We start from the raw sequence: 57,671 nt of genomic DNA on the forward strand, positions 1-57,671 counted from the left end.
CGGTGTCGACCGGCCTGAGCACGACCAACAGCAACGTCGCTTCGCTGTCGACGTCGGCTTCGACCGGTATCAGCTCCGTGTCGACCGGCCTGAGCACGACCAACAGCAACGTCGCTTCGCTGTCGACTTCAGCTTCGACCGGCATCAGCTCGGTGTCGACCGGCCTGAGCACGACCAACAGCAACGTCGCTTCGCTGTCCACCGGCCTGAATACTGTCACCAGCAACATCGCAACGTTATCGACCTCAACTTCTACGGCCATTGGCTCGCTGTCCACCGGCGTCGCTAACTCTGTTCAATACGATGACCCGAGCCATACGATTGTCACGCTAGGCGGCGCGGGTTCGACCACACCGGTCAGGCTGACCAATGTTGCGCCTGGCGTTAACCCGACTGATGCAGTGAACTACGGCCAGCTCTCCCAGTTGTCGAGCTCGGTCTGGGCCGGCATCAGCTCGTTGTCGACAGGTCTGAGCACGACCAACAGCAACGTGACGTCGCTGTCGACCTCGACCTCGACCGGCATCAGCTCGCTGTCGACGGGTCTGAGTACGACGAATAGCAACGTGGCATCGCTGTCGACGGGCCTTAGCACGACCAACAGCAACGTGGCGTCACTTTCGACGGGCCTGAGTACCGCCGACAGCATGGTCACGTCCCTGTCGAGCTCAACCTCGACTGGAATCAGCTCGCTGTCGAGTGGAGTAACGACGATCGCGAGCACGGTGAACTCACTCAGTACCAGCATCGCGGGCGGTCAGACCGGCGGCAGCAGATTCCTTCAGGCCAATTCGTCGGCCTCGAGCCCGACGGCGACAGGCGCTGATGCTGTGGCGATAGGAGGAAATGCTCAGGCATCGGGTGCGAGCGCTATTGCAACAGGCAAGAACGCGAATGCGTCTGGCACCAACGCAGTTGCGCTGGGACCCAACGCGACTGCATCAGCGAGCAACTCCGCTGCGATCGGAGCAGGCTCAGTGGCTGATCGAGCGAACACGGTGTCAGTCGGCGCGCCGGGCGAGGAGCGACAGATCACGAACGTGGCGCCGGGCACGCAAGGCACGGATGCGGTGAACGTAAATCAGCTCAACGCTGCTCAAGCAGCGGCCAACGCCTACACCGACAAACAGTTCGGCGCGCTGCAAGACGGTATCAACAGCACGGCACGCAACGCGTACTCGGGCGTTGCGATGGCTGGCGCTCTTGCAGGATTGCCGCAGGTCGAGCCAGGCAAGGCACTGATGGTGGGCGCCGGTATCGGAAACTATGGTGGCTACACCGCGGTTGCTGTCGGGGCGAGTGCGCGGGTCGCACCGAACACAATCGTCAAGATGGGGGTGAGCACGGTCAACGGGTCGCGTGTGATGGTCAATGGAGGGATCGGGTACTCCTGGTAACAGACAGGGAAGTACGCCCCCAGAGGCAGTGCACATTTATCTAGGAGCATGGCATATCCAGGGGCCGCGATCGGAAGACGCGGCCCCTGGACTTTGGGCTAGCTGTCGCTCGTGTGTGCGATTCACAGGCTGTATTAGTCGGAACTCAATCTGACAGGTAGTCAGGGCTATGGAGAAGAAGCGGTCAATGGGGGATGAGTGTTTTCCTGGCGAATTCCAGCGAATCGAGTCGTGATGCCCCGGGTTGCCGCAGTATTCCGCGCCACGATCGGTTTGAGGACCCCGTTGACGATACGGACCTGACATAAGCGAGCAATTCGAGGGCCAGCTCGAGCATGCCAACCTTGGCACGGGTGACCTGCTGCTCCTGAGTCATGGCGGACTCCTTGCTGTTCGCGGCTCGCATTGCCTAGGCATGTTCACGAGTTCCCTTGACCACGATCACAAAGTTATCTGCATACCGACGGTAAGCGATAGCTGGTTTCCACTGCCGGCTTTCTCGAACGGTAATCGGACGCGGCTAGAGAATCGCGAAGTTCCACGTCCACCGGTCCTTCCGCACCTTCTTGCTCAGATAGTTCCTTTCCATCCACGCCTCTGCGGCGCCGCACGCGAGAGTCCTGTCCTGCCTGCTGATCTGCGGCGGTCGCGGCCGCGCGCTTGACCGTACGCTATATCGTGGCAACTGCGACCTCTATCCGATCACGAGTGCAACTAGGCGCATTGTGAGGGAGGAGCTAGCCAGCATGAGCTGCTTCAGCGTCCGCACAGACTCGCTGAACGAGGCGATCTGCGAGGATATGTTCAAGGTACTGAAGCCCGCGGAACTCGAGCTGGCCTTGGCCGCCGTCGATGAACTCGAGCAGCGCGACTAGGCCGTATGCGCCGGTGGCAATGAGCATCGAGCGCGCCGAATACGAGCGTGCCCTGGCCGAGCGTCGCTCTGAGGAGGTCGATCTCGCCAACCGTCTCGTGGCCGCCAGCCTCAAACGCCAATGGAACGAGGCTCTGACTCGTGTCGACAAGGTCAGAGCCGAGGCGGCGAAGTTCCGGGCACAGATGACTCGCGTCCTGACGGCAGAGCAACGAAGTAGGTCAAGTGGATTCGTTATCGCTACGCCATACCTACCGCTCGCCTGCAACGGCCTGACGAAGTCACCGTCAAGCAACTCGCCAGCGAGCTCGGCATGAGTATCCATTTCGTTCACTATTGGATCAAGCAGGGGCAGATCGCCGCCCGTCAGATCGACGTCCGTGGCCCTTGGTGGATCCCCATTAATGCCAAGCGGCCTGAGCTTCCCATTCGCTCTCGGTATATACACACGTCGTGCAGGCATGCGGACTATACGAGCCGCAGCCTTGTCGCGCCGCTTCTGCACCAACACGTCGAGTTCAGTACCGTGCTCATCGACCGCTCGCCACAACAGATACGGCTCATCGCGCGGCGCCACGGACATTTCGTCCAGATGCCATGTGCAGCCCAGCTTGCGCCGCTTTCGCGCACTGCGCGAATTTGGTGCCGAACTTCTCGCACCAGCAACGGATCGTTTCGTACGTGACCACTACACCACGCTCAAGCAACAACTCCTCGATGTCGCGCAGGCTCAGGCTGAGGCGGAAATGCCAGCGAACCGCGCAGCTGATAACGACGGCGGGAAAGCGGTGGCCCTGATGAAGGACTTTTCTCTTCTTCATCGCCTCATCCTACCCCCGCCTCCACATCAACCTGGCAGAGCCCCTGAAGCCGTGCGAATTCAAAACATCATGCTATTGATCGTCGCTCCCACCCACAGCCCACCTGCAATACCAAGCAGGCGCCCGCGCAGCATCGCGTCCACGTCCTCATCCAGCATGAACGCGTCGCGTTTTTCGCGCAGAACCGTCTTCAACAACAGCGGCTGCGGCAGCACGACACAAGCCGACACCATACCTTCAACGACCAAGCGCAGAACGAATCGCTGCCCCAAGGAAAAGGGCAAGCCCCAAAAGTCGACGGCCGCAGACACAAGCCATCCAACCAAAGCTCCCAGTAGTACTCCCCTCACAAACCTGTCAGCCGAATACGTTGAATACACAATTTCCCCAAAATTCCGCGACTCGATGACAGCGTCTCCAAGTCTTTAAATCCACGATGAATTCATCGTAGAGCGCCGCTCAACGCTTCAGGTAAACAAAAGTGAACAGGAAGCCGTGCGAGCGACGCTGCGCCGTTGGCGCATATCAAGGCGATTCAGGCAGAGGTTAAAGACGAGTACGGCTGGCCGCGCATGTGGAAAGAACAGCTTGCTCGCGGCGTATGCGTAGGCAGGGAGCGCGTGCGTAAGCTGATGGCACAGCACGGCATGCGTCATTGCAGCAGGCTGTTTCAGTATGCACTTAAGGCGTACGGCATACGTTCGTCGATGAGCCGACGCGGCGATTGTTGGGAATGCGTCGAGCGAAAGTCTGCGGGGTTCACTGAAAATGTCGACTGCACAGTCGGCACCGCGCGACGCGACGTGCGGCAATGGACGAAGTTGTCGACCGGCGCGCTTTCTACAATGCCCGTCAGTTTCATTCAACATTGAACGATGTCAGTCCCATGAGATTCGGAACGGGCTGGCCCACCGCTCAGCAAGGGCAAGCGGCCTGACTACCCCGGCTATGGGATTCGTGAAACAGAGGGCAAAGTCAAAGCTCATCCACGCTCCCGTACCGCTTTTCAAACGTTCACAACCTGCACGGTTTAAATGGATAGCATTACATGTCGAGTCACCCACTAGCCGTCGATATCAACGTCCGTCGAGAAGTGGGGCCACATGGAATAGCGTACTAAATGCACCTCAATGAATCGATTCCGAAACGAGTGCGCCGGTGCTGCACAGGACGCGGTGACTTCCTTGCATTGGGCGAGTCAGTGACCCGATACAAGGCCACGACAGACGCTCCTTAGAGACATCGATGAATCACATTCCCGCAGAAAATTGCAAGTCCTGCAGGATCGAAGACGCGGAACATGGCTTGACGAGGAAGGAATTCTTTTTCGTCTATCAACCGAAACTTCGATTGCAGGAAGCTAGGCTCTCCGGCTTCGAATGCCTTTTGCGCTGGAAGCATCCATCGCGCGGCATTCTCATGCCGGCTTCGTTTATCAACATCGTGGAAGACTCTCCGCTGACAGAGCGTTTTACCGACTATATCGTTACAGAGGCAGCCGAGATACTCGCCAACTGGACGCTACGCGGTTACGACACGCTTTCTATGGCGATCAACCTCCCTGCCCGTGAAATTGGTCGTCCGGAATTCGCAGCTCAGTTAGCAAAACTCTTCGACACCCGCTCGATTGACTCACACCGATTGCAAATCGAGCTCACCGAAACTACCAACCCGGGCTCCATCGATGCACTTGTTACGGCCATCGACGCTCTCAAGGCATCGGGATTCAGCGTCGCGATCGACGACTTTGGCGCGGGGTGCTGGTCACTCTCTCTCCTTCATAGGCTTGGCGTCGACACGCTGAAGCTCGACCGCAAGTTCATGAAGGACATTCAGGAAAACTCGAAATCGAAGGTCGTAGTCGAAACGCTCATTCAACTCGCACAGCGCCTCGGCAAACAGGTAGTTATTGAAGGTGTCGAAACAGAAGCGCAATTCGCATGGCTGCGCACGATTGCTCATGTCGATTGTCAGGGCTACTACATCTCGGCTCCTATTGTAGGCGAGCAGATAGATCAGCTCGTCGCGAAGCATGGTCTGCTTCATTGACATCTTTGCTGGCATTCGTTCGGGTTCAACCAATCCTAGTCGGCATACACATTTGGAGTCGCTAACACAAGTCATCAACAAAACGCGAACAGATAACGGCAGCAGCCAAGGAAAGCAACGCGCTATGAATGTCGAGACGCCGCTCGAAACGAATGCGCAGTTTGCCGAAACCGGCAAACCAGGCGTGCGTGCGCTCGACCACCCAGCGATGCCGTCCCAGCCGTTCCTTGCTTTCTACTCCGCGCCGGGCAATGCGCGCCGTAATCCCTCGCTGTTTCAGGTACCGCCGGCAGCGGGCAAAGTCAGAACCCTTGTCCGCATGCAGTTTGTGCGGGCGTTTGCGGGGCTGGCCTTGCAGACCTGGCACCACCGGTATCGCATCGGCCGTGCGCTCAAAGGTTATCGAGTCATGCCGGTTGGCACCCGTGATCGTGATCGCCAGGGGAACGCCCCGGGCATCTACAACGAGGTGTCGTTTTGTCCCGAGCTTGCCACGGTCCGTTGGGTTGGGCCCGGTTTCCTGGCCACCCGGGGGCTAGCAACGCTGGGCGCGTCCAGGCTCGCCCGTCCCCAATCGATCTGGTCATGCTGGCGCAATCGGCGAAACATCGCCAGATGCAACTTGTCCCACACGCCTGCGGCCTGCCAGTCGCGCAACCGCCGCCAGCATGTCATGCCGCTACCGAAACCGGGCTCCTGCGGCAGGTCTTCCCAAGGAATGCCTGTTTGCAGGACATACAGGATGCCATTCAATACAGCCCGCTCGTCAACCTTGCGTCGGCGCCCGCCTCTGGGCGATGGCTTGAACACCGGAAACGATGGTTCCAGCGCAGCCCATAGTTCGTTACTGATTTTTCGTCTTGCCATGCCGACATGGATATGGCGTTCATGGCCTCATGTCCAGGTTGTGTTAGCGGCTCTTAAACAGGTCACCAGACGGCTGTTCACACTCAGTGAGTAGCGTCTGGTTTTTTCGCATCTGAAACTACGACTCAACTTCAACGCCCTTCAGAGGTGGCTGCGCAACTCCGTCCGTCGAACCGGGACAACCTCAGATATCCTGCCGGATAGCCTTGTCCTGACTGTGCTCCGCGCCCAGCTTGGGATGCGGCAGAAATCTTGAGCTCGATCATGCCGCAAGTCCGAGGCTCCCCCGGTGTTCGAGAGGACTGGGCGAGCCAAGCGAGATCTTGATCCGCTTTATACCAGCGGATGTACGCGTCAACTACCTCAATGAATTGCTCAATGCTAGTGGCCTGCCAGTCCCGGGAATAAAACAGCTCCGTCTTGAGGCGTCCGAAGAAGCGTTCGCAGGCCGCATTATCGGGCGAACATCCTCTGCGTGACATCGAGCGAATCAGCCTGGCATCGGCATCGCGCATCCGCAAGAGCCACCGGGCCAGTGATGGTGGGCACCGCAAGAGGAGTGAACGACAGGCCGGTCATTGCTATCGGGTGGCGCTCGCGTTGCCTGTAACGGGTCGCCTGCTCGTCGCGCAGATAGCGCCGCACCGCGTTACGCGACTAGCCCATTTGCCACGCTATCTCCCGTACCGCCGACCCCGTCTTGCCAATACCTTGATTTCCGCTGCTTGCTCATGAGTCAGCATCGGCGGCAAAAGCTACCATCCTCTCCCAGATGGGTTAAGCATACTTCGGCGGGTGGATCAATTTTACATCGGCGCTAACACCTACCTGTCTTATCGTGAAGCAGGCCATCCGCCCCCTTCACCTGACAACGTCTCCCGGCGCGCACCGCGATCCCATGAATATCTCACCCCTGCTTCCCCACGCACTCGCGAGGACCTGCGCCATAAATCTCAATATGCAGGATAATAAAACATCCGCCTTGCCACTTGAAACCTCCTACGGACGGTCGTTGGGGGGCTGGAGAACAATCATGGCAATGTCTTCGGACAGTCCAGACCGCCAATGGAGCGTGTCGCTGATCCAAACCAAAATGATTCCGCCACGTCTTCCTCAGGGCTGCGTGCAACGGCCTCCATTACTCAGGCGGCTGCGTGTGCGAGAGACGCGCGGGGTAACCGTCGTGACCGCGCCGGCGGGTTTCGGCAAGACAACCTTGCTTACTGGATGGAGCAAAGCGCTGTCGGACCAAAAGCACCCTGTTGCCTGGCTTAGTGTCGACGGAGAAGACGATGACCCGCAACAATTCGGTGCGTATCTGGTGGCGGCATTTTCCCGGACATCGGAGGACATCGCCTGGCAGGCACAACGGCTCCTGGATAACGATGCACTGACGCCCATTAGCACTGTCATTTCGGTGCTCCTGAACGGGATCGCAGCGTGCGGTCGAAGCGTTTTCCTCGTGCTCGATGACGCAGACCGCCTCACCGCGAAGCCCGTGCTTTCGATTGTGTCCCGTCTATTGCGCTATGCACCCGAAAACATGCACGTCCTGCTCGGGGGGCGCACCGAGCCCGCCCTGACGCTCAGTCAGCTTAGAGCCCCGGAAAAGCTAATGCGCATCTACGTCGACGATCTCCGGTTTTCAATCGATGATGCGCAGTCGTTTTTTGACCAGACGGGAACTGTGTTGCTCGACAGGACCAGCGTCGAGTTGTTGAACGAGGCGACTGAGGGGTGGGTGGCAGGTTTGCAACTGGCGTCTCTTTCACTGAGCCGGGGAGGCGATGCGGCCAGACTCGCCAGTAACCTCGCCGGAACCGGCTCCGGAATTGATCGCTACCTGAACGATACGGTGCTGGCGCATTTACCGCCGCCTATGCTGAAGTTTTTGCTGCATACATCGATTCTTGAACGACTCACTCCTGCGTTGTGTGATGCAGTCACGGGCGGAAAGGAAAGCGGAGAAAAGCTTGTCTGGCTTGAGGAACATAACGTGTTCATCCGGCCACTGGATGAAACACAAGATTGGTACCGCTATCACGCTTTGCTCTCCGACGCGCTTCGGCGACGTCTTGTCCGCCAGATGCCGCAACTGGTTCCTTTGCTGCATCGCCGTGCCTCCCAATGGTTTGCAGGAGCACGTCTGTGGCCCGAAGCAGTCAGGCACGCATTAGCCGCGGGTGAAATCGAGCAGGCTGCGCAGTGGGCTGAGAACTGCGCGATGGAAATGCTGGAACGCGGTGACCCATACGCGTTGCTGGGTTGGATCGGAAAACTTCCCCCGGATGTCGTTCAGGGACAGTTACGTTTGCGCCTCGCGAAAGCGTGGGCGCTCGCGTTTTCGCTTCAACCCACTCTCGCATCGAGGGAAATTGATATTGTTACCAATGAATTTAATCAGATGCGTCGGGATGATAGCGACATGGCCGAACAAGCCGCATTGGCGGAGATCAACGCGGTCAGCGCACTGATCGCCAGTATGTGTGATGAGAGTGAACGTGCGTTTGAACTCGGGTGCGCCGCCGAGGCCTCAATGGCGCCAGTGGCACCGTGGGTAAAACGTTACGCGCAATCTGCGCAATATTTTGGTTTGATGTACAGAGGCGGATTTGATCAGATCCTTCGCATGTGGAATGTCGCTAAATCCCGAGTAGATTATAGTCAGGACCCGAACTACTCGGATATCTATCGAGACACGGTGTACGGTCATGCCGCATTGGTACATGGCGAGCTGCCTGTAGCAAGGCGAACTTTTGAGGCGACTTTCCAGCGTGCCGAAGAGGCGTTAGGATCTTCGTCGACCGGTGCGGCCTGGGTGGCCGGCTGCCTTGCTGCGATCTACTATGAGTGCAACGAGCTGACTGAGGCACGGAAGATCATTGCGGGTCGTACGTCCATTGCATTAGAAACCACCCCGCTAGGTGCGCTGACCCGACATGTCCTTTCTGCAGCACGCCTGTTGTGGCGAGATGGGGAGATGGGTTCGGCGCTGGCCATTCTCGAAGACGGTCGACAAGTCGCGATAAGCCGACAATGGCTACGCCTCAAGTTAGCATGTGACGCTGAGACAGTAAGACTGCTCCTGGACGACGGTGACGTTACCAAGGCCAGGCAAATCGCGAACGAATTAAGCACGAGCGCGCCGATGATGTGCGACGAGCGGATGGGGTCCGCCGTGGAAACCTGGACATACTATTGCCTTCTACAGGCCCGCGTTCTGATAGCAGAGGACCGCGCAATTGAGGCCGTCGCGCTTCTTGAACGTTCGCTGGATACAGTGATCCCTACGGGCTTGCGTTGTCATGAAACAGTTATTTCCGTGCTGCTTTCCCGCGCGCTAGAACAATGCGGAGCTTCTGAAAGGGCGCTTGTCACGCTCGGACGAGCGCTGTGCATCGGAAGGGCAAGTGGCATGATTAACAGTTTCGTGGATGAAGGGCAACTTGTGCACACGTTACTGCAAAGGTTTCGCCAAGTCTCAGAAGACGTCTCTCCCGCCGAAGCCGCCTATATTGAAAGATTGCTGGCAGCCTTCGACGACCTCGACAATTCACCACCTGTATCTCTTCGGCCTGTCAAAATGGTGAAAACGTCGTCGACTATTCTTACTGCGAGAGAGTTTGAAATAATCAACTACGTTTCCCGCGGCCTCTCGAATAAGGAAATCGGCCGAACCATGAGGCTGGCGCCGGAGACAATCAAATGGCATTTGAAGAATATCTTCGAAAAACTAAACGTAGGCTCGCGAATCGAAGCCGTGCAGAGTGTTCTTGGACTCGGAATTGGACAGAAGGCCGTTTGACAAAAAAAGTGCGACAAGGTGCGCTAAAACCCGGGCGAAGTATGTTCACTTAGCCGCAACTGATGGAGGGTAATTTGAATTCGCATCGTTCCTTTGCGAAGCGTTGCGCTACACCTCGAGCTTAACGGACTTCTGTCCTCACATCGCTCGGCTGCCAACCACCTCATCGGCATTGAGGATGCATGGGAAGAAGAACTATGACGTCTCGGGGCCGCGTATCTACGGCTGTCGACGAAGAATTCAGATGATGACGACATCAGGCAAAAGACAGCTGACCTGTACGCCTGCCAGCAGCCGAAAGAATCTGACCGTTAAGACGACCTCGATCAGGGCGGCTGAACCTCGCACAGCACCTCAAGCAACTTGGCCGCAGAAAACAGCCTGGTTAAAAACACATGTAGATGCAATCCGGGAGGAAATGCCGCCGCCGGGAGTATGCCGACCGGTATATCGGTGCGCGCTGGCGTCCCCCGCAGGGCGCAGATCAAATCGGCTCCATCCATTCGCGGCATCATTACATCGGAGACGATCAGGTCTGGTTTCTCCTGCGCCACCGAGCAAGGCGCATCAAATCCGTCCACTACTGTGCGAACCTGATATCCATCGGAAGTAACGAGCGTTTTGCTTGCTCGAAGCAGGTTCGGATCACCATCTACCAGAAAGACGAGTGTCGTTGTTTCGTAAGCGCGTCCTCAATACCGTGTAGATTTCGTCGTTGAGTTTAGCTACTTTGGTGCCCACCAAATGAATGGTGGACGCAACAGTGGGCCGCTCTCCTCAACCCAAACGGTCCAAGCGACCCAATTTTTCGGTCGAGTTCAAGCGGCAGATTGTCGAGGCGACGCTCAAGCCGGGCGCGTCGGCCGCGCTCATCGCTCGCAAGCACGACATCAACGCCAATCTGCTGTTCAAATGGCGTCGTCATTATCTTGCCGGCGATTTCGGCATACGGCACGCCGCATCGAACGTGATGCAACCTTGCCATCCCAGAAGCCACGGCATTCGTGGCGGACCCGCCCCGATCCGTTCGCCGAGGTCTGGGAGAGCGAAGTCGTTCCATTGCTGTGCAACGCACCCCACCTGATGGGCATCACGGTCCTGCGCAAGCTGCAAGATGATCATCTGGATCGTTATCCCGATAGCATGCGGCGTACGCTGGAGCGGCGTATTCGCCAGTGGCGGGCTACCGAGGGTCCCAGTCAGGAGGTGTTCTTCCCCCCAGGAGCATCAGCCCGGCGTGCGCGGACTGTCGGACTTCACAGACATGGACAAGCTGTGCGTGACGATCGGCGGCGCTCCGTTTAGCCACCGGCTGTACCACTTCGTGTTGGCGTTCTCGCGCTGGGAGTATGCAAACGTGGTTGAGGGGGTGAGAGTTTCGAAGCCCTCGCGACCGGATTGCAGAACGCTCTATGGCAGGCGGGAGGTTGCCCGCGTGAACACCGCACTGACAGCCTGTCGGCCGCCTTCCGGAACCTGGCCGGGCAGGATGACCACGACGCGTTACGCGGCTCTGCTCGACCATTACGGCATGGACGGCACGCGTAACAATCGCGGTCTGGGTCACGAGAACGGAAGTGTGGAATCCTCGCATCGGTATCTGAAGGAAGCGGTCGACCAGGCCTTGATGCTTCGAGGCCATCGCGACTTCGCTGACCGTGTCGCCTACGATGAATTCGTACGTGAGGTGGTAATGCGTCGGAACCGGCGCAACGCCGCTGCGTTTCGCATCGAGCGCGAACAACTGCAGAATCTGCCTGAACGTCGTACCACTGACTTCGTCGAGGACGAAGCACTCGTGACCAGCTGCAGCACTTTTACCGTGCGCGGCATCCTCTACAGTGCGCCATCGCGCCTGATCGGCCACTGGTTGAAGGTGCGAATCTATGGTGACCGGCTCGACTGCTACCAGTCTGGCGCACTGGTGCACAGCACCCCACGAGGCTCCCGTGCCGCCGACAACCGCCACGCGCTTGATTACCGTCACTTCATCGACTCGCTCAGGCGTTCAAGGGCCTCGCGTTTCGTGATGCACTGTTTCGTCACGAGGCTTACCGTCGAATCTGGGAACGGCTGGATGCGCAACTGACGCAACGCCAAGCATGTAAGATCATGGTAGGCCCGCTTGAACTCGCGGGTCGCCACGGCGTAGAGGCCGTGCTGGCCGAGCGGCTCGACACGTTGTTCGAAGCCGGTGAACTGCCCGATCTGAAGCAGTTGCGCGACGAATTCGCGCCGCGTCAGACCTTGTGTCCCGAGGTGGTGGTACAGATGCCGCCCGTCTCAGTCTATGACGAACTGCTCGACGAGGTGGCCGCATGAACGCGCCCGCCCACGACAACGGCCGTCTGGCCCTGATGCTCAACGAGTTGCGTCTGCCAACAATCGGGAGGTTGTGGCCCGAGTTCGCCGAGCGTTCAGACAAGGAAGGCTGGCCGGCCGCACGGCTGCTCGGCGCGCTGCTCGAGCACGAACTGGCCGAACGTGCCCAAAGACGTATCGAGCGGCACCGCTCCGAGTCTCATCTGAATCCGACCAAGACGCTCGCCACCTTCGACTTCGGCATGGTGCCAATGGTCTCGAAAGCGCATGTCACGACACTGGCAAGCGGGGAGTCCTGGCTGGAGAAAGGCGCCACGATTCTGCTGTTCGGGCCGCCGGGTGCCGGCAAGAGTCATCTGGGGGCGGCCATCGGACACGCGCTGATTGACTCCGGTTACCGGGTGCTGTTCATGCGCACCAGCGAACTCGTCCAGAAGCTGCAGGCTGCGCGCCAAAGCCTGCAATTGCCTTCCGCACTCACGAAGCTCGACCGCTTCGATCTCATCATCCTTGATGATCTGTCGTACGCGCGCAAGGACCAGGCCGAAACCAGTGTGCTGTTTGAGCTGATCGCCGAAGGGTATGAACGCAAAAGCCTTCTGATTACAGCAAACCAACCCTTCTCGGGCTGGAACGATGTCTTTTTCGACCCCGGCATGACCGTCGCCGCTATCGACCGACTGGTGCATCACTCAACAATCTTCGAGCTGAACGTTGAAAGCTATCGCCGCCGTAAGGCCAGCGATAAACAGAGCGCGCGCCGGCGACAATTACCCAGCGACAACTACACCCGTCGACCGGCCAAGATAATTGGCGCTGACCGGCCGTACCGCTTGACGCTGTCTAGATTACGATTGCGTTTGTGTCCGAAGCTGTATCGACTTGAGACTACGTTTGACAACGCCCGCGATTTTCTAGACGCTTCCGGCGCCGAGGAGTCGGCGATGCCCAACCTGTTGTGCACCCTATGTACAAGCCTTGGCTTCGAATTCACGATATGCGACCTTTCGTGCATGTGCAGCCAGCGACCGCTCGTCGAGTTGTCTCTGGTTGAAGGGATATCCATGGACCATGGATACCAGCTAGGCGAAATTGAACAAGAAAACCAGCATACAAACGCCAAAGCTAGCAATTAACCTCCTCGATCTTTGGCTGTATGCGGCATACTTTGCGTCAAATCCAGCGGGCGATGTGCGCGGACACCCGCCAAGCACCTGGGTGAACGTACTGTTCGCTCCTCCACCAGCGGCGCACGCGACGGGAGCATGTCGCTCATACAGCAAATTGTGCTGCTATGACGCTCCCGTCTAATGACATTCGACAGCGCGGCCCTGTTGAGGAATAGTGTTATCGCCTTCACGCACTGCGCGGAGAGTGCTTTCGCCCGATCGCTGAGGGCGTCCTCGTCAGCAAGCAGCCACTGGATGGTGCGCCAACTTGGCCAGAATCGAGAGGCGATCAAAGCGCACTGTACCGTAGGTCACGGTCTCATCGAGTCACCGCGTGCCTAACGGGTGTATGCCAATAAACGGACACTTCAGCCTGCCGAAGAGAATGGAATGAGCGGACAGGTTGTAGCTCCTCATAACAACCGATCGAGCACTACGAATTGCTGTTTGAGCGCCCCCATAGTCATACCGGCGCGACACGCAATCAGATCGCGACGGAAGAAACAGTCCCCGGCGCCCCAAGTTTGGCAGCCAAGTACCGCAAGTATGGCGAACCGGTTTGCCAGCGGCGTTTCGCCGTCGTCGAGTTCATTGGTACGGATGTTCGGCATGGTCACCAAATTGGCACGCCACCACATCTCGGATGCTGGATAGAGCCCGGCACTTTTTTGAGCAGTGCCGATTCCAAAGATCGCGGGATATAGGCATCCACCCGCCATCAGCAGCTCCGCCCTGGAGATCTACCGTTCGATGCGGCCCTTCCGATATCAGCAGAGCCCGTCCGCAATAGGTCCCAACCTGTGGGTTGAACTCAAGACGAGCCCAAAGCTTGGGTGCGATGCGGCCGAACCGGGTCAGCCAACGTTCGAGCGACGGACTGAACACGTCGAGTCGAGTCGCGCTGTCTAGCCTCACATTGGCGGCAGCGCACCAAAACTAGATGAATTCATCACATTCCTCAGCGCGGAAATGCTCCCGTTGTAGCAAAAGAGAGGCTGAGGCCGCGCAAAACCGAACAGACACAAAGACCGTTAATTCCTACAAATTACGTAATGTTCAATACATCCCATCAAACCCAGCGAGATAGAGCCATCGTGCCAGTCTTCCCGGTGAATTTTGGTGGACTGCTACGTCAGTGTCCGTGAAACAATCCCTCGGCAACTCTATGAACCCCCTGCCAGATATAGGTTGCGACGGGATCTATTACTTTTCCCCGATGTTTCACGAAACCGAACGCAGCACCTGTACGGCCATGTGCGACATTTCTGAGGTCCCTTCCGATTTCCACATATTCGAAAGGTAATTTCACAGTAGTCCGAAATAATATTTCGCAGCAAATCGGGCGGTGGCCAACGTGCAAGGTCAGCTTTTCGACTATCTGCAATCGACCTCTCCTTCAGCGGGTGAAGACCCTCCTCTATACCCTCGACTATCCTCCGATCTCGGTCGACCGCTATACCCGGCATGCTGACTACAATCGGCTTCTCGAAGCCCTCGATCAAAGTAACGAATCGGTGTATTTCGATGCGTCGCCGTCAGCAATTGTTGGTACCCCAGCACAAGAACTTTGAGGTTGTGCATACCTGACGCGTCGCGGTGAATTGTCTGACGGCGAAAACAAAGGCAACTTGAAACGAAATAACCGGACGCGTCATCTTGTGGCTTGGTTGCGAAGTCACGTAGACACAATCATTCAGCGTGTGGAAGCAGGTAATCGTAGAGGATAATCCTCGGGAGGCGCCCGTCGGCGAACTGTGCTAACCGATAGCACGTTACATGCTCATCTCTTTAGGGCGGAGAACGATTCGCCATGTGCCGTCGAGCGCAGTTGGCACGAACCGGTTGCAACTTTTCCATAAACTCAGATCAACACAAAGGAATTTGAGCGTTCCCTGCCGCAGCCGGTGACCGTGTACCCCCTCAGTTTGATCCGAGTCAACAACTGTCAGGCATGCAAAGATTTTCTTGAGCATCCAATCCCAACGCCTGTCGGCTAGAAACCGTCCCGCACGAGCGGTCAGAGATGTCCGTTCACGTCGGCGCAAATGAGCACCGACACCCAGAAATACGCGCTGCGGATCTCACAAAAGCACGCTGTCTCGCCGGCAATCCATGGAACGGGTTCAACACCCCATTGATTACTGGCTGAATTAAGGGAATGCAAGTCAACCGCGTCCTGCCTTGTCAGCGGCAGCGTCAAGTCCAGACCTACATTGACGTGCAGTGCGGCATCCCCGAAATCGCATACTGACACACGGAACGCGTCGCGCCCCTAGTAGGTGGCGACTCGGGACTGCACCATGAGGAATTGGCCAACGCGCTCCGTGAAAAATGGTCGCCTGCGCTGCTCGACGACAATGGGACAGCAATTCAACAGATGCACGTGTTGGCTACGGCAACAAGGAAGGGATCGAGCCCATCAGTCCTACGACCTGCGATGCGCTGCGCGCGCCTTGATGCAATTGAAGACTCAATTTCAACGCCGTGACTAGTACGCCATTGCTGACCCGCTTTATTCTAGAAGCCGAGCGCGTATAGAAAAACATGGGAAAGGTGCGCCTTTCCCATATCGTCCTGACCCACGATGGTCACATGGACCCAGATGCGACTTATTTCAGGCACGCAAAACCTGATGACAGCCGTCGACGTGCGGGTGGACATGGTCCTGCGCATCCTCGGGCGCGCATCGCGGTAGACCACGCCAATCTATATGCAGGCGGAACGGTAGCAGGTGCGTGTTAAGGTAAAGTGCTATTTCAAAAGGTGGATTTGACACTCCGCGTTGCGCAACTCAAGTCCTGAGCATCTTGTCATCGCAGTGACGGTCCATGGGCGCGCGGAGGCGCGCTGTAAAATCGATACAGTCAATCATTCGGTATTGAGAAGGGCTGCCGGAGAACCGGGTTCTTTAAGAGAACGCGAAACGTTTTCTGTGGCGGCAACACATGAGCATTTGGTTTCGCCTGAGCGGCACTCACACTTAACGATGCGTTACCGAGATCGAAATTTGCAGGGAAAGCAAAGACGTTCACTGACACTTATCTGATCGATATCTGTTAGTTTGGGACACCGTGTCATAAGTCTCCACTCAAACTGACACTTAAGGGTCCGTTTTCGAGCATTTCGCACCTGGAAGCGGACGCGCCTCCATTACATCAAGTGGACATGCCGTCGGTCAAAATTATGCGTCTGTACTTTAGGCGATCTGTCGCTCAAAAAAGCCGTGCGCCAGATGAATATCCCCAATAGGGGCATTCGGCTACCGTCATCATGGACATCGCTGATTGCGGCCGCGGTGTCCCCAATGGGGACACCGCGGCCGTCATTATCGCTGAGGGGATCAACAGTAGGCGGTGTCCCCTTTGGGGACACCGGACGGAGATCCGACTCAATCGGAAATGCCACTGCTTGCGGAAAAGAGTTCTGCGATGAGCATCCGGATCCGTTGCTCCTTATCAGCGGATAGCATACCTGCCTTGATCTTGACAGTGAAACCAACGGCATCCTTCGTTATCGATCCAGCTTGATTTTTCCCCGCAAAAATCTTTTCAATGCTTCGATCGCTAACGCCGCCAGACACATTCTCGCTACTCTCAGTCTCCTGGCGAATCACTTTCGCAAGCTTCGTTTGATCCAGATCTCCGGCTACGACTCGCGCCCAGACGTCACGAGCGACTTCAAATGCTCGCGCGTTCTTGTCTCGAAGCGCTGACACCACGTCTTCAGCTGCGTGCGCACCAATAAGTCGTGGTTGAACATCGAGGTCCTTGATAACGAAATCCGGCAAATCGGCGAAAGCAAGATACCGATATAGCTCGGAGCGTGACACGCCCAGAGCTTCTGCCATCCTCTTTCGGTTAGGAAACTCCTTCTCCGTTCGCCGAATGGAACGTGAGACCTCGTAATCCGACAGATCCTCACGAGCCACGTTTTCAACAAGGGCCAACATCGCCATCTCTTCGTCTGAGAGATCAATAATGACAACCTTGATTGTCTCTTTGCCGATCATTTTATGGGCACGCCAACGCCGCTCACCAGCCACTATCTGATAGCCGTGCGCCGCTCGACGAACCACGATCGGCTGAACCAGACCTGCTTCGCGAATCGATTCAGCCAATTGAGCTAACTTCACTTCGTTGAATAACTGTCGCGGTTGCCAAGGGTTCGGAACAATGTTCGTAACTGGAACTTCGGACGTTGAGCCAGCCCTTTCGAGTTCGACGATCCGCTGTTGTGCTTGCGCCAACGCGCCCGCCATACCAGGCGCGGTGCGAGGACTTGCCGGTTTGTCGTGCTGTTGGTCAAGCTTAATGTCCTTCGCCGCTCGAACCTCCGCAGTTTGGCTCATCATGCGTTCACGAAGATTGTTCATTGTCCTGCCCTCCACTGAGTCACGTACTGATCATCAATCCATTTGCAATAGTCCAACAGCGGTTGCTTAACTCGTGCCAATGTCTTAGCCACGGCGTCAGAGCGCGAAAGGTCAAAAACTGTCGAAAAAGCCAAAGCACCGTTGCTCATTACGGAACTTGCCGGGACTTCAGTTGTATGGAGCCAATCCCCGTATGCGCGCTGCGACCAAGATCGCACAACCGGCGCCGATGAAGTAGTACCGTAATCGACCCTAGAAAGTAGAACGGAAATGAAGTCGTAGGTCTTATCTACCTCGTGTTCAACGAAGCCGTGCGCGACTTCCGCAAAAAGCGACCAGAACGAGACCGAAGAGATGAAGTCTAAGCTCTCGGGAACCAACGGCATGACCATTGAATCAGCTGCCATCAGCCCGTTAAGGGTCATGTAGGAGAGAGAGGGCGCTGTATCGAGGATAACGTAATCGTATTGTGCCCGAAGCGGTTCAATTCCTTTCCGAAGTACAGACCAGAACTCGAAGCCCGGGTTTGTCTGTTGCGCTGTCGGAAGGTGAAACTCCGCGTCATGCAAGTAGTTATGAGCTGGAATCACATCAATCCCATCCCAATACGTGCTTTGCACTTTGGATGCCAACCCACCTTCCATATTTGGCTCATAGATGAACGGGAGCACTGTGTCTTCCCACGTGACATCCTTTTCTGCGTATAAACCACATAGTTCCGACAGGGATGCTTGCGGATCAAGGTCAATCACAAGTACCTTGCGACCACGTAGGCTCAACCCTTGGGCGATACACATTGTCGTCGTAGTCTTACATGAGCCTCCCTTAAAGTTGGCCGTGATCAGCACTCGACCTCGATGCTCGCGAGTACCTGTAACGAGCGGAGTCTGATAAATGTCAGATACTTGCTGTACCCACGTCCGAACATCTCTCAGCGAAAAGATGCGTGCCCTTCCAGTGCCATGTGCTATTCCCGGAGGCAGCTCTCCTCCCTCCTTGGTCGCCAAATAATTAATCTTCTGGCGGTCGATGCCACATAACTCCGACAATTCACCGATGGTAAAGACCGGCGGATTCTTGCGCGGTCGGGGTGCCAAGATTTGGTCGCGCAGTTCGTTTGCCATGACCGACAAGCGCTCAGCAAACTCTCCGAGGTTGGAGAGTTTCACGCGACGATCAATGCCCGGTAACTCGCTCAAATTCATTTTCACTGGTCCTCAATTTGTCCACGGTGAGCTAATTTCTCAACACTCCCCGTCCATTTTTACGGTTTTACTTTCTTACTTCGCCAAACCGTAGAATACTCATCGAGCCGCATAATAGCTATCAAAATTTTCGGTTGGGCTGGCGTATCCGTTTCAATCTATAAAATTCGTTTAATATCAACAACTTGAATGAAATCGCAATGTGTCTAAGTATCGAAGAGCCAAGAAAAGAGGCTTGGCAAGCATGTCAGAATTTGGCCTTCAACGCGGTGCTTAACACATAACGCCTCACCTTAGCCGTCGAAAGCTATCGACATTCTTCCTTCATTGCTCGACCACACAATTCACCTCACCTTTTTGGGGATCCGTCGAATCGTTGGAGAAGGTTGCCGAGCAGTCTTTGGATCGTTCTTGCATCCTGTCGCGCGAGTCGAGCAAAGCTCAACAGCGTCTTTAGCTTAGGTTTCATATTGCAATTGGGTTACTGAATAACATAGTTAGTTTTTATAGAAACACAAAACTAACCAACAACAAACAACAAACAACAAAACATCTATTTTCTATTAAAATCAATTGGTTAGATCGGCAAGGTGAGATGTTTTGTGTCGGCGGTGATGTTAATTGAGCATTAAAGTGAGCCGTTTACCACAGCAAAGTGAGACAAATTGTCGAGGTAAGTGAAGTGTTTTGAGTTCTAAGGTGAGACGAAATGTGAGTACCCTGCCGAAAGGTGAGGCGTTTTGTGTTAAATCAAACCGAAAGGTGAGGTGATCTGTGTTGACACGGCACCTTGCCGCCGGTACCGTACCGCTCCATATCATCCTTGAATATCGAGTTGGGAGGCCTAATGGCGATAGCAGGGCAGGTGGCCACGTCAAGGCAACTGGCCCTAGCTTTATTCGACGACGCGACCGCTGAGGATTTGCCTGTCGATGCGGCGCGCTCGGATGTTGGATTCGCGCGAAAGAACGTCCTTATTCGCATTGTCGATTTGGGTGTGGCGGCTAGACGTCTGATCGACGCGGCGTATTTCATCGTCGCGCAGGAAGAGCAGGTGCGCAATCTGTACGACGTGGAGTTGGACTATTTCAAGTGGCTCATGCGCTATTCGAGTCGCAACAACATGCATCTTGAGCAGGTCATCACGGAAGCACAGAGAGCTTTAATCCAAGCAACTGCCGAGCCGGACGTTGATGGAGAAAAGCCCTTTGGCTCCGTCCAATTGATCGGCCGCATATCCTACTCAGGTGGCCGTTTCCAGTTCAGAGTCCCGCCCGATCTCATAGGGATAATCCGTGGGCCGGGTAAGTCGCATTGGCTGAGCCTGCGTATCACCTCTCTTTTCACGCTCAGCTACGCGCGAGTCATGTATGACCACTTGCTTCCCTATGCTGACGAGGGTGGAACTGATTGGCTCATGCTCGACGAATTGCGCTCATGGCAGGGTGCGATGGGTGCCAAGGCACACGAGTTTAAGTATTTCAAACGTGACTGGCTCGCCCCGGCTGTGGAACAGATCAATGCGGTTTCGGACCTGACACTCTCGTACGAGACGCGAAATGAACTAGGCTCCCGCAAGATTGGACGCCTGAGATTTCGCATTGAGCGCAAAGAGATGTCGGAGCGTGCGCTGTACACGCACGAGCAAGCCCAAGTGATTTACCAAACGTTGAAGCAGGAGTTCGGTCTGTCCAGCGCGCAGCTAAACCAAATCGCCGCCGAGCGTGATATCTATACTGACGAACGATTGGGTCAGGCAATAGAACGCACGCGTTTCAGTCTGAAATTGGGTAAGGTGTCGAAGAGCCCAGCGGGGTTCTTCATGAAGGCATTGAAGGAAGGGTGGATCATCTCCGACGCCGAGCGCAAGATGGTCGAGGTACAAGAGAATCTCGCTCTAACCGAGCAACGCGAGGCTGAAGTAAAGGAGCAGGCCACAACTCGAATGGCGTTGCGGATTGCTGCTCAGGACGTGCACGCGCAGGACCGCAGGGTCGACGAAATCCGACGCGGATGGGGAGCATACGAAGCTGCGGGGCCTCGGCAGCGAGAGGACTGGAGACGGACGTACAAGACCAGCCCTGCGGGCAAACTAACTCTGCGTCGGCTTGGTATTGATCCAGCGGGCGAGCTGGCCGAGCTTACCATCGAGAGATATCCGGATCTGAAAGACGGGTTCGCAGGCTACGTGTTCAATAAAGCCAAACACGGCAAGATCGACGTTTGAAGGGACGGTGGGTTGCGATGCGTTCGGTACCCTGCGCATCGAATCGAACGATCTCATTCGGTTCGTTTGACGCTCCGGCAATAGATCCCCTGATTTCCTGCCGTCAAGGTATTCGATCGGAGCACAGAGAATCAGCGTTAAAGGCCGACTGTTCGCACGGTCATACTCAACGCCGCCTCGAGTTTGTCTAGGCGAGATATCATCTTTCCAATCTCCAACGACTCAATACGAATATGGCGCCCACCTCGGCCCACTGGCAATTTGACCCGTCTTGGTATGTGATTTGGCCGTACACCGCAGAGCAATGAATCGAAAATCTCTGTGACAGTCAGGCTTTGTCGTTCTCTAAGCACTACCGCATGTTTGATCAGCCTTTCCACACCGACCATCACGGCTAGTTCGTCAAGCGATTCAGCAACTCGAAATGATACACGGCGCTCTGATCCGAACACGCATAGAACATTGGGTGGGAGGCGGGCAGCTTTAATTGCTTTTGAAACGTGTGTCTTTGAGACAGATAGGTTGGTACTAGATCTTCCGACAGCTGAGGACGCGCTCGGCGCGAACCCGTTCGGTGTTACCGTCCAGAAGACTCAATAATGATCCGCCACCGCTCGTTGTCGTTTGGCCCGCCGCCATGTGCGTGGCGGCGGCCTCGCTACCCGCAGTCGTCGCAAAAAAGGGGGGCTTCTGTGTCGGCTGATTCGTAAGCGCGGCACCAGCAACGTCTTGACTGGCGATCGGGATTCTCAGACTGCGGTGCGGAGCTGATCGGCAACGACCCACGGTGCGAGTTTGTCGATGCGGTTGATCGCATGGTCGGCAACGCGTGCGAGCACGAAGCGTAGATATGCCTCAGGATCGATGCCGTTCAGTTTTGCGGTGCCAATGAGGCTGTAGATTGCGCCGGCACGTTCGCCGCTAGAATCTGCTCCTGCGAACAGGTAGTTACGTCGACCGATGACAAGTTCGCGATCATTCTGCCCATATCGGGCAGGAAGTTGAAGTCCATTACCGTTGGCATCCCTTATATGGGCGTCGCGTCAAGGTACGAGACGTCGAGGAGCGAAGCGGCGGTCGCGTGGTGCACATCGAGGCCAGCCCTGGCGTAGTGAGGGTGGTGTCGGCGTGGATGCTGGATAGCGTCATGTGTTCTGCCATGGCGTTGGGCGAGCCGCGCGTCACAGTTGCGGTGCTGAGCGAACTCGACCGGCTGCTGGTTGATTGGCGCTTGCGAGCACACTCGTCGGACGGTTCCACTACCGTCCGGGAGAAACGCAATGGACAAGCTGCCAAGGGGCGTACTGCTACGCCCACAACCGCCTGCACTGACGCTGTCTCAGATGAGTCTGAGGTTCGACACCGTCGAGCTTCAGGGAATGAGCGCGGCACAGCGCGCAAGGGCAATCACACACCTTGCGAAGCTGCTGCTCCAGACCGCAGGCGTCGCCATCGGCAAGGAGTCTGACGATGACGAACGCTGATCGTCTGCCAGCGCCTCTGCTCCAGCGCAAAGCTGTAGTTTATGTCCGACAGTCGACGCAGGCTCAGGTCCAGATGAACATCGAGAGCAAGCGTCGCCAGTACGAGCTTGTGGGAGAAGCAAAGCGTCGCGGATTCCGTGACATCGAGGTGATCGATGATGATCTCGGCCGCTCGGCCAGCGGGACGGTCGCGAGGCCCGGTTTTGAACGGCTGGTGGCGCTGCTGTGCGCCGGCGAAGTGGGCGCGGTCCTTTGTCTTGATGCGTCCCGTCTTGCCCGCAATGGACGTGACTGGCACCATCTGCTCGAACTGTGCGGTCTCGTTCAGGCGAGGGTTATCGATCTTGATGGTGTGTACGATGCTTGTCGACCAAACGACCGGTTGCTGCTGGGCATGAAGGGTAGCATCAGCGAATTCTAACTCAACGTACTTCGAACAAGGATGCTGGATGCAGCTCGCGCCAAGGCTCAGCGGGGCGAACTGCGCATTAGCGTGCCGATCGGCTATCTCTGGCACCGTGATATTGGGCTAGGCCTGGATCCAGACCAGCGGCTTCAGGAAGTCATACGCCTGATCTTTGCCCGCTTTCGTGAACTGGGCAGCGCGCGCCAAGCCTTCCTGTCGTTGCTGGCCGAACAGATCCACTTTCCAAGACCTACCGACGGCAGGACGCTGACGCAATTCGACTGGACGTTGATACGTTATCGCAACGTCATATCAGTGCTTAGGAATCCGTTCTACGCCGGAGCTTATGCATATGGCAAGAGTGGCAGCCAGACGACCATCGTTGATGGCCGTGCACACAAGACGTACAAACATCGTAAGCCGTTTGATCAGTGGGAGGTTATGCTCAAAGAGCACCACGAGGGTTACATCGACTGGGCGGAGTTCGAACGCAACCAGAAGGTGCTCGCCGCCAACGCCTATGGTAAGGCGGGCGACGTAAAATCTGGACGTGGCGGGCGAGCCCTGCTTGCAGGGATGCTTGGATGCGCACGTTGCGGCCGGCGCCTGTCGGTGGCCTATACTGGACGCACCCCGCGACCGGTCTATCGATGCTATCGCTTTGACCTACCGCCGAAGTGCATGAGCTTCGGCGGCTCCAGGATAGACGTCGCGATCGCAAGAGAGCTGATGCGTGTCGTCGAGCCGATGGCGATAGAGGCGGCCTTGCTGGCCGAGCGCCGCTACGCTGCCTGCGACCCCGATAATCGTCTGATTGCCGCGCAACTGGAGAAGAACTGGTAAGCAGCCTTGCGTCGTGTGCAGGCCTGTCAGACGCGCCTTGAGGCGGCGCATGCGCCGGCAGCATCGGCTCCTGCTCCCGATTTTACGAAGTTGGCCGAGGACCTCGATGCTGCTTGGAATGCTCCAGGCGTCAACATGCGCACCCGCCAGCAGTTGGTTCGGGCATTGATCGTCGATATAGTCGCGGACGTGGACGAATCGACGCGTGAAGTCATACTCACGATTCATTGGCAAGGCGGTCAACACTCGCAGTTGCGGATCCGCAAGCCCAGGACCGGCGAGCACGGATGCAACACATCAGACGAAGCGCTCGCAGTCATCCGCAGCATGGCAACCCGATGGTCCGATCAGGACATCGCCGCCTCACTAAATCGAATGGGCATACGCACGGGTCAAGGCAAGACCTGGACTGCGCATCGTGTGAGCTCTGTACGATGCGTGCGTGATATTTACGCGTACAAGTCCGCAGAGAAGGACGGTGCCTGGTTGACGATGTCCGAGGCCGCGAAAGCGCTTGGCGTTACCCACTACATGATCCGGCGTCTGATCAACGATAAGGTTCTGCCCGCCGAGCAGGTGATGCCCGATGCCCCGTGGCAGATTCGCGTGAGCGATCTACGCAGTGAGGCAGTTACAGCTGCGCTGACGCGCAAACATCGCCCGTGTCGCAACGACGGTGGAGGGCAACTCCCAATGTTTACCGAGGTTTCGCAAGGAGGTGCACAATGAACGCCCCGTCACCGCCCCGCGTAGCGCGCGCTCGACTGGCAGGTTGTCGATTTCAAGCTGGCCGTCATCGCAATAGCGTGTGAACGCTTCCCACCGGTTCAGCGCATAGAGGATCGCCCGACTCGTGTCCGACTTGCGCGAGAGCGTTGCCGGCATCGTTGTGAGCCACGCATGGAACTGATCGAGTAATGGTCGCGCATGCGCCTGGCGATACGCACGGCGTTCGTCGGGCGGTTTGCCTCTGATTGTTTCCTCAATCCTGTATAGCGCGCAGAGGTGGATTCAACCGGTCGTTGCAACACTGGAATGTTGAACAGATTTTAGGTACTCGTCCAGAGCTTCCGCAGGCGTCTTCCAGCCGAGTGTTTTCCGGGGCCTGGTATTCAAAGTGTTAGCAACGGCCTGAATCTCTCGAGCGCTCCACCGGGACAGGTCAGTGCCCTTTGGAAAGTATTGTCGTAGAAGGCCATTGGTGTTTTCGTTCGTACCGCGCTGCCATGGGCTGTGCGGGTCAGCGAAGAACACCTTCACGCCGGACTCGATAGTGAAACGGGCGTGATCGGACAGATCCTTGCCACGATCCCAGGTCAATGACCGCCACAAATGGGCAGGCAGGTCGACTACGGTTTTCTTGAGCGCGTTGGCCATCGTAACCGCTCCGTAGCCAGCCAGCGCAGGCCCGTTTTTCGTGCGCGGAATTACCCCATAGCCTTTTTCTCGCGGTAAGTGCACGAGCATCGTGAAACGGCTTGATCTCTCCACCAGGGTCCCAATGGCGGATCGGTTCAGGCCAATAAGGAGATCACCCTCCCAATGGCCTGGCACAGCACGATCTTGGGCCTCTGCAGGCCGGCTGGAAATCATCACTTCCTCGCTGACGTGCGCCCACGCCTTGGCACGCGCTCTGGCCCGGGGGACGAGCAACGCGCGCCCGGTGCGCAGACAGCCCACCAACTCGCGCTTGAGCGCGCCGCGCCCTTGTATATAAAGCGCTTGATAGATGGCTTCATGAGAGATGCGCATAGATTCATCATTCGGGAAATCTACCTGCAATCGATTCGCGATTTGTTCAGGTGACCAGCCGGTGACCCACTTTCGATCACCGCGATGTGGCTTATTTCGCCCCTTGAACGGTGCCTGCCTGGGCCCGGCAATTTGACGACCATCAGCGTCATGTACTTTGCCCTCCAGGCGCTCCTGTACGTATTGGCGCAGTCGCGCATTGGTCGCTAGCTTCGCTGGCTTTGGTCGTTTCGCGAACCGTTCCGCTTTCCACTGCGCGACCGAAGCACGATACTCGAGGCACCCACTACGGGTTGTCGCATTGCGCGTGAGTTCTCGTGAAACGGTTGATGGACTGCGTCCGATGCGGCGGGCGATCTCGCGCACCCCGAGGCCTTGGGCAGAAAGCAATGCTATCTCTTCACGCTCGGCGAACGACAAGTATCGACCAGCGATAGGTTTCGACATGAATAGTGGCATACCGCCACGATAGCGGAACCAGCGCGAGCCTACCGCTTGAGATACACCTACTGCCTCCGCTGCTTTTTCGCTTGTAATGCCAGTCGCGATCTGTTGCCAAAACAGACGTTCGATCTCATGTCCAAGCGAGGGAGCGCCCGGTGATGGCATCGCCGCTCGTCCCGTCAACCGATACACCTGCTTTGCACTTCGTACCATGCAACACCTCGTCGATTAAAGGTGTTGCGACGACCGGTTGAATCCGCCCGCACTCGCCATTCCGCGTCCCGGCACCGCTTTCCACCACTGTCGCCTGCGCGGAACGCGCACCGTGAGATCGGCCAGTGTTGTGATGCCGTGCGCGTACAGGACCCGTACCGCGCGCGGGGTGAGCCACTGCGCAATGTCGTCCGCGATCTGCGGCTCGGGCGGCCGCGCGGTGCGTAATACCTCGATCACGTGCGCGACGCTCTTCGCGTGCTGTTCGCGTCCGTCGGCGGGATGGTCGAGCAGGGCGGCGAGATCGCCTCGATGGATCGCCCGCGCGGCGGCTAGCAACTGGCGACGGATCTTCCCGACTACACCGCGCGCGGATTTACCGTCACCCAATGCCCCGGGCAGGTAGCGCGCCACGGCCTGCCGCACCGGCAGGCCTGCGTACCACGCGCGCAGCACGGCGAGTTCGTCGGCGTTGGGTAGGCTCGCGATGGTGGGGGCGGGTAGCGAAGGGGCAGGGGTAGGACGCGATTTCACGAGCGCGAGTTTAACGCGTAAATCGACGCCTTATGATAAGAAGACTTATCTTTACAGCTGCATTTTATTTCTCGTTTCCTGCGAAAACTTGGCGCTCAAACAACCAATGGGTGCTGTCAAGTTGTTCGATAGCCGGATGAGCGAGGGCAAGTGAAGTGGGTCGGCTTACGCCGCCATAAGGACACATGAAGCACTTTCCCAAGCCGCGAATGCTTGGGAACGCGCCTCGCGTTTGCACTGCGCGTTCCGATCGCGGCGGCACCTCATGAACAGATTCGATACCTGTCCGTGAACCGACGCAAATCGTTGCAGTTGGCGCGCAGTATTGAAGGGGCGCATCACCTTCTCGCGCACGCGTGTCGGCTGGTGCGAGTTCTCCGCGCGGTTATTCAGTCCCTTGTGCTGCCGATGCTCGAGTAGCTCCGCACCTTGTCCGTCACGATTACGCGCGGACAACCGCGGCGTCTGAGCAGCTTGCGCATGAGCCGTTTGGCTGCGGCCCTGTTGCGACGGCGCTGCCCCAGCACATCGAGCACCGCGCCGTGCCGGTCGACGGCCCGCCACAGCCAGTGCTTCCGGCCGTTGACCGGCACGACCACCTCATCGAGGTGCCACTTGTCACCGCGACGCGGCGCCGTCGACCGAATGCGCTTCGCGATCGCCAGACCGAACTTCGTCGCGCAGCAGTGCACCGTGTCATACGTGAGCTCGATGCCCCGCGCGGCCAGCAGCTCCTCAACCACGCGCAGGCTCAGCGGAAAACGGTAGTACAACCAAACTGCGTAGCAGACGATGTCCGGTGGAAACCGGTAGCCCTTGAACGAAACCGGTGCCTCGGCCGACAACCGAACGCAGATGGATGCTTCCTTCATGCCCCATTATATTCGCCGACTTCTACACCAACCTGACAGTACCGACGAAACCACATCGTGATAGTCCGTGCGTGAGCGGCTTGCCAGAAAGAAAGCGCCGCCGCGTCGCACATGGCGATTACATCCCACGGAATGGCTGGCGTTGTCGCATTTCTGCTGATATTCCAAACGCGAGTTACGGTGACAAAACTTGACTAAATATGTGCCGAGGATACCTAAGATTAAATCCCGCCATTAGAAACTATTTTTTTAGGTACTTGCGTGTTGCGACCATCCGCATTTTGTCGGGCTAACGGCTTCTCGCTTGTCCGGCTGTTACTGTTGGCCGTGTGCGGCATGTCGACATCCGTGTGGGCATTCGAACCCCTGTGGACCAACCGCGCACTGCCGTCGGCATCGGTACTGGACTCTCCCGATGGCGCTCACGCAAGCGGCTGCGGGATCGATATGCCAAGAAATCCGCTTCGCTTGCAAGACGCCGTCGAAAGATCATTGTGCTTTAACCCGCAGACACGTGCAGCCTGGGCGAACGTGAAAATTCAAGCATCGCAAGTCGGTCTTGGGCGCTCGGCATTCCTGCCGACTCTCTCGGGAAGTTGGCAGGGTACTCGGGATGGCGTAACCAACAACGTAACGGGCTATCCACAACTGGATTCGAACTATCGAACCAACTCACAGAATGCGAGCGTATCGCTAAGTTGGGTGCTGTACGACTTCGGCGGCCGCGCCGCAGCGTTGCGTAGTGCCACCGCACTGATGGAAGCGGCACAGGCAAACCGGCAAGAGACACTGCAAACAGTTTTCCTGAAGGTGGCAACGGACTACTACGCAGCGCAAGCGGCCCACGGCGCGCTTGCGGCAGCGCGCGAAATGGAACAGATCACGCGAAATAGCACTGACGTCGCCGTCGCTCAGTTCGACAAAGGAATGACATCGGTCAGCGATCAGTTACAGGCAAAAACCGCCTATACCGATGCAGTGATCGCGCGTGTGAAACAGGAAAGCGAATGGCAAATTGCCGTGGGGACGCTGGCAGCGGACATGAGTCTTCCACCTGATACCGCGTTGACACTCCCCGACGTCGGCGACGGAGTCGCAGCGGACAAAGACTTCAGGAGGTCGGTTAGCGATCTGATCAAGGAGGCACAGCATACGCATCCTGACGTGCTCGCAGCCGAAGGGCAAGTTGTGGCTGCGCGCGCCAGGAAGGACCAGGTCCGCGCTGAGGGGCTACCGCGCGTGAGTTTCATCGCGCAATACAGCTACAACAATCAGCCGACAAGCATTCAGCCTTACTACCCCGTGTTCCCGACAACGCATCGCGAATGGTATCTGGGTATCCAGGTGACGATCCCGATATTCGAAGGCTTCGCACGTACCTATCTGGTGCGTGAGGCCGAGGCGCAGACGGAGCTTCAGACAGATACTCTCGACGAAGTGCGTCAACAGGTGGGATTGGAGGTATGGGCTAGCTATCAGGCATTGCAAAGCACAACTTCAAATCTCGACAACACCGCGACGTTGCTATCGCTCGCTACCCATTCCTATGAGGCGGCAAGGAAGCGGTACCAAATGGGCGTGGGAAACATCCTCGAGCTACTCAATGCCCAGGCGTCACTTGCTAGGGCAAAGCGTCAGCGAATCCAAGCGCTGACAGATTGGCGCTCGCAGCGACTACAGTTGGCCGCGAAGTTGGGCAAGCTTGGTATGTGGAGCCTGGAGGGCGTGCAGTAGCGAGTCGAAGCGCCCACGCTTGGACAGCGTCAAGCAGCGCGGCCGGTTTACCGACAACCGTCTTGGCCGGTCGACCGGGATGATTGGCGGTGGTTTCCGGTCATGGTTGCCGCTCCTTGTTGGTGATTGTCGCCGGATGATTGTCGGCAGCCTGCTGCTCTGTTTGTCGCTGGCGGTGCGGCGACGGTAGCTTTCGACATTCATCTCGAAGATCGTCGAATGATGGACGAGCCGGTCGATTGCGGCGACGGTCATGCCGGGATCAGGAAACACATCGTTCCATCCCGAGAACGGCTGGTTGGCGGTGATCAGGAGGCTTCGACGCTCGTATCTTTCGGCGATTCCAGTAACGCGTTGAGGCGCGCGGCCAGCACGGCCTCAACGCCATCGAGCGCGGCGAGCTCGAGCAATCCAACGATGACTTTGCACGCCTCGCGTTGCGTCAGCCTCGCCTCCAGCTGTTCCCACGTCCGGCGATAGGCCTCACGCGGAAACAGCTCGTCCCGAAACGCAAGCCCCCTGAAGGCCTGTGGCTTGCGTTTGAGGCTCTCAATGAAGTGCCGGTAATCCAGTGCGCGGCGGTTGTCGCCGGCACGCGAACCTCGCGAAGTGCTATGCACCAGCGCGCCCGACAGATAGCAGTCGAGCCGCTCACCATACACGGGCACATTCAGACGATGACCGATCAGGCGCGACGGCGCGCTGTACAGAATGCCGCGCACAGTGAAGGTACTGCAGCGTGTGACGCGTGCTTCCTCCTCGACGAAGTCGGTCGTGCGCCTTAACGGCAGATCCGTGAGCTGTTCGCGCTCAAGGCGGAACGCCGCTGCGTTACGCCGGTTGCGGCGCATGACGACCTCGCGCAGAAACTCGTCATAGGCCGCACGATCGACGAAGTCCCGGTGACCGCGCAACATCAAGGCTTGGTCGACGGCTTCCTTCAGATAGCGATGCGATGACTCAACGCTACCGTTCTCGTGACCCAGGCCGCGATTGTTGCGTGTCCCGGTCATGCCATAGTGCTCAAGCAGCGTCGCATAGCGCACCGTGAAGTCGTCTTCGTCTGCGAGATTTCTGAACGCCGCTGACAGGCTGCCGGTGCGATGCTCGCGCGGACAGCCTCCTGCCCGCCACAGTGCGTTCTGCAATCCCATGGACAATGCTTCGAAGCTCTCGCCACCTTCAACGGCATTGACATATTCCCAGCGTGAGAACGCGAGCACGAAGTGGTACAGCCGGTGTTCGAATGGCACGCCAGCGATCGTCACTCGCAATCCGGCCATGTCGGTAAAGTCGGAAAGGCCGCGCGCGCCCGGGCTCATGCTGCTGTGGAAAGAAGACTTCCTTCGGCGGACCGGACATCGCCCTCCAGTGCCGAATGCGCCGCTCGAGTGTGCGACGTGTGCTGTCGGGATACTGCCCGGGATGATCGTCCTGCAGCTTGCGCAAGATCGTGACCGCCTGAAGTTGCGGCGCGTTCGCGAGCATCGGAACGACTTCAGTATCCCAGACGTCGGCAAAGGGATCAGGGCGCGAGCGCCAATAGCGGCGTGGCTTCTGCGACGGCAGTACGGCGTCTCGTTCGATGCGCCGGGCGCTGCGGACACTGATGCCGGCCTTGGCGGCGGCGATCTCCTGCGAGTGATGTTTGCGTTTGGACATGTAGAGGCGAACCTGTTGGTCGGTAATGCGGGTTCCAGACATGTAGCTGATCGCTTTCTTGTTCGATCAGCCATCGTAGAACCCGGCCGACTCGGCGCCGCCGGTGATTCGTCGTCTTCGGCGGCTACGCCGCCTCCGACTCCTCACCACCGGCCAAAACCTTCGCCGCTATACCGGCCAACATGATTGTCGCCCTCCACACGCTGGTTGAAAGGTAAATGGCAACGCGTCGCAATTCACATCCCCTCTCGTCACGTCACCGGAGAACGACTTCGGCGCCAGGTAGTACAAAAGATCAGTCGCTCACGGATGGCCCTGCATTTTGCATAATTTTATATTTGGTTCATTGGTTCGACACACGCTTTAAATAGCATATGTTTAATGAAAATTTATGGTGTGGAATTCGACAATTTCGGCCGATCCAACTTGCTACGTGATGAACGGTGCTGTCCCGCGTGAAATTATGTCGATGTCCAACGCAGATCGTGATTGGGGCGGGAAACTTATGAAAGAAACGGTTGCTTCGAGGGAAAAATGGATTGCATTGACAGATTTCGACACGGTCAATCAGTCCACATGAATTTGATTACCTTTTACAGCGATCTACTAGGCTCAGATTGCATCGCTCTGACGTTTCGCTGCCAGGAGAACTTCTCGCAGGAGCCGACATATTGCCTTGAAATTACGAGCCCAGATCCGGAGTTAAACCTGGAACGCCTGCTTGGTTCAAGGCTGTTGGTCGGAATCGATCTTGGCGACGACATGTTGAGGATATTCAATACGTATGTATTCGGAGCTAGCGATTCGGGTCAACGCAACGAAGAATACGTGTATGTATTTGAACTGACGAGCTGGCTGTCGTTTCTGGATCAGAATCGAAATTGCAGAATATTTCAGAACCTAACCATTCCTGAGATTGTTCGGCAGATATTCGAGGCGCAACAGACCACGGATTTCTATTTCGATCTGAGCTTTGACTATGAACCCCGAGAGTACTGTGTGCAATTTCGCGAGAGCGATCTGAATTTCGTCAAGCGGCTGCTTGAAGATGAGGGGATTTACTTTTGGGTTATACACACCCCGGAAAATCATATTGTGTATCTCTCCGATAGGCAGAGCTTCGACAATCTGCCTGGACCGTACGACAGATTGCGTTTCTTGCCAGATGGAGAAGAATCGAGGTCGATTCTAGGTAGAGAAGGAATTCAGCGCCTGCAACGGAATCGGCGAGTGGGGCCGAGTCGCGTTTCCTTGCGTGATTTTGACTATCTGGCACCGTCGCGTCGACTCGATAGTGATGCGCGCCTTCCCGAAGGCCATATCGAATACTACGACTACGGCGTGGGATACCGTGATCAGGCGAGCGGGGAGCGTCTGGCGCTCGTGATGCTAGAAGCCTTTCAGGCCGATTCACATGTGTTCTTCGGTGAAGCAAACGTGCGTGCCCTGACGACTGGTTGTGCCTTCACGCTGGTAGGGTGCCCAGCAGAGGAACGCAACCGGCGCTATGTCGTGATCGGGACGGACCTGACATTTATTTCGGAGAGGCCGGATAGCGCATCGCAAGGGTGCAACGTTACGGTAAGTTTTCGCGCACTTGCGGACAACAGACCATATCGGCCTTTGCTCGTTACACCGAGGCCTACGGTCCCGGGGATTCAGAGTGCGACTGTGGTGGGTCCGAAGGGGTACGAGGTACATACAGACAGTCTGGGCCGGATCCGGGTGCACTTCCATTGGGACCGCTATACGACAGTGGAGGCTGACGCATCATGCTGGATTCGGGTTTCCCAGGCGTGGGCGGGCAAGGGTTGGGGAGTAGTCGCGGTACCCAGAGTAGGTCAGGAAGTACTCGTTACCTATGTGGACGGCGATCTTGATCGACCATTGGTCACGGGGGCGGTCTACAACGGTGAGAACCCGATACCCTATGATTTGCCTAAGGATATCCGTTATACAGGTCTGGTTTCACGTTCTCTGAAATATGGAAACTGTCAGCAGGCGAGTCAGATTACTTTCGATGATCAGCGAGGTGGCGAGCGTTTGATACTGCATGCCGAGCGCGATATGCAGTGCACTAGCGAGCGCAACAGCTCAGTCATGGTAGGACAGGATCAGAACGTCGCAGTCGAGCGTATTTCTACATCGGTAATTGGAACGTCGATAAGCTATGTGGATACGTCAATTGGATTTGGTCGGCTATCCGCCAATTTCACCGATATATCGGCTAACTATGTGGGCTTGTCATCTTCCTGCGTGGGCACCTCCACCTCCTTCACGGGGCTGTCGGCTGACTTTACCGGTATGAGTAGCAGCTTCGTTGGTGTCGCCAACTCGTTCACCGGTATGAGCACGAATTTCACGGGTGCCTCGAACAGCTTCACCGGAGTAGCCACAAGTCTGACGGGGGCGGATAGCTCAGTGACAGGCACGTCCCAGAGCATCATTGGAACCTCTTCCTCGATGATCGGTGCGAGTACTTCGATTACTGGCCAATCTTCAAGTGTGACTGGTCAATCCATGGATGTAACCGGCACCTCCATATCGTGCACGGGAATCTTTGCGAGTGTCAGCGGCGTTAGTGCGTCGATGACCGGTACATCGACGAGCATCACCGGAACATCTTTCTCGCAGACCGGCGAGTCGACTAGCACCACGGGTATCTCGATAGCGAAAACTGGTTTCTCAACCAACGTGACGGGGACCGATATGTCGTCGATCGGAAGCTCTACAACAGTCACAGGGTCGAGTTCGTCCTTCACGGGATTCAATTGCGCAATCACTGATGTTTATATGGGATACACGCAGACCGATTGTTCTCAAATCCTGAGCAACATATTAAATGTGGGCATCCAGATAATCAGCTGATCCGTTGGATTGGATTGCTGGGGCGCTTACTTGCTCTCCCAGGACAACCTGGCCCGGCGAATAACGAGGAGCATGAACAGTCGATGCGTCACATCAAGCCACAGGCGGCACTCGTCGCTACAGCGCGCTCGCAAATTGGTCAACGTCCGATGCTAGGCATCAGTATCGGCATCGGCTTCAGGCTTCGCGATCCGTTCGTCCTCGTGCATGAGGCGGCGGTCTGGGAGGCAATCAAGGTAGCTGCGCCGTCTATGCCGCTGGTCGAATCGGCTTTGCCCAAACCGCATGCTGAGTGGTTGCTGGCAGGCGAGACGACGCATCGCATCGCAAATAGTGATCGGGGCGGACACATCGATTGGACGGCAACGGTCGAACTCGGCGGTATCCGTAAGGTCATCTCATGTCAAGCTCAGCTTGCCTCGCGTCCGGCGCACACCGACATTGCGCGTCTCGCTATCGATCATAGGCACGCGGTAGCGGGGCGACGACAGGAGAATCCTTTGAGTGAAGTCTCCGGTGTACCGCCGATACAGGTTGTTGAAGTATTTGGAGCAAGGCCCGCTCCATTGGCGTCGATGGGCGCAATAGGTAGTGACTGGCCGCAGCGCAAGCAGTGGATACCACGCGGGCAGGATTCCCTCGAGGGGATAGCGCGCGACGGCACACATATGGGGTGGCCAGCGGACATCGATCGTCGATTCTTTCAGCAGGCTGCCTCGGACCAGTGGTCGCACGGCGACCGTTGGCCACCCGGCGCTTATTTTGAACTCGATAAGTTTGGTTCGGATGGCCGCGGCTACACTGGCAATCTACCAGAGCTCACGGCGATTGCACTCGTCAGCCGGACCGGCAAACCCGATGTCGAACGCTTGATGCTCAGACAGCAAACGGTCTGGCTTTTGCCAGACGCCGATATCGGCGTGATGTGGTGGAACGGTTCTGTAGCGCTCGACTACCCGCTCGACGATAGTCCGGCCATGCTCATTGCGGCCTTTAGGGACGAGACGGAACCGGTTGATGTGGCAGCGATCGGGTCGTTCGCGAGACGTAGATCCGATTTAACCGATCCCGATCCGACGACACTCGCCGACCATGCACTGATGCCCACTATAGCGAAAGGTTGGGTGTGGGAGATGATTCTCGACACCGACGATCACCCGCGCGTTGGGCCCGCGCGGCGAAGCCACCACGAGATTGCAGTGCGCCTCGAAGAAAATCGCCAGAGCCTTGTGCAGGCACGAGACGCCCAGAGACGCCTGCGTGCGTTCTGCGAATCCGACCGGGATATTTCAGTGCCAGCCGTACCGTTTCAAGGCGATGAGAACTGGCGCGAACGATTGCAGCAAGCTAGCACGACGGAGCTATCGGGCGTGGTCATCCGTGACGCTGACCTATCTGCCTTGCGGTTCGAAGAGTGGAAGTTCGACGAAGTCCGCTTCGAGCGCTGTACTCTCGATCGCAGCGAGTGGTTGAATTGCCACTTCAGAAATGTACATATTGTCGACTGCTCGTGTGTCGACACGATAGTGCGTAAAAGCGTATGGAGGGGTGGAGGAATTCACCAAAGCAACCTCAAATGTAGCATATGGCTCGAATTGGAAATCGAACGCGCCAATATCGAGGCCTGCCGTCTCGACAATCTCGAGGTGTCCGGCGGCAGTTGGTCGATGCTGTCGGTACAGGGACGCGGCGGAGTAAGAGGTAAGGTGAAGGACCTTGCATGGCAGGCAGTCACCTGGTGCAACGTCGACCTGTCGGACTGGGTGTGGACAGGCGTACATGCTGTCAACCTCGGAATTATCGAATGCAGGATGGTCGGCATCACAATTTCGCAATGCACGATGCTCAAGCCTAGTGTTGTGCTGACTGATCTGTCGGCAAGTGTCTGGCAGCGCAACATCATGACGACCGCAGTACTTTCGCAAAGTACCTCGATAAAGAGGGCACGCCTGATTGACTGCGTGTTCAAGTCGTCCAGTTTGCAGGATTTGCTTGCCGACGGAATAGAGGTCAAGCACTGCACCTTCACGCAGCTTAACGCTCAGCGTTTGAGGGCGCTGCGATCGAACTGGTCTCATGTCGTGCTTGATGGCGCAAACATGACTCATGCCTGCTTCAAGGGAGCTTCGTTCGACCGGAGTTCGCTGAAAGACGCAATGCTGTATGGAGCCGACATGCGGCAAAGCCGTATGAACGACTGCAATCTCATTCGTGCACATACTGCGTGGATGCTTCCACCGCAATCCATGGCGTGGCGGGGACCACTCATTGCGGCTCAACTGGCGGTTCCGGAGAGAGAAGCGTGAAGGCGCCTGAAATGCAGGCACCACAGTTTCCCCAGGTGATCAAGGGGCAATCCTTCAATGTGTCTAGCCACGACCTGATACATACCGGCGCGCTCTATATGGACTGTTGCTTTGATCGAGTGATGTGGCGCGGGCACTACCTGTCTAATCTGCGTTTTGTCAATTGCAGGTTCAACAGCAACTGTTTTGAAAGTTGCCAGTTTCTCAACGTCATGTTTGATAACTGTCTGATCGAGGTTTCCATCTGGGACGATTGCGTGCTACGAGGTGTGTCGTTCCATGGCAGTAGTATCCAGGATGCCAAATGGGAAAGAGCTTTGCTCAGAAACGTGAGCTATGTGGCGATCAATGCTGCGAAGCTGATCTTCGACACGGTGCGCAGCGCATATGTTTCATTTGTCGAAAGCGAGTTCACAGGCGTCGATTTACGCGACGGGCGTTGGACTGATGTGGTCTGGATGAGGAGTCAGCTAACGCAAGTCACGCTAGCGATAGTTGAACTTGAAAACTTCATTGTGGGGCAAAGCCGCTGCAAGAAACTGGAAATAACAGGTTGCCGCGGCATCAACGTACGGTGGATCGATTCCCGGATAGATTGCATGAAGGTACTGGGGAGCGACATAAAGCAGTCAGCCTGGTCGCACAGTATGTGGTCGAAGGGGCAGATCCATGGATGCAGGTTGCCGGTTGCAAGCTTCGATCATGCGACGCTGAGCGGTCTGGCAGTGACCGAGACAGATTTGACCCAGGCCCTGTTTGATCACGCCAAACTATCGGACAGCAATCTGAATGCTCTCCACGCACCAGGAATCGCGTTTCGCGATGCGCGTCTCGTGCGCGTTGGCCTGACCGGTGCGCGGTTAACGCGTCTCGATGCGCGGGGGGCCACGCTTGAGGAAGTGAGCCTTGTTCATAGCGACTGCCGTGCAGGACTTTTGATTGGCCAGTCCCGGCATGACTGGAACGCCGCGGACACCCGGGAAGCAATTTTTCATGCAAGTGCGACCGACGACGATCGGCACTGGTGGCAATGCGTCCAGCCAGGAGCCAGAGGAATTCATTCATGACTCGCCCGAAAACATTAGCAACACAAGATACCCTCTCCTGTGAATCCGCTAGCCCGATGCCAGGCGAAGCGGTCGACCGGACATTCAGGCATGACGACACGGGCGAACGTCCCGCGTCGCGTCCGTGGCCCGGACAAATGCCGACAGGTCGCGTAAGCGGTGCCGAAATGGCAAACGGACAATGGCCGGTGGCAATCAATGCAGAAGGTATCTACCCGGCGAGTGTGGCATTCAGTTGTGTCGTTCAACCACAGCGCGGCGATCTGGTCAAGCTCTGTTTCGATGACCGGCGGTGCTGGATACTCGCTATCCTCGAGCGCTCCGACGCGCTCGAGGCGTTGACGCTGGATTTCGGAGCAAGGCGCGTCGTGCTGCGCGCTCATGACGTGCGTATGGAAGCGCGCAATGAGGTAGCGCTCGACGCTGCGCATATCGCTAGTCGAGCGGAAGTGATCACACAGGTCGCCACGGAACGCCTGACCCATGTCAGCGGTACTGATGCGACGCACACCGGTTGCATGCTGTCGTACGCGGAGCGGCATATGGGTCTGCATGCGAAGAGCGCGACCCTGACTTCGTCATCGCTTCTCAAGATCGACGCTGGTCAGATTCATATGGGCTGAGCGCATTCACGACCGGGAGGGAGTCATGTTTGCCAATTGTTCTGCCGGAGGAATCGCCGTCGCGCTAGCGGATATCTGTAAGACACCGCCCCTCGCGATCGCCGATTCGTACTGCAACGTAGCGAATCATGCTGAAGCCGTGCCGAATGTTTCGAATGTCTTCTATGCGGGCGGCCCAGCTCACAACTTGAACACGATTGTCCCAATCACGCACGGTGGAGAAGCCGGAGCGATGGGGGGCGTCGTATCGGGAACCGTGTGCGCGCTATCTCGCCACGTGACCGGCTCAAGCAAGGTATTGATACAGGGAGCGCCGCAGACCCGTTTGACCGATACCAATTTGCCGAATAGTCAGAACACGGCGGGGCAGTCAGTGACCCCATCTCAAACCATCACCATGACACTCAGTTGAAGCTGGCGATCAAACCGCGCGGCACGCGTTGGAAATCGGAACCGGGATGGATTCGGAAGGTTTGCAGCACTTTGTTAAACACATGAACGGACGAGGTAGTTGAATCTTGTCAAGAGCTGCTCCCCTACGGGCACATCCGTCACTGGGATGTCGAACAGCATGACAGGCATCAGTTCATCGATGACCGGCACCAGCACTGACATGACGGGCTAGTCGCAAAGCATGACGGGCATATCCCTCTCCTACACCGGAACCGCCCCGAGCGTGACGGGAACCTGCATATCAATCACTGGAGAGTCGAAGAATGTGACCGGCACATCTGTTTCCGAGACCGGCACATCAATTTCCACGACGGGCAGTTCGGTCAACGTCATAGGTTCCGACGTTTCAACCGTTGGCTCGAGCACATCGATCACAACGTTTTCGAATGCCTTCGTCGGCAACCAAATCGCAGTCACAGGTGTCGCTTTCACCACTACTGGCCAGACGTTTGATCTTGGGGACCTCAAAATGTCCAGTCGTGGTACGGATATTCTGACCCGGAGAATGTGGATCATAAATTAGTTGGTAAGCCAAACTCTTTCGATTGCCTTTTGACAGCACGCGTTCTACCGGCGCAATGACGGTATTTAGCGGCGCAGGTGATTACCCACAGATAAGGTAGCTGAATTTTGTCTACAACTGCATCCCTCCCAGCGCTATGTATTCTGGCAAGACTCCATAACATCGCGGCGGATCCTGACATCCTGTCGCATGAACTTGGGCTATCGCGTAATGCTCCAATCTCGGATGAACAGTTGTTGCTCGCATCCAAGCGATTGGGCTTAAAAGCGAAGATCAAGGTCACGCAGGCCCAGCGCCTGTCACTGGTGCCGCTACCGGCGCTAGCCCGGATCGGAGATACCGGAGGTTCTTTCGACGTCAATGACGACGAGGAGGAATACAGGTGGGTGGTGTTATCCGAATGTGATGGCCAACGCGTCGTGCTCCTGGATCCGGACGGGGAAAGGAACCCCGTCGTCGAGCCCATCGATATTTTCACAGAGCGGTGGGCACCGTCCGGTGCGGGCAAGTTGTTCCTTGCCACCAGCCAGGCCAGCCTCGCCGCGACATTGGGACAGTTTGACTTTACCTGGTTCATCCCCAGCATCGTCAAATACCGCAGGTTTTTTGGCGAGGTGCTGACTGTATCCATTTTCTTGCAGCTTTTTGCGCTGATCAGCCCCCTGTTTTTCCAGGTGGTGATGGACAAGGTACTCGTACACCAAGGGTTCACCACGCTGGATGTGCTGGTGACAGGACTTGTCATCGTGGTGGTGTTTGAGAGCCTGCTGAGTGGCTTGTGTGCCTACGTATTCAGCCACACAACCAGTCGCATTGATGTGGAATTGGGTGCCCGGCTGTTTCGTCACCTGTTGCAACTGCCACTGACCTACTTCCAGGCGCGCCGGGTCGGCGATTCGGTGGCCCGCGTTCGCGAACTGGAAAACATCCGCAGCTTTCTGACGGGGCAGTCCATGACGCTCGTGCTGGATGTCATGTTCTCGGTGCTTTTCATTGGCGTGATGCTGCTCTATAGCGTGCCGCTCACGCTTATTGTGCTCATCAGCCTGCCTCTGTACGCTGTCCTGATCCTGGGCGTGGTGCCTGTGATTCGTGGACGCCTGAACGAAAAATTTGCCCGCAGCGCGGAAAGCCAGTCCATGGTGGTTGAAACTATCACGGGAATACAGACCGTGAAAGCCAACGCTCTGGAGCCGGCCATCGCCCTGCGCTGGGAAAATCAGCTGGCAGGCTATGTCGCGGCGAGCTTCAAGACACAGAACCTCTCCACATGGGCTCACGAAGGTATCAACCTGATCGGCAAGCTGGTCAGCGCTGCGACCATGTGGTTTGGAGCTCGGCTGGTGATGGATCACCAACTCAGCGTAGGTCAGTTCGTGGCCTTCAACATGTTTGCCGGTCATGTCGCCCAACCCATCATGAGGCTGTCGCAAATATGGTCGGATTTCCAGCAAACGGGCATCTCAATGCAACGTCTGGGTGACATCCTTAATACGCCCACTGAAGTGCCCCTCAACACCCCCGCGCCGTTGCCCCCGATCAAAGGCCAAATCACGCTGGATAACGTTACCTTCCGCTACCGGCGGGAAGCAGCTCCCGTTTTGCAGGGTGTGACTATCGACATCAGCCCTGGCGCAGTCCTCGGCATTGTGGGCCGTTCGGGATCGGGCAAAAGCACGCTGACCAAACTTGTGCAGCGTCTATACCTCCCCGAGCAGGGCCGTGTCCTGATTGACGGAATCGATATCAGCCTGGTCGACGCCAGCCAGTTGCGTCGCCAGATTGGCGTCGTGCTGCAGGATAACTTCCTGTTCAACCGTAGCGTTCGGGAAAACATTGCCATTGTCGATCCGGGCGCCCCTATTGAATGGGTGATGCACGTGGCCCGGATGGCCGGTGCACACGACTTCATCTGCGAATTGCCGGAAGGCTATAACACTGCCGTGGGCGAACAGGGAACGTCGCTGAGCGGCGGGCAGCGGCAGCGTCTGGCGATCGCCCGCGCCCTGTTCAGCGACCCTCGCATTCTGATTTTTGATGAAGCCACGAGCGCACTGGACTATGAAAGCGAGGCTATTATCCAGCGCAACATGACCACGATTGCTCACGATCGTACCGTCATTATCATTGCCCACCGCCTGAGCGCCGTGCGCCATGCCAACTTCATCATCGCCATGGATCAAGGCCAGATTGTGGAAGGCGGGTCGCACGACGAGCTGGTTCACGCCCCCGGCGGCCTGTACGCTCACCTGTGGAGCATGCAGCAAGATGGTTGTCCGCTGGAGTTGCCGGCATGAGTGATGCGACCAACCGCAATGCCCCCCAGCGCCATCCTCTATACGCGCTGCTCGTGCGCTACCGTTCCGCCTTTCAGGCTGCGTGGCGGCAACGGCACGAACTGGCTGGCCCTGTCCGGATGACGGACGAAGCCGCCTTTTTGCCGGCCGCGTTGAGCCTGCAGGTCACACCGCCGCACCCGGCCCCGAGGCGGGTGCTGTGGGCGATCGTTGCCTTGTTTACCCTCGTCGTGCTGTGGGCCTGCATCGGCCAGGTCGATATCGTGGCCGAGGCATCGGGCCGCATCGTGGTGAGCGACGGCACCAAGCTGATCCAGCCGCTGGAAACCAATGTGATCAAAGCGATCAAGGTCAAGAATGGCGATAGGGTCAATGCGGGCCAGACGTTGATCGAACTGGACCCGGTCAGCGCACAGGCCGATAACCGTCGTGTCAGCCAGGAGCGCGACAGTACTTTGTCGGAACTGTGGCGCACCCAGGCCTTGATGCAGGCGGTGAGCGCAAACCTGGCGCAGCCGGCTTTGCCAGTGCAAGGCGTGCGGCCTGCTCAAGATCTGGCTGCAATCCAAACCCAACTCCAGTCGGAGTGGCAAGACCTGACGGCCCAGCGAGCCAGGTTCGACGCCGATGTGCGTGCGAGGCAAGCGGAGCTGGTCGTCGTACACGAACAGATTGCCAAAATCAGGGCAGCCCTGCCGATCGTGAAGCAACGCGAAGCTGACTTTGACAGTCTTGCCAGACAGGGCTACGTCAGCAGACACGACGACCAGGACCGCACCGAGGCCCGCATTGAAATGGAGCACGATCTGGCGACGTTGCAAGCCAGGGAGGAAGAAGCACGGGCCACCATTGAACAGGCCAGACAGGCCCTTGCAGCCTGGCAAGCTGACACTGTCAAGACCCTGAACGAGCGCCATGCCAGGGCCGAGCTACAACAGCGCCAACTGCAGGCCGAAAGCATCAAAGCCAGCCAGCGCGTACACCTGACCACGCTCACGGCTCCGGTAGACGGCACCGTGCAGCAGCTCGCCGTTCATACAACCGGAGGCGTGGTGACCCCCGCCCAGGTGTTACTGGTTGTCGTGCCCGTGAAAGACCAGGTCATGGCCGAGGTGACGCTGGCGAACAAGGATGTGGGTTTTGTGAACGTGGGGCAGGCGGCCGAGATCAAGCTGGAGACCTTTCCCTACACGCGCTACGGGACGATTCCAGCCAAGGTCGCCACCATCACGGCGGATGCCGTCATGCAAGACCCCAAGGCGCCATCGTCCGAAGGTAGCGGGGAATATAAGTTAGCCAATCCTGCCGGCGCGGCGGTGTTTCCTGCCACGCTTGCGCTCACGCAAAACTTCATCGATGTGGCTGGCAAGCGAATCAGGCTTATGCCCGGCATGAATGTAACCGCAGACATCGTAACGGGCAGACGTCGCGTCATTGAGTATCTGCTCAGCCCGGTCCAGACCTATGCCTGGGAAAGCATGAGGGAGCGGTAAATATCCATTTGGAACGAAATCACTCATACCGCGGGTGCCCGACTGACTTGTAGGGGCAGCAGGCTCACGCGAGAGACTGGAAGATCCGATTTATTCGGGCATCCCGTCTCGACGCAACCAGTTCACAAGGGTGCGTTTGGCAGGTGACGATAGATCGTATTTTCCTGCTGTAGTCAGCACATCCAACGTGCTGAAATTTCCCTGAAACTGTCTTAAGGAAAGCGACGTATGTCCAATGTTCGTATTGTGCACCCTGTCCCCGATGTCGCCCCCGTGATGGATACGGCACCTGCCGTCGAAATAACAGGTGGCACTTCTCACGTAAGCACCCAGAAGAGCGTTGTAACCCCTCCTGGTCCAGTGTACACGCCCCAAACGACGGAAATCGACAAACCCGTGACCCAACCAGTGGTGAGCATCAAAAAAAGTGTTTCGGTAGTGAGTGTACAGACAAGTTATTCAACGGGTCCTATCTCTTTGGTCAAAGTACCGAATAGCTTCCCTGCCGCTCCGGATCCCATCGTCATTACAGAATCCGCTTCGTCGTCACCGGATAATGTTACTAATACAAATACTAGTAACACCGGCTCGCGAGCTGGTCTCGAAGGAGCCAAGGCGGCGGCTGTCATATTGAAGAATAAACCTTTGGAGAATTCTGTGAATGACGCTATCGTCGTTCACTCCGTAACTTCAGTTCCTTACAACTTATTTAACGCTATCACTGGATCACCTATCGACAAGGTTAAAGCTACTGCAGGTCTCATTGCAGATTCGAAAAATATCATTGAAGCAACATCAAAGAACGCAGGTACAAATATACAGAAAGTCCCACAGCAAATCGTAAATCTCAGTGGACGGCGGGTAGATATTACGCCCAAACCCACGATTGTCCCTTCGAAGGCGAATATATATAGCACTAAGGTTCTACCATATTTAAAAGGCACTGCCTCAGTCGGCAAGGTCGCCGTTGGGGGAGGACTAAGCATCGCTCAAGGTGTTACGGATATTCAGGATGGCAATACAACTAGTGGCTTGCTCAAAGTAGGTACTGGTGTAGGAAAGACGGTAGAAGGAGTCAGTGAACTGTATCAACTTGCCATGCCCAAATCGACTACAGCAGTCAACATTGCAAATCGCGCCAAAGTTACCGGATCGGTTCTCAGCACTGCGGTCTCTCTATATGATACGTATGATGGATTTTCTACAGCCTTTGATCCAGAATCATCTGAGGAACAAAAGGCTGTGGGAGCAATTCAGGGTAGCGTCGGAGCAACTAATGTCGTTTTGAATGGTGCTGAATTGTTGAGCTTCGGGGGATCAGTGGCGGGGGGGGTGGGAGCCGTGCCAGTAGCAGCAACCCATGGTTTGTTGAATCATATGAATAACACCATTGCTGCGAAACCTAACAGCGATAGAGCCAAGATTTATCTCAATTCACTTGCAAATCCGCAAAATTTCGCATGACATGGCGTCGATACTGTCCGGACTGCAGTTAGAGTCAAGGGTTACAAACTGTTGAGTTACGCTATGTGCCCGGGCGATTTGCCCGGGCGTCAGCTAGGCGCTCCTTATAGGAGAAGTTTGGGCTCTGGGTAAGCACCCGTAAGCGTGTCCTCAATCTTGCAATTACCCACTTCTTTTTAGCGCGAGCTCATAGCCGAGCTGGATGTCAGTCAGACGTCGCATCCCGCGCCACATCACGGTATTGTCTGGTGGAGGGTCGCTGGCGCGCGCAAGGTAACCACCGAGTTGAGCGAGCCGTATCACGTTGCGCACGAGCGGCGGTGCCTGCGCATTGTGAGACGTGTCGTGAACGACGCGTTCAAGCAGTTCAGTTTCGGTGCGTGTGAACGCGAGCTCTGCGGGGGCCTGCGGTGCCAGACGGCCAAGCATTGGGTGGATTCAACCGGTCGTTGCAACACTGGAATGTTGAACAGATTTTAGGTACTCGTCCAGAGCTTCCGCAGGCGTCTTCCAGCCGAGTGTTTTCCGGGGCCTGGTATTCAAAGTGTTAGCAACGGCCTGAATCTCTCGAGCGCTCCACCGGGACAGGTCAGTGCCCTTTGGAAAGTATTGTCGTAGAAGGCCATTGGTGTTTTCGTTCGTACCGCGCTGCCATGGGCTGTGCGGGTCAGCGAAGAACACCTTCACGCCGGACTCGATAGTGAAACGGGCGTGATCGGACAGATCCTTGCCACGATCCCAGGTCAATGACCGCCACAAATGGGCAGGCAGGTCGACTACGGTTTTCTTGAGCGCGTTGGCCATCGTAACCGCTCCGTAGCCAGCCAGCGCAGGCCCGTTTTTCGTGCGCGGAATTACCCCATAGCCTTTTTCTCGCGGTAAGTGCACGAGCATCGTGAAACGGCTTGATCTCTCCACCAGGGTCCCAATGGCGGATCGGTTCAGGCCAATAAGGAGATCACCCTCCCAATGGCCTGGCACAGCACGATCTTGGGCCTCTGCAGGCCGGCTGGAAATCATCACTTCCTCGCTGACGTGCGCCCACGCCTTGGCACGCGCTCTGGCCCGGGGGACGAGCAACGCGCGCCCGGTGCGCAGACAGCCCACCAACTCGCGCTTGAGCGCGCCGCGCCCTTGTATATAAAGCGCTTGATAGATGGCTTCATGAGAGATGCGCATAGATTCATCATTCGGGAAATCTACCTGCAATCGATTCGCGATTTGTTCAGGTGACCAGCCGGTGACCCACTTTCGATCACCGCGATGTGGCTTATTTCGCCCCTTGAACGGTGCCTGCCTGGGCCCGGCAATTTGACGACCATCAGCGTCATGTACTTTGCCCTCCAGGCGCTCCTGTACGTATTGGCGCAGTCGCGCATTGGTCGCTAGCTTCGCTGGCTTTGGTCGTTTCGCGAACCGTTCCGCTTTCCACTGCGCGACCGAAGCACGATACTCGAGGCACCCACTACGGGTTGTCGCATTGCGCGTGAGTTCTCGTGAAACGGTTGATGGACTGCGTCCGATGCGGCGGGCGATCTCGCGCACCCCGAGGCCTTGGGCAGAAAGCAATGCTATCTCTTCACGCTCGGCGAACGACAAGTATCGACCAGCGATAGGTTTCGACATGAATAGTGGCATACCGCCACGATAGCGGAACCAGCGCGAGCCTACCGCTTGAGATACACCTACTGCCTCCGCTGCTTTTTCGCTTGTAATGCCAGTCGCGATCTGTTGCCAAAACAGACGTTCGATCTCATGTCCCCCGGCGGTCGGTCAAACTCCTCCGGGTATGGTCACTTCAAACTCCCCCACCTGACGACCGTCGGCTGAACATCTAAAGCTGTCGGGAGAGATATTGCAGGACATCTATCTTCGTCTCCTTCGAACAAGAAGGAGTTCAGGGAGTGAATGTCTTGAAACCGCACCTGCAAAGCACCGTATTCACCTTACTCGAACGCAACAAGAGCCAGCGGCAGATCCAGCAGCTCACGGGCATCGACCGCAAGACGATCCGTCGTTATCAGGCGATCTTCGAGTCGAAGAAGCTCGCTGCGGCAAACTCCCCCATGGTGACCGCCGGCTCCGAGCCGATCGGCACGCAAATTCCCCCATCGCCGCGACCACCGGCTATCGCTGCTTCCGGCAAGGCTTCGACGTTCAATTTCGCCCGCTCGGCAAGCGAACCGCATCGCGAATGGATCGAGCAGCAGGTGCGCCTCAAGCGCAACGCGCAGGCGATTTATCAGGATCTGGTCGACCAGTTCGGTTTTGCCGCCAGCGATGAGAGCGTCAAACGTTTCGTGCGCGCCTTGCGCCACATCGACCCCGATCAGTTCGACCGTCTCGAGTTCGCCCCCGGCGAGGAAGCCCAGGTCGACTACGGCGAAGGCGCACTGACCCGCGATCCGAAGACCGGCCGCTATCGGCGCCCGCGGTTGTTTGTCATGACCCCGCGGTACTCGCGGCGCAGTTTCCGGCGCGTGGTCTGGAAGTCCAGCAAGCAGGTCTGGGCCCAGCTTCACGAAGAAGCCTTCCGCTACTTCAGTGGCGCTGTCAGCTACGTCGTCCTGGACAACCTCCGGGAAGGCGTCATCACGCTCGACCTGTACGAACCCGAGATCAACCGGCTCTATGAAGCGATGCTCGAGCATTACGGTGTCGTCGCCGATCCAGCACGTGTGCGCGACCCGAATCGAAAGGGGACCGTCGAGAACGCGATTCAACACACGCAGGGCACCGCGCTCGCCGGCCGCCGTTTCGAGTCGCTCGAAGCCCAGAACGAATTCCTGATGCACTGGGAGGCGAACTGGGCGGCCAAACGCATCCATGGCAGCACCCGGTGACAGGTCGAGACCATGTTCCAGGAGGAGAGGCCGTATCTGCGGCCGTTGCCGACCACCGGCTTCCGCTACTTCACGGAGGTCGTGCGTACCGTCTGGGACGACATCACTGTCAACATCGATCGCAGCAACTATGCGGCACGACCTGCACCGATCGGCAGTCTCGTTTCCGTGCGTATCTACGATTCCACCGTCGAGATCCGCGATCGCCGGACGCAGGCGTTGCTGCGCACGCATCCTCGCGCCCTGCAGGCGGGTTCACTCGAACTGCCTGAAGACGAGCGCCCGTTCAATCCGTCCCGCCAGAGCGCCTTCCTGCTTGCGAGCGCCGGCGACATCGGGCCACACACAAAGGCGTTGTGCCAGCACATGTTCGACAGCGAAGGTCGCGTCGGCCACCGCGCCATGTGGGGCATCGTCTGTCTGGCGAAGAAGTATCCCGCCCGGCTCGTCGAACAGGCCTGTGATCACGCGTTACGCCATCACGTCTACCGCTACAAACAGGTGCGCGCGATCGTCGAGCGGCTGTTCGAACAGGCACTCGAGCGTCTCGATCAGGCACCGCAGCTCGAGCTGCCTCTCACGCAGGATCACCCGCTGATCCGTCCTGCCGCCGAATACGGCGAACTCTTTACCCTCGGTGCGCAGCACGGCGCCGAATCTCAACCTCCAACTGGAGAAACACAGGCATGACCATGACATTACCGGAAATCGAACGGGATCTCGGACAGCTTCGCCTGTCCGGCGTGCGCGACACACTTGAAACGCGCGTGCTGCAGGCCCAGGGCTCACAGCAGCCATTCCTTGAAACCTTCGCACTGATCCTGCAGGACGAACTGGATCGCCGCCAGTCCCGGCTCATCGAACGCCGCTACAAGCTCTCCGGCCTCGAAGAGAAACTCACGCTCGCCGACTTCGATTGGGCCTTCAATCCAAAAGTGCTTCGTCAGGCCTGTTTCCAGCTACGCACGCTGAAGTTCATCGCCGCTGGCGAGAACGGGCTGATCATCGGCAAACCCGGCACCGGCAAATCGCACATTGCAAAGGCCGTCGCCTACCAGGCCGTCCTGCAAGGCCACAAGGTGCAGTATCTTGAGGCCGACGACTTCTTTAACCGTTATGCCCTCAGCCCGACTTCCCAGCGCGAAGCCCGGCTGCGCGCCATCGTCGAGAGCGATCTGCTCGTGCTGGATGATCTGTTCCTGTCGCGTACGATCCCCGACGCCGCCGGCGCGCTGCTGCAAACCCTTATCCATTAACGCTACAAGCTGCATCGCAGCGTTCTCGTTACGTCCAACCGTGTTGTGCAGGATTGGGGCACATACCTGGGCGACAACACGATGAGTACCACGATCCTCGACCGGCTTATGCACCACTGCCATTTGCTTGAGTTCGATGGTCGCAGCTATCGCCTCAAAGAGGCCGCCGAAACGCTTGCACGAAAAACAAAAAGCAGCTAAATAAACCCTTGGTCCTGCTTCACAGGGTGGGGGAATTTACGCGACCATAAATGGGGGAGTTTCAACTGACCGTCCGGGCGGTGTTTAACGCATTGGGGCGCGCTGCGTGCAATCCATAGAACTGACGTCGCGCGTGCGCCCAGCAAGCAGCCTCCGTGACGCGCCCGCTTTCGTAGATGGCCTGGTAGCCCCCGTATGTATCGGCTTGCAGCGTACCGTTGAATGACTCGAGATGCTGCTGCGGATGGATGCCCTTGCGATCCGGCGTATAGACGAACCACACCGCCGGCGGCGTCGTGTCGGCCGATGCACGGTCATCGCGCACATACACCCACAGGCGACCGGTCTTCGTCTTTCCGTTGCCCGGTGCCAGCACTGGAACCGGCGTGTCGTCGGCGTGCAGTTTCGTCGCCGACATCACGTGTCGACGCAGCGTTTCAACGAGCGGCTGCAGCAGCGTCGCCGCGTGACCGACCCACTTCGCAAGCAGCGAGCGATCCAGCGCGATGCCTTCCCAGGCGTACATGACCGACTGCCGGTAAAGCGGTACATGATCTGCGAACTTCGAGACCAGCACATGTGCCAACAGCCCTGGGCCGGCAAGACCGCGTTCGATGGGACGACTCGGTGCCGGCGCCTGAGAGATGTGCTCGCAACACACGCACGCAAACTTCGGGCGCACATGACGGATGACACGGAAGCTTGCCGGTACGTACTCAAGTTGTTCGGCGACGTCTTCGCCCAGTGACTTCATCTCGCCACCGCACTCCGTGCACTTCCCGGCAGACTCGGGCAAGTGTGTTCGGGTCTCGCGTGGCCGATGCTCAGGCAGCGGCTTGCGCGGTGCCTGTTCCACAGTCGTACGCGACGTCTTTGGGATTTCGAACGGTGCCGCGCCTTCATCGGCCTCAAGCTCTTCGAGGCGCAACTCGAGTTGCTCGATCTTGTTGTCCAGCTTCTCCGACTTGCGACCGAACTGCATACGGCGCAGCTTCGCGATGAGCAGCTTCAGGTGTTCGACTTCGGCTGCGCGCGAAGCCAACGCGGCTTGTTGCGAGTCGACCGTTTCCTGAAGCTTAAGCATTTGCGCGTCGCGCTCGCGCAGCGCCGCTTCCTGGCTGAGCAGCATAGCCTTCAGCGTTTCGACATCGTCGGGAAGTGGGCTCGCGCGCGTCATGCGGTCAGCTTACGCGCGGGCAACGACGTTTACAACGCCGACGTCGGTCGTGCCGTTCTCGTCGGTTGCCGCCAGTCGATGCCTTCCAGCAGCATCGATAATTGGGCCGGGCTCAGGCAAATGACGCCACCGTCGGCTTGAGGCCATACGAAGCGCCCCTTCTCGAGTTGCTTCATTAGCAGGCACATCCCGTCGCCCCTCCACCACAGCACTTTGAGCAGGTCGCTGCGTTTGCCGCGGATACGAAGACGTGCCCGCAGAACGGTTATGTAGCATGTCACATAACCGTTCTTATGTGACGGCACCCGTTATGTTTCGCGTGAGCCTATCGAGGCAGCCGGGCGTCAGAATCCCCGGCATTTCCGCCACATAATGTTTGGGCGCCCAATCCCTCTTGACGCGCTAGTTTTACGGCGTCTGTCATAGGAGGGAATGATCATGTTGGAGCTCTATTACCAGTACCCCCGCGTGCTAAATCGCTTACGCGCTGGCGCGCTTGGGCCCGAGATGGACCGCATTGCCGCCAGGTTTTATGAGACGGGTTACAAACCCGCGTCAGCCAAGGTATACCTCGCCCACATCGCGCAATTTGACCGGTTCTTGAGTCTGGCCGGATGCAAGGATTCACACTCGATCAATTCGGATTTGGTCGAATGCTTTCTCGATCGTTGCATAAATCAGCGCCAACGCCTCAGCTCACAAACTGCGATACGCCACGTGCTGCAAGTTGTTAATGGATCGTCGATCAGGCATCACGTAGAACCGCCGTGTTTCGACTCAGAGGTCCTGCGCGAATACGGCAGGTATCTACAGGACGTCCGTGGTTTGCGGACCAAGACGTGTGAGGGACTGATGCTCGCTGCGCGTCGCATCCTTAAGTGGTACGACGATCAGTATGCGGGCGAACCCTTATCGGCGATGACAGCCGAGACCGTCATTTCTCTCGTTGGCTATTTGCTCTCCGCCAGTGGCAGTTACTGCTCCCGCTCTGGTTCCGTCAGCGACCTGCGCTCTTTCCTTCGGTTTATGAAATGGCAAGGCCTCGCCAGCGAGGATCTGTCCAGATTCGTCCCACGCGTGCCTTGCTGGAGGATGGCACATTTGCCGCCGCGCCTGTCCTGGGACGACGTCAACCGCATCGTTGACGGAGTCGGCATCAATGATCCGGCGGCTCTGCGTGATCGCGCGCTGTTATTGCTACTTGCGACAACGGGATTGCGAAGTCGCGAACTACGAGCCCTCGAACTACGCGATATCCGGTGGAGAACTGGCGAAGTGGTGATCCGCTCGAACAAGGGACGCCGCGATCGGCTCGTCCCATTGTCCTCAGCAGCGGGCGATGCGCTGGCGACCTACATTCTCTCTGGCAGGCCCTCAACGCATTTTAAGCAGGTCTTCCTGTGCCACTATCCGCCGGTAAGACCCATCACACATAGTTCAACGCTCGCGGCGATTGTTCGCCGTCGACTCGAACGTTGCGATCTACACTTCCCGAAGGCTGGCGCACATCTTTTACGCCACAGTCTGGCCACACAACTGGTAAAGCAACGACGTCCTATCAAGGAGGTAGCCGACCTCCTGGGGCATCGCAGCATCGACACAACAGCCATCTATGTGAAGGTGGCGTTGCCACAACTTGCGACCGTTGCACTGCCTTTCCCGGGGAGCGAATCATGAACGACTTCGCGCGATCCCTCGACTTAAGAGTGCAGGACTATATCGAGCTTCGTCAATCGCTGGGGTACGTTTTCCGCAAACAGGCGGGAACTCTGCGTGCATTTTCAAGGTACGTGCAACACCACGATGATCCGGGACCTTTCAACCGCGATCTTGCGTTGAGGTTCGTCGTGTCCGAGCCTGGAGGTAGCAACTTCCATGTCCGTCGCTACGGAGTCCTTCGGCACTTCGCAGAGTATCTGGCGATTTTTGATTGTCGGACGGAATCATTGGACCGTCGCGCGTTTCCTAGGCGTCGGACTGTTGCGCCCGCGAGGATCCTCACCGATGCAGAGTTGATAGCGCTCATCAAAGCGACGGCATCGCTTTCTCGGCTCGGCGCGTTGCGCGCACAAACGATGGAAACGTTGGTTGGGCTATTGGCCAGTACAAGACTACGGTCCGGTGAAGCGCTCCGTCTCGATCGCGCCGACGTTGACCTGAACGACGGGGTGCTGCTCGTGCGGAGAACGAAGTTCCGTAAAGACCGGATCGTGCCTGTTCATACCACGACGCTCGCAGCCTTACGAACGTACGGGTGCGAGCGCGACAGGGTCTTCTCTGATCAATGCGATGAATCATTCTTCGTTGGCCCTCGGGGTTGCCGGCTATCGACGGCAACCTTCCATGCCGACTTTCGACGTGCCTGTTGCATCGCTGGACTGGACGATGGTTCAGCCGGCGCGCCTCGACCGCATGATTTACGACATCGCTTCGCTGTCACGCGCCTTGCGGAGTGGCACCGTCAGAACGCGGATGTACAAGGCGTGCTGCCACTGCTTGCAACATACCTTGGGCATGTACGCTATTCAGACACTGCCTACTACGTAACCGGCACTGCAGAATTGCTCGGACTTGCATCGCAACGCGCGTTCAACGGCGCGGGAGGTGTGTGATGAGCGATCCTGCTTTGCTTGCGCAATTGCTGGAATCATTCTTCCGTCAACGGCTCAATGCACAGAGAAATGCAAGCCCCGCAACAGTAGCCAGCTACCGTGACGCTTTGCGGCTGCTGATACTGTTCACTTCCCGTCGGTCAGGACGCAAACCATGCCAGTTGCACGTGAGCGACATGGACAGGGACGTCGTCCTCCTGTTTCTCGATCACCTCGAACGTGAACGCGGTAACTGCGTCCAGACGCGAAACGCGCGACTGACAGCAATTCGATCATTCTTCCATCACGTCGCCGCAAACGACCCCGAGTCAATCGGCGTGGCTCAGCGTATTCTCGCGATTCCCGTCAAGCGGTCTGACATATCGGTCACCAACTATCTAACGCGAAACGAAGTGACCGCGCTTGTTGAAGCTCCAGATCCTCATACATCGCTAGGTCGACGTGACCGAGCGTTGATTCTTTTTCTCGCACGCACTGGTGCGCGCATTTCGGAAGCGCTCAACGTCGATGCGATCGATCTTCGACTTGAACGCCCTGGTCGGCAGGTTCTGCTTCATGGAAAGGGACGGAAACAGCGCATCGTTCCTTTGAGTGACGATCTGGCGACCAACCTGATCGAACTTCTACGCGAACACGGCATTGGTCGCCGTGACCCGATCCCTCTGTTTACTGATGCCCATGGTCGTCGGCTTACGCGATTCGGAGCGATTCACGTTGTGAAGCGCGCAGCCGCAATAGCTGCTTCGACCTGCCCGGAACTTTCCGCTAAGCAAATTTCTCCGCATGTGCTGAGACATTCACTGGCAATGGCGCTTTTGCAGTCGGGTGTCGATCTGCTCACCATTCAGGCGTGGCTCGGGCATGCGCAAGTCGCGACAACTCATCGATACGCCGAAGCTGATGTAGAGATGATGCGAGCCGGCTTGGATAAGGCCGGCATCTTTTCTGCGACCGGTGCTCGTTTCAAGCCGAAGGACGCGGTACTTCGATTGCTTGAGCGGGTGTGATTGTTATGTGGCGCGGAACTGCATCCGCCGGTCGTGGAACAGGACCCTCATCGCATTTCCCGCCACATATTCTTACGCGTCACATAAGAACGGATCCCGTTCAAGCACGGTCTGCACCTTGGCGGCGAGACTGTTGAATCCGGCCTGCATGTCGGTGACTCCCGCGGCCAGCCACACCCGTGTCCGGACTGCAGGCCAACGGCGGACGTCAGCATCAGCAGCCTCATCGGGCAAGGCCCCGCACAATCTTGATCAGGGTTGCGATGGGCTTGTCAGCGTTCAGGCGTAGCCGGACGTCGCCACATTCGACCTCGTACATGTTGGCACTGTCCGACGATGGGCACGCCGGTACTTCCGGTAAAGGCTCAGCCACTGCCACTGGTAGCCAGTTGAGCGCAGATGCCTCTGGCAGCGGAACGTCGGGTATGCCGAAATCGCCGGCAAGATAATGACGGCGCCATTTGAACAGCGGATTGGCGTTGATGTCGTGCTGGCGAGCGATGAGCGCGGCCGACGCGCCCGGATTGAGCGTCGCCTCGACGATCTGCCGCTTGAACTCGACCGAAAAATTGGGTCACTTGGACCGTTTGGATTGAGGAGATCTGTCCACTGTTGCGTCCACCATTCATTTGGTGGGCACCAAAGTAGCCAAACTCAACGACGAAATCTACACGGTATTGAGGACGCGCTTACGGCCATAATATAAAGTATCTGTTCTTTCCGCGATGGCGGAGTTGTTCGGTGATCAGGTCATCGGCAACCTGACCAATAAAAAGTCTGACGAGGGAATTGGGTCGACGTCGTATCACCAGGAGATCATGATCTCCTGGTACTCACAGATCCCGGCCGGTGACCAATTGCAGCAGGATGTCGATCATTTCGAAGAAATGTTTGATGCCATAGTCGCACAGAGGGCTTGCCAAGAACGTATACCCGTGGCTTGGTACGGGGCGGGTCGCAGATATCACCACGCCGGAATATGTGGAGCAGGTCATCCATTGGGCCCCGCCTGCGCGGCTTTCGCGACCCGAAACGCACGCAAGAATTCCCCTCATGCCTTGGGCGGATCCGGCAACATTTCGCACTGAAGCAGCACCCGCTACGCGCCTCGCTTTATCGCAAACAATTCGCAGCCCGATTCGTTGCGTGATGCGAATTCGCCGAATTCGCCGAACTCGCCCAAAATCCGTCGAATACCTTCTGACTCGTCCTCACGCCTGCTGTCGTGCCGTCTCGCACTCGGCAAGTTGACAATGCTGCATGCAGTAATGCCACATGTACGGATCTGTGCGGGGGGCGATGGATAACCGTCGTCCCTACCGCGCTCATTTTTGCTAGCTTCGGCACATCAGGTCGAGCAGGTTCTGGCGCACATTGATCGGCGTTCTTCCTGCGGCAGGCACGACTATGCGTATAAGAATAAACAAGAGCGGTGGAAGGACCTTTCGTTGAGCGAATGCACCGCTGCTGGACGAGTTGACCCTATCGGGCTCAGCAAGATTCGGTCCAGCATAGGTCGATTTGACGGTATTCACTTTTTGCGTAGTCACACGTTGATGGTGCTAAGCTGAATTGTTATTTCTCGAAAGACGACTCAGGTCCAAAGCTTTCGAACATGACAAATGTAACTTCCGAGGTGGGATTTGTTTGTCCGAGATGCGGCGTCCCAATGGAAGATGCCTGGGAGGTGTTTGCTACAGGAGAAATTCATCGTCTGACTTGCCGGTGCTGCGGGACACAATTCAATGGACTGATAGTCGAATGTGACGCATGTGGTTTCGACGAGTTTGTCACGAGCGTTTCGGTAATCCAGATTGAATCGATTGCCTGTTCTTCATGCGGCCATCGCAACCTCCCTCCGGGAGTCGATGATGAAGAATCGTGTCTTTGAGCGGGGGCTCGATCTCAGTGCGGAACGCGTTGTGCTTATCCTCTATAAGTCTGAGGGAGGTTTTATTCTCGAACGTCAGCTAATCGAAAGGGATCAGACTGTTTCGGTCCAGATCTTGCCGATCATCGATTTGCGCGACCTGTACCGATTTGAGAGAGCAGATCCATACTCGGAAAAGTTGGCTCCGTTGTACTACGAAGTCCAGCGTCATTTGAGGGACAACCGTCTTGCAGAGTAGCCAGTAGGCGCCTGAAGAGATTGGGAAGGTTGATCAAATTGACTGCCCAACAGACAACCCCCGAACTGAGCGTGCTCTTTAACCAACTTATCGTCGCGGAGGACGATTCTGCATTGACAGATTGTGTTAAGTCGCTAGTTAACGCGCTCGGCGGTAGTTCATATGTTTTCGTCTTCCTTCATCCTGGTGTTACGGCCGTTAGCAGCACCATGCGGCGCTTCCTCATTGGGTGTAGCCCTGAATGGTGCCAGTTGTATAACGCCAACAAGTGGTACATGACCGATCCATTTCTGGAATACGCACGAAGTAACTCGGCTCCAATCACTGGATCGCAGATTGTTGTTGAAACACAAGGCCAGCGAGAAATGCTCCTGGCCGCAAGCGAGAACGGCTTCAGAAGCGGGATCGTAGTGCCGGCCCATACGAGTGTGCCACAGCGTATGGGTGTTCTGTACATCGGATCAGATGAGATTCAGGAGATCGGAGAAAGAAGGCTTATTGCGAACCGATTGTACTTCAGGGCACTTGCGATCGAATTGCTGGACTGGTTTATCGGGGTCGCAAAGCGGGAAGTACGTGAAGCAATTGACATTACCGATATGGACCTGCGAGTGCTGAGCTACCTGAAAAGCGGATTTATTGCCGACGATGTCGCTCGGGAGCTTGATGTGTCGATCCAGACGGTCTATGGATACTTCAGAAAGATTAAAGACAAGATCGGTGTCTCACACATCTCGGAAGCGGTTAAGTTCGCTGAAGCAAATGATCTGCTGGCGTAATTCGAGACAGGCGTTCTGGCTCTCACTCATCTTGCCTTCTGGCGCAGCCGTCCTGATCCTTGTCGGCCGTCCCTGGATTTTTGTGGCGATCATGCTGTTTGTCCTTCCTTTGATCGATGCGGCAATGGGTCGGGGCGATCCACGATCGGGGCAAATCATCGAGAATTTGAATGCCGACCAGGTTCCTTGCTGGTTCGCTTTCGCGTGGGCTTCTGCCGTTGGGGTGGGTGCCTACCGTGCGTCAACAGCATCTTTGATACAGCTGATAGGGATTTCAGTTGCGTGTGGCGTGTTGAGCGCGACGGCGATGGCGCATTTGCACGAGCTTACACATCGACCGGGCAGAATGTGGCAGGAGGTTAGTGAAATTGCGTTTGTTATAGCCGGCTATCCGCATTATCGAGCTGCGCACCAGTTACATCACCGGAACGTTGGAAATCAGCGGTTCGGTTCGACCGCGCGGTTGGGAACGCCGGTTTGGGGACATGTCGGAAGATCTTATTGGGCGGCCTTGATCGCGTCCTTTTCACGACACTCCTATCCGGATTGCAAGGTGCCGTTCAGGCTTTTCCGAAACGCGTTTCTCTTCCTGTTGCTACTGTGCGTTGCCGCGCTGCTGCAATGGAGAATCGCAATTTTTTATATTGGATACGCTGTAGTGAGCGTGTTTATCGTCGAGGCGGTAGGATACATGCAACACTATGGACTGGACTCGAACCGGCTGCGAACTGAGATCACCTCGTGGGACGTTGACTTCTGGCTGTCAAACTGCCTGCTCGTCAATAACGGATTTCATAACGCTCACCATCGAGACGATGAAGCCCCGTTTCTGAATCTGCATGCGCAATCGATGACTTTGCCCGGCGGGTACTTTCAGATGCTTTGGGCGACACTTTTTCCACCGCTATGGTTTTCGATGATGAATCGACGGGCGAAGGCACTACTCAGGTGAGGCGTGCACCGGGACGTCGCAACTGACGATCAAACGTTCTGCGACACGAGCCAGGTGCTCGGAATCCAGCGTTTCCAGCTGAATCCTGGTGGGGTTCTGGGCCCGACGGTAATTTTTTTTCGTGGAGCGAGCGTATGCAGGATCGTAGTAGTCGAGCATGATGCTTTCGAAAAGTTCATCGATTTCGCCCAGTTCGGCAAATTGCGTCCATTTCTGCAAGGTCGTGCCACCTATTAGCTCCTTGAGGTAGGCCAACTTCGAAACGAGGCCTACTGGGTCCCTCTCGAAATGCGGATATTCGCGATGCCACATTGCAATTCTTTCGGACATGGGGGTTTCCACCTCGAAAACGCGTCCATCGTGCATTCGGTCGAAGAGTGCTGTTGGCAACTGGACACGCCCAATTCGCTTGCTTTCGCTTTCTATCCACACGGCCTTTGAAAGATCGAAACGACTTATCTCTGCTAGCAATAGGCTGTCAAACAGCTTCTGGCTTGGCTGTGGTCGCCCCGGAATTGCACCAATGATCGATCCGCGATGTGACGCAATCGCTTCCAGATCGAGAACTT

37 protein-coding genes and 18 pseudogenes (1 of these 55 running past the window's edge) are annotated in these 57,671 nt (G+C 56.9%); 33 read left to right on the top strand and 22 right to left on the bottom strand.

Going from position 1 to position 57,671, the window contains the following annotated elements; translation table 11 throughout:
• From B9Z01_RS37020 to B9Z01_RS36745, 4 genes and pseudogenes are all read left to right on the top strand, one after another.
• Window positions 1–842, top strand: a pseudogene (locus B9Z01_RS37020) (hemagglutinin); the annotation flags it as partial.
• Window positions 843–848: 6 nt separating this feature from the next.
• Window positions 849–965: pseudogene (locus B9Z01_RS37085) on the top strand (adhesin); the annotation flags it as partial.
• Between the two features lie 12 nt (window positions 966–977).
• Window positions 978–1,397, top strand: coding sequence for a YadA family autotransporter adhesin (locus B9Z01_RS37090; protein ID WP_244196236.1), 420 nt, complete (start codon window positions 978–980; stop codon window positions 1,395–1,397).
• A gap of 746 nt (window positions 1,398–2,143) precedes the next feature.
• A complete protein-coding gene (locus B9Z01_RS36745; RefSeq protein WP_275937541.1) occupies window positions 2,144–2,272 on the top strand; it encodes a hypothetical protein in 129 nt (42 codons plus the stop codon).
• Window positions 2,273–2,743: 471 nt separating this feature from the next.
• Here B9Z01_RS36745 and B9Z01_RS33060 read toward each other — a convergent pair.
• Window positions 2,744–3,092: pseudogene (locus B9Z01_RS33060) on the bottom strand (IS6 family transposase); the annotation flags it as partial.
• Between the two features lie 59 nt (window positions 3,093–3,151).
• The gene (locus tag B9Z01_RS35300) at window positions 3,152–3,403 is read right to left on the bottom strand and encodes a hypothetical protein (RefSeq protein WP_143809135.1); all 252 of its coding nucleotides are present in this window, start codon (window positions 3,401–3,403) and stop codon (window positions 3,152–3,154) included.
• 183 nt (window positions 3,404–3,586) lie between these two features.
• Here B9Z01_RS35300 and B9Z01_RS33065 point away from each other — a divergent pair.
• Together B9Z01_RS33065 and B9Z01_RS33070 are read left to right on the top strand one after the other, a co-directional pair.
• Window positions 3,587–4,029 (top strand): annotated as a pseudogene (locus tag B9Z01_RS33065) (helix-turn-helix domain-containing protein); the annotation flags it as partial.
• A 308-nt stretch (window positions 4,030–4,337) separates the two neighbouring features.
• Window positions 4,338–5,141 (top strand): EAL domain-containing protein, encoded by an 804-nt coding sequence (locus tag B9Z01_RS33070; RefSeq protein WP_085489740.1) that lies wholly within the window; start codon window positions 4,338–4,340, stop codon window positions 5,139–5,141.
• 61 nt (window positions 5,142–5,202) lie between these two features.
• Here B9Z01_RS33070 and B9Z01_RS33075 read toward each other — a convergent pair.
• Both B9Z01_RS33075 and B9Z01_RS33080 read right to left on the bottom strand, forming a co-directional pair.
• Window positions 5,203–6,008, bottom strand: a protein-coding gene (locus B9Z01_RS33075; protein WP_143809136.1) for an IS5 family transposase whose coding sequence is annotated in 2 segments (ribosomal slippage) — window positions 5,203–5,678 and window positions 5,678–6,008 — 807 coding nt in all. Because the reading frame shifts where the segments join, the coding sequence is not laid out codon by codon here.
• Between the two features lie 262 nt (window positions 6,009–6,270).
• Window positions 6,271–6,588 (bottom strand): annotated as a pseudogene (locus tag B9Z01_RS33080) (IS3 family transposase); the annotation flags it as partial.
• 453 nt (window positions 6,589–7,041) lie between these two features.
• On the opposite strand from B9Z01_RS33080, the gene B9Z01_RS33085 reads away from it, so the two are divergent.
• Complete coding sequence (locus tag B9Z01_RS33085) at window positions 7,042–9,813, top strand: winged helix-turn-helix domain-containing protein (protein ID WP_085489741.1); 2,772 nt, start codon at window positions 7,042–7,044, stop codon at window positions 9,811–9,813.
• Between the two features lie 326 nt (window positions 9,814–10,139).
• Here the strand turns inward: B9Z01_RS33085 and B9Z01_RS33090 are convergent, their stop codons facing one another.
• The gene (locus B9Z01_RS33090) at window positions 10,140–10,472 is read right to left on the bottom strand and encodes a response regulator (RefSeq protein WP_085489742.1); all 333 of its coding nucleotides are present in this window, start codon (window positions 10,470–10,472) and stop codon (window positions 10,140–10,142) included.
• Between the two features lie 89 nt (window positions 10,473–10,561).
• Between B9Z01_RS33090 and B9Z01_RS36825 the strand changes: the two are divergent.
• The 3 pseudogenes from B9Z01_RS36825 to istB (B9Z01_RS33105) all read left to right on the top strand — a co-directional run.
• Window positions 10,562–10,690, top strand: a pseudogene (locus B9Z01_RS36825) (IS66-like element accessory protein TnpA); the annotation flags it as partial.
• Window positions 10,687–12,135: pseudogene (gene istA / locus B9Z01_RS35970) on the top strand (IS21 family transposase); the annotation flags it as partial. The pseudogenes B9Z01_RS36825 and istA (B9Z01_RS35970), both read left to right, overlap by 4 nt.
• Window positions 12,132–12,932: pseudogene (gene istB, locus B9Z01_RS33105) on the top strand (IS21-like element helper ATPase IstB); the annotation flags it as partial. The pseudogenes istA (B9Z01_RS35970) and istB (B9Z01_RS33105), both read left to right, overlap by 4 nt.
• A gap of 785 nt (window positions 12,933–13,717) precedes the next feature.
• Here istB (B9Z01_RS33105) and B9Z01_RS33110 read toward each other — a convergent pair.
• The 3 genes from B9Z01_RS33110 to B9Z01_RS33120 all read right to left on the bottom strand — a co-directional run bounded on the left by B9Z01_RS33110 (window position 13,718) and on the right by B9Z01_RS33120 (window position 18,881).
• On the bottom strand, window positions 13,718–14,023 hold the full coding sequence (locus B9Z01_RS33110) for a hypothetical protein (protein WP_085489743.1): 306 nt from the start codon (window positions 14,021–14,023) through the stop codon (window positions 13,718–13,720).
• A gap of 2,669 nt (window positions 14,024–16,692) precedes the next feature.
• The gene (locus tag B9Z01_RS33115) at window positions 16,693–17,676 is read right to left on the bottom strand and encodes a ParB/RepB/Spo0J family partition protein (RefSeq protein WP_085489744.1); all 984 of its coding nucleotides are present in this window, start codon (window positions 17,674–17,676) and stop codon (window positions 16,693–16,695) included.
• Window positions 17,673–18,881 carry a ParA family protein gene (locus B9Z01_RS33120; RefSeq protein WP_085489745.1) on the bottom strand — a complete coding sequence of 403 codons (1,209 nt, stop codon included), beginning with the start codon at window positions 18,879–18,881 and terminating at the stop codon, window positions 17,673–17,675. The genes B9Z01_RS33115 and B9Z01_RS33120 overlap by 4 nt, the downstream gene beginning before the upstream one ends.
• 847 nt (window positions 18,882–19,728) lie before the next feature.
• On the opposite strand from B9Z01_RS33120, the gene B9Z01_RS33125 reads away from it, so the two are divergent.
• On the top strand, window positions 19,729–21,108 hold the full coding sequence (locus B9Z01_RS33125; protein ID WP_085489746.1) for a replication initiation protein: 1,380 nt from the start codon (window positions 19,729–19,731) through the stop codon (window positions 21,106–21,108).
• Window positions 21,109–21,857: 749 nt separating this feature from the next.
• Here the strand turns inward: B9Z01_RS33125 and B9Z01_RS33130 are convergent.
• Window positions 21,858–22,082: pseudogene (locus B9Z01_RS33130) on the bottom strand (transposase domain-containing protein); the annotation flags it as partial.
• Window positions 22,083–22,388: 306 nt separating this feature from the next.
• Here B9Z01_RS33130 and B9Z01_RS33135 point away from each other — a divergent pair.
• From B9Z01_RS33135 to B9Z01_RS36570, 4 genes are all read left to right on the top strand, one after another.
• Window positions 22,389–22,592, top strand: a complete 204-nt coding sequence (locus B9Z01_RS33135) for a hypothetical protein (RefSeq protein ID WP_085489748.1) — start codon at window positions 22,389–22,391, stop codon at window positions 22,590–22,592.
• On the top strand, window positions 22,579–23,013 hold the full coding sequence (locus tag B9Z01_RS36560) for a recombinase family protein (protein ID WP_244196228.1): 435 nt from the start codon (window positions 22,579–22,581) through the stop codon (window positions 23,011–23,013). Before B9Z01_RS33135 ends, B9Z01_RS36560 begins: the two co-directional genes overlap by 14 nt.
• Before the next feature lie 21 nt (window positions 23,014–23,034).
• Window positions 23,035–23,841: a recombinase family protein gene (locus tag B9Z01_RS36565; RefSeq protein WP_244196229.1), complete on the top strand. Its 807-nt coding sequence runs from the start codon at window positions 23,035–23,037 to the stop codon at window positions 23,839–23,841.
• Between the two features lie 135 nt (window positions 23,842–23,976).
• On the top strand, window positions 23,977–24,570 hold the full coding sequence (locus tag B9Z01_RS36570; protein ID WP_244196230.1) for a hypothetical protein: 594 nt from the start codon (window positions 23,977–23,979) through the stop codon (window positions 24,568–24,570).
• Here the strand turns inward: B9Z01_RS36570 and B9Z01_RS36750 are convergent.
• The 4 genes and pseudogenes from B9Z01_RS36750 to B9Z01_RS33160 all read right to left on the bottom strand — a co-directional run.
• Window positions 24,571–24,840, bottom strand: a pseudogene (locus tag B9Z01_RS36750) (IS66 family transposase); the annotation flags it as partial.
• A gap of 12 nt (window positions 24,841–24,852) precedes the next feature.
• Complete coding sequence (locus B9Z01_RS33150; protein ID WP_085489749.1) at window positions 24,853–26,250, bottom strand: IS30 family transposase; 1,398 nt, start codon at window positions 26,248–26,250, stop codon at window positions 24,853–24,855.
• A gap of 48 nt (window positions 26,251–26,298) precedes the next feature.
• Window positions 26,299–26,784, bottom strand: a pseudogene (locus tag B9Z01_RS33155) (phage integrase family protein); the annotation flags it as partial.
• 192 nt (window positions 26,785–26,976) lie between these two features.
• Window positions 26,977–27,656: pseudogene (locus B9Z01_RS33160) on the bottom strand (IS6 family transposase); the annotation flags it as partial.
• Between the two features lie 336 nt (window positions 27,657–27,992).
• On the opposite strand from B9Z01_RS33160, the gene B9Z01_RS33165 reads away from it, so the two are divergent.
• Complete coding sequence (locus B9Z01_RS33165; protein ID WP_085489751.1) at window positions 27,993–29,390, top strand: TolC family protein; 1,398 nt, start codon at window positions 27,993–27,995, stop codon at window positions 29,388–29,390.
• Window positions 29,391–29,558: 168 nt separating this feature from the next.
• Here B9Z01_RS33165 and B9Z01_RS35975 read toward each other — a convergent pair.
• A pseudogene (locus B9Z01_RS35975) lies at window positions 29,559–29,732 on the bottom strand (ATP-binding protein); the annotation flags it as partial.
• Window positions 29,732–31,094 (bottom strand): annotated as a pseudogene (gene istA / locus B9Z01_RS33175) (IS21 family transposase); the annotation flags it as partial. The pseudogenes B9Z01_RS35975 and istA (B9Z01_RS33175), both read right to left, overlap by 1 nt.
• Before the next feature lie 534 nt (window positions 31,095–31,628).
• On the opposite strand from istA (B9Z01_RS33175), the gene B9Z01_RS33180 reads away from it, so the two are divergent.
• The 5 genes from B9Z01_RS33180 to B9Z01_RS33200 all read left to right on the top strand — a co-directional run bounded on the left by B9Z01_RS33180 (window position 31,629) and on the right by B9Z01_RS33200 (window position 38,328).
• The gene (locus B9Z01_RS33180) at window positions 31,629–33,920 is read left to right on the top strand and encodes a type VI secretion system Vgr family protein (protein WP_085489752.1); all 2,292 of its coding nucleotides are present in this window, start codon (window positions 31,629–31,631) and stop codon (window positions 33,918–33,920) included.
• A gap of 83 nt (window positions 33,921–34,003) precedes the next feature.
• Complete coding sequence (locus B9Z01_RS33185) at window positions 34,004–36,226, top strand: DUF2169 family type VI secretion system accessory protein (RefSeq protein WP_085489753.1); 2,223 nt, start codon at window positions 34,004–34,006, stop codon at window positions 36,224–36,226.
• On the top strand, window positions 36,223–37,293 hold the full coding sequence (locus B9Z01_RS33190; RefSeq protein ID WP_244196231.1) for a pentapeptide repeat-containing protein: 1,071 nt from the start codon (window positions 36,223–36,225) through the stop codon (window positions 37,291–37,293). The genes B9Z01_RS33185 and B9Z01_RS33190 overlap by 4 nt, the downstream gene beginning before the upstream one ends.
• Window positions 37,290–37,916, top strand: coding sequence for a DUF3540 domain-containing protein (locus B9Z01_RS33195; RefSeq protein ID WP_244196232.1), 627 nt, complete (start codon window positions 37,290–37,292; stop codon window positions 37,914–37,916). The genes B9Z01_RS33190 and B9Z01_RS33195 overlap by 4 nt, the downstream gene beginning before the upstream one ends.
• Window positions 37,917–37,941: 25 nt before the next feature.
• On the top strand, window positions 37,942–38,328 hold the full coding sequence (locus B9Z01_RS33200) for a DUF4150 domain-containing protein (RefSeq protein WP_085489756.1): 387 nt from the start codon (window positions 37,942–37,944) through the stop codon (window positions 38,326–38,328).
• 242 nt (window positions 38,329–38,570) lie between these two features.
• Here B9Z01_RS33200 and B9Z01_RS33205 read toward each other — a convergent pair whose 3' ends face one another.
• Window positions 38,571–38,801, bottom strand: coding sequence for a hypothetical protein (locus B9Z01_RS33205; RefSeq protein WP_143809140.1), 231 nt, complete (start codon window positions 38,799–38,801; stop codon window positions 38,571–38,573).
• A gap of 195 nt (window positions 38,802–38,996) precedes the next feature.
• Here B9Z01_RS33205 and B9Z01_RS33210 point away from each other — a divergent pair, with 195 nt between their 5' ends.
• The 3 genes from B9Z01_RS33210 to B9Z01_RS35330 all read left to right on the top strand — a co-directional run bounded on the left by B9Z01_RS33210 (window position 38,997) and on the right by B9Z01_RS35330 (window position 44,146).
• Window positions 38,997–41,189 carry a type I secretion system permease/ATPase gene (locus B9Z01_RS33210; RefSeq protein ID WP_167387613.1) on the top strand — a complete coding sequence of 731 codons (2,193 nt, stop codon included), beginning with the start codon at window positions 38,997–38,999 and terminating at the stop codon, window positions 41,187–41,189.
• A complete protein-coding gene (locus tag B9Z01_RS33215) occupies window positions 41,186–42,682 on the top strand; it encodes an HlyD family type I secretion periplasmic adaptor subunit (RefSeq protein ID WP_085489758.1) in 1,497 nt (498 codons plus the stop codon). Before B9Z01_RS33210 ends, B9Z01_RS33215 begins: the two co-directional genes overlap by 4 nt.
• Before the next feature lie 228 nt (window positions 42,683–42,910).
• The gene (locus tag B9Z01_RS35330) at window positions 42,911–44,146 is read left to right on the top strand and encodes a hypothetical protein (RefSeq protein ID WP_143809141.1); all 1,236 of its coding nucleotides are present in this window, start codon (window positions 42,911–42,913) and stop codon (window positions 44,144–44,146) included.
• A 438-nt stretch (window positions 44,147–44,584) separates the two neighbouring features.
• Here the strand turns inward: B9Z01_RS35330 and B9Z01_RS33225 are convergent, their stop codons facing one another.
• Window positions 44,585–45,898 (bottom strand): IS30 family transposase, encoded by a 1,314-nt coding sequence (locus B9Z01_RS33225; RefSeq protein WP_085489760.1) that lies wholly within the window; start codon window positions 45,896–45,898, stop codon window positions 44,585–44,587.
• Window positions 45,899–46,050: 152 nt separating this feature from the next.
• Between B9Z01_RS33225 and istA (B9Z01_RS33230) the strand changes: the two are divergent.
• Window positions 46,051–47,679 (top strand): annotated as a pseudogene (istA, locus tag B9Z01_RS33230) (IS21 family transposase).
• Window positions 47,676–48,446, top strand: a pseudogene (gene istB, locus B9Z01_RS33235) (IS21-like element helper ATPase IstB). Before istA (B9Z01_RS33230) ends, istB (B9Z01_RS33235) begins: the two co-directional pseudogenes overlap by 4 nt.
• A gap of 85 nt (window positions 48,447–48,531) precedes the next feature.
• Here the strand turns inward: istB (B9Z01_RS33235) and tnpC are convergent.
• Together tnpC and tnpB (B9Z01_RS37030) are read right to left on the bottom strand one after the other, a co-directional pair.
• Window positions 48,532–49,575 (bottom strand): annotated as a pseudogene (gene tnpC / locus B9Z01_RS33240) (IS66 family transposase); the annotation flags it as partial.
• A gap of 77 nt (window positions 49,576–49,652) precedes the next feature.
• Window positions 49,653–49,928 (bottom strand): IS66 family insertion sequence element accessory protein TnpB, encoded by a 276-nt coding sequence (gene tnpB, locus B9Z01_RS37030; RefSeq protein WP_085489761.1) that lies wholly within the window; start codon window positions 49,926–49,928, stop codon window positions 49,653–49,655.
• Window positions 49,929–50,061: 133 nt separating this feature from the next.
• On the opposite strand from tnpB (B9Z01_RS37030), the gene B9Z01_RS33250 reads away from it, so the two are divergent.
• From B9Z01_RS33250 to B9Z01_RS33260, 3 genes are read left to right on the top strand one after another with little or no spacing between them, the layout of a single operon-like run.
• A complete protein-coding gene (locus B9Z01_RS33250) occupies window positions 50,062–51,300 on the top strand; it encodes a tyrosine-type recombinase/integrase (protein WP_085489798.1) in 1,239 nt (412 codons plus the stop codon).
• Window positions 51,297–52,235, top strand: a complete 939-nt coding sequence (locus B9Z01_RS33255) for a tyrosine-type recombinase/integrase (RefSeq protein WP_085489762.1) — start codon at window positions 51,297–51,299, stop codon at window positions 52,233–52,235. Before B9Z01_RS33250 ends, B9Z01_RS33255 begins: the two co-directional genes overlap by 4 nt.
• On the top strand, window positions 52,235–53,242 hold the full coding sequence (locus B9Z01_RS33260; RefSeq protein WP_085489763.1) for a tyrosine-type recombinase/integrase: 1,008 nt from the start codon (window positions 52,235–52,237) through the stop codon (window positions 53,240–53,242). The genes B9Z01_RS33255 and B9Z01_RS33260 overlap by 1 nt, the downstream gene beginning before the upstream one ends.
• Before the next feature lie 72 nt (window positions 53,243–53,314).
• Here the strand turns inward: B9Z01_RS33260 and tnpB (B9Z01_RS37035) are convergent, their stop codons facing one another.
• A complete protein-coding gene (tnpB, locus tag B9Z01_RS37035; RefSeq protein ID WP_208626364.1) occupies window positions 53,315–53,419 on the bottom strand; it encodes an IS66 family insertion sequence element accessory protein TnpB in 105 nt (34 codons plus the stop codon).
• 46 nt (window positions 53,420–53,465) lie between these two features.
• Window positions 53,466–53,786: a transposase gene (locus tag B9Z01_RS33265; RefSeq protein ID WP_085489799.1), complete on the bottom strand. Its 321-nt coding sequence runs from the start codon at window positions 53,784–53,786 to the stop codon at window positions 53,466–53,468.
• Window positions 53,787–54,248: 462 nt separating this feature from the next.
• Between B9Z01_RS33265 and B9Z01_RS36575 the strand changes: the two are divergent.
• From B9Z01_RS36575 to B9Z01_RS33285, 4 genes and pseudogenes are all read left to right on the top strand, one after another.
• Window positions 54,249–54,392: pseudogene (locus B9Z01_RS36575) on the top strand (IS6 family transposase); the annotation flags it as partial.
• 721 nt (window positions 54,393–55,113) lie between these two features.
• Window positions 55,114–55,371, top strand: a complete 258-nt coding sequence (locus tag B9Z01_RS35985) for a hypothetical protein (protein ID WP_208626367.1) — start codon at window positions 55,114–55,116, stop codon at window positions 55,369–55,371.
• 71 nt (window positions 55,372–55,442) lie between these two features.
• Window positions 55,443–56,150 carry a helix-turn-helix transcriptional regulator gene (locus B9Z01_RS33280; protein WP_244196239.1) on the top strand — a complete coding sequence of 236 codons (708 nt, stop codon included), beginning with the start codon at window positions 55,443–55,445 and terminating at the stop codon, window positions 56,148–56,150.
• A complete protein-coding gene (locus tag B9Z01_RS33285) occupies window positions 56,134–57,102 on the top strand; it encodes a fatty acid desaturase (protein WP_167387610.1) in 969 nt (322 codons plus the stop codon). The genes B9Z01_RS33280 and B9Z01_RS33285 overlap by 17 nt, the downstream gene beginning before the upstream one ends.
• Here B9Z01_RS33285 and mnmH read toward each other — a convergent pair.
• Window positions 57,091–57,671, bottom strand: partial view of a tRNA 2-selenouridine(34) synthase MnmH gene (mnmH, locus tag B9Z01_RS33290; protein WP_085489767.1) — the 3' portion only. The gene runs 478 nt beyond the window's last position; the window shows 581 of its 1,059 coding nt (coding positions 479–1,059); its start codon lies beyond the right edge, outside the window; its stop codon occupies window positions 57,091–57,093. The genes B9Z01_RS33285 and mnmH overlap by 12 nt on opposite strands.

This window comes from Paraburkholderia susongensis (assembly GCF_900177725.1).
In the GTDB taxonomy this organism is placed as follows: domain Bacteria; phylum Pseudomonadota; class Gammaproteobacteria; order Burkholderiales; family Burkholderiaceae; genus Paraburkholderia; species Paraburkholderia susongensis.

Excerpts from the sequence above, each read along its gene's own strand:
- B9Z01_RS33260 (WP_085489763.1), top strand. The coding sequence starts at position 52,235 with ATGAGCGATCCTGCTTTGCTTGCGCAATTGCTGGAATCATTCTTCCGT.
- B9Z01_RS33125 (WP_085489746.1), top strand. The coding sequence starts at position 19,729 with ATGGCGATAGCAGGGCAGGTGGCCACGTCAAGGCAACTGGCCCTAGCT.
- B9Z01_RS33255 (WP_085489762.1), top strand. The coding sequence starts at position 51,297 with ATGAACGACTTCGCGCGATCCCTCGACTTAAGAGTGCAGGACTATATC.
- B9Z01_RS35330 (WP_143809141.1), top strand. The coding sequence starts at position 42,911 with ATGTCCAATGTTCGTATTGTGCACCCTGTCCCCGATGTCGCCCCCGTG.
- B9Z01_RS33150 (WP_085489749.1), bottom strand. The coding sequence starts at position 26,250 with ATGGTACGAAGTGCAAAGCAGGTGTATCGGTTGACGGGACGAGCGGCG.
- B9Z01_RS33195 (WP_244196232.1), top strand. The coding sequence starts at position 37,290 with ATGACTCGCCCGAAAACATTAGCAACACAAGATACCCTCTCCTGTGAA.
- B9Z01_RS33185 (WP_085489753.1), top strand. The coding sequence starts at position 34,004 with ATGCGTCACATCAAGCCACAGGCGGCACTCGTCGCTACAGCGCGCTCG.
- B9Z01_RS33085 (WP_085489741.1), top strand. The coding sequence starts at position 7,042 with ATGGCAATGTCTTCGGACAGTCCAGACCGCCAATGGAGCGTGTCGCTG.
- B9Z01_RS33215 (WP_085489758.1), top strand. The coding sequence starts at position 41,186 with ATGAGTGATGCGACCAACCGCAATGCCCCCCAGCGCCATCCTCTATAC.
- B9Z01_RS33165 (WP_085489751.1), top strand. The coding sequence starts at position 27,993 with ATGTCGACATCCGTGTGGGCATTCGAACCCCTGTGGACCAACCGCGCA.
- B9Z01_RS33110 (WP_085489743.1), bottom strand. The coding sequence starts at position 14,023 with ATGGCGGGTGGATGCCTATATCCCGCGATCTTTGGAATCGGCACTGCT.
- B9Z01_RS33070 (WP_085489740.1), top strand. The coding sequence starts at position 4,338 with ATGAATCACATTCCCGCAGAAAATTGCAAGTCCTGCAGGATCGAAGAC.
- B9Z01_RS33250 (WP_085489798.1), top strand. The coding sequence starts at position 50,062 with ATGTTGGAGCTCTATTACCAGTACCCCCGCGTGCTAAATCGCTTACGC.
- B9Z01_RS36745 (WP_275937541.1), top strand. The coding sequence starts at position 2,144 with ATGAGCTGCTTCAGCGTCCGCACAGACTCGCTGAACGAGGCGATCTGC.
- B9Z01_RS33115 (WP_085489744.1), bottom strand. The coding sequence starts at position 17,676 with ATGAACAATCTTCGTGAACGCATGATGAGCCAAACTGCGGAGGTTCGA.
- B9Z01_RS33135 (WP_085489748.1), top strand. The coding sequence starts at position 22,389 with ATGGACAAGCTGCCAAGGGGCGTACTGCTACGCCCACAACCGCCTGCA.
- B9Z01_RS36560 (WP_244196228.1), top strand. The coding sequence starts at position 22,579 with ATGACGAACGCTGATCGTCTGCCAGCGCCTCTGCTCCAGCGCAAAGCT.
- B9Z01_RS36565 (WP_244196229.1), top strand. The coding sequence starts at position 23,035 with ATGCTGGATGCAGCTCGCGCCAAGGCTCAGCGGGGCGAACTGCGCATT.
- B9Z01_RS33200 (WP_085489756.1), top strand. The coding sequence starts at position 37,942 with ATGTTTGCCAATTGTTCTGCCGGAGGAATCGCCGTCGCGCTAGCGGAT.
- B9Z01_RS33285 (WP_167387610.1), top strand. The coding sequence starts at position 56,134 with ATGATCTGCTGGCGTAATTCGAGACAGGCGTTCTGGCTCTCACTCATC.
- B9Z01_RS33180 (WP_085489752.1), top strand. The coding sequence starts at position 31,629 with ATGAATTTGATTACCTTTTACAGCGATCTACTAGGCTCAGATTGCATC.
- B9Z01_RS35985 (WP_208626367.1), top strand. The coding sequence starts at position 55,114 with ATGAAGAATCGTGTCTTTGAGCGGGGGCTCGATCTCAGTGCGGAACGC.
- B9Z01_RS36570 (WP_244196230.1), top strand. The coding sequence starts at position 23,977 with ATGCGCACCCGCCAGCAGTTGGTTCGGGCATTGATCGTCGATATAGTC.
- B9Z01_RS33120 (WP_085489745.1), bottom strand. The coding sequence starts at position 18,881 with ATGAATTTGAGCGAGTTACCGGGCATTGATCGTCGCGTGAAACTCTCC.